This window comes from Bradyrhizobium sp. 1 (assembly GCF_023073315.1).
Lineage (GTDB): Bacteria > Pseudomonadota > Alphaproteobacteria > Rhizobiales > Xanthobacteraceae > Bradyrhizobium.
Genome location: NZ_JADPJH010000034.1, coordinates 466,096 through 515,332, shown reverse-complemented (window position 1 = coordinate 515,332; position 49,237 = coordinate 466,096). Strand labels below are relative to the sequence as shown.

Below are 49,237 nucleotides of genomic sequence, written 5' to 3'. Positions count from 1 at the left end.
CCGGCGCTTCGCGCCACCTTCTCCCACAAGGGGAGAAGGGAAGAAAGAATCCGACGTGCTCGCCTATATCGCCAGACGCATCGTCTATGTCATCCCGATCGTCATCAGCGTGGCGCTGGTGTGCTTTCTGCTCGTGCACATCACGCCGGGCGATCCGCTGGTTGCCGTGCTCCCCGCAGACGCCTCGCAGGAGCTCGCGGCGCAGCTCCGCGCCGCCTATGGTTTCGATCGTCCGCTGCCGGTGCAGTTCGGGCTTTGGCTGCTGCGCGCGCTGCATGGCGATCTCGGCAATTCCATCGCCACCGGCCGACCCGTGCTCGCCGAGGTCATGCGCGCGGTCAGCAACACCGTCACGCTGGCGATTGCAGCGGCGATCATCGGCTTCAGCATGGGCATCCTGCTCGGTCTGATCGCCGGCTATTTCCGCGAAACCTGGATCGACAAGGTCGCGACCTCCTTCGCCATCGCCGGCGTGTCCGTGCCGCATTACTGGCTCGGCATGGTGCTCGTCATCATCTTCTCGGTGCAGCTGAACTGGCTGCCCGCGGTCGGCGCCGGACCCGGTGGCTCCACAGCCTGGGCATGGGACTGGGCGCATCTGCAATATCTCGTGCTCCCTGCGATCACGACGTCGGTGATTCCGATGGGCATCGTCACCCGCACGGTGCGCGCGCTCACCGGCGACATCCTCTCGCAGGATTTCGTCGAGGCATTGCGTGCCAAGGGTCTTCACGAAACCGGCGTGTTCCGCCATGTGATCAAGAACGCCGCCCCCACCGCGCTCGCGGTGATGGGACTTCAGCTCGGCTACATGCTCGGCGGCTCAATCCTGATCGAGACCGTGTTTTCCTGGCCGGGCTCGGGCTTCCTGCTCAACTCCGCGATCTTCCAGCGCGACCTGCCGCTGCTGCAGGGCACGATCCTGATCCTGGCGCTGTTCTTCGTCTTCCTCAATCTGCTGGTCGATATCGCGCAAGCCGCGATCGATCCGCGCATCAAGCGGGGCTAGCCGATGAGCGAGCTTCCGTTGTCCGCCACCGTCGATGCCGCGCTGCAGGCTGCGCCCGCCACCAAGGCACGCGGCTATTGGGCGACCGTCGGCCGCCGTATCCGGCGTGACAAGGTCAGCATGGTCTGCGCGCTGGTGCTGCTGCTGATCTTCCTGTCCGCGGTGGTCGCGCCCTGGCTCGGACTTGAGGATCCCTACAAGGGCTCGATGATCCGCCGCCTTCGGCACATCGGCACGGTCGGCTACCCGCTCGGCACCGACGAGCTCGGCCGCGACATGCTGGCGCGGTTGATCTATGGCGGACGGCTATCGCTGGTCATCGGCATTCTGCCCGTGATTCTCGCCTTCTGCATCGGCACCTCGCTCGGGCTTGTCGCCGGCTATGTCGGCGGCAAGCTCAACACCGCGATCATGCGCACCATCGACGTGTTCTACGCCTTCCCCTCCGTGCTGCTCGCGATCGCGATCTCCGGCGCACTCGGGGCCGGCATTCTCAACTCCATCGTGTCGCTGACCGTGGTGTTCGTGCCGCAAATCACCCGCGTTGCCGAAAGCGTCACCACGGGCGTGCGCAACATGGATTTCGTAGAGGCCGCGCGCGCGTCAGGCGCTGGTCCCTTCACCATCATGCGCGTGCACATCCTCGGCAACGTGCTGGGCTCGATCTTCGTCTATGCCACCAGTCTCATTTCGGTCTCGATGATTTTGGCGGCCGGTCTCTCCTTCCTCGGCCTCGGCACAAAACCGCCGGAACCGGAATGGGGCTTGATGCTGAACACCTTGCGCACCGCGATCTACGTCAATCCCTGGGTCGCAGCTCTCCCGGGCGCGATGATCTTCGCGGTCTCGATCTGCTTCAATCTGCTCTCGGACGGCTTGCGCAGCGCCATGGACATCAGGAATTAGGCATGAGCGAGAGTAACACGTTTGTTGAAATGCTGGAGCCGATCGAGGATTTCGGCGGCGTCGCGCAGCCGCTGCTTCAGGTCAACGGCCTGACCAAGCACTTTCCGGTGCGTGGCGGATTATTCGCGGCGAAGCGCACCGTGCGCGCCGTCGATAACGTGTCCTTCTCGGTCGCGAAGGGCGAGACCGTCGGCATCGTCGGCGAGTCCGGCTGCGGCAAGTCGACCACCGCGCGGCTGCTGATGCACCTGATGCAGCGCGATACCGGTGACATCATCTATGACGGCATGAGCGTCGGGCAGTCGCTGTCGCTGCGCGAGTTGCGCCGCGGCATGCAGATGGTGTTCCAGGACTCCTACGCCTCGCTCAATCCGCGCCTGACGATCGAGGAGTCGATCGCGTTCGGCCCGAAAGTCCACGGCATGGCCGACAGCACAGCGCGCGCGCTCGCGCGCGAGCTGCTCGGCAAGGTCGGCCTGGTCCCTGCAAATTTCGCCAACCGCTATCCGCACGAGATCTCCGGCGGCCAGCGCCAACGTGTCAACATCGCGCGCGCGCTCGCGCTGTCGCCGCGGCTGGTGATCCTCGATGAAGCGGTTTCCGCGCTCGACAAATCCGTCGAGGCGCAGGTACTGAATCTCCTGGCCGACCTCAAGCGCGAATTCGGCCTGACCTACCTCTTCATCAGCCACGACCTCAACGTCGTGCGCTACATCAGTGATCGCGTGCTGGTGATGTATCTCGGCGAGGTCGTCGAACTCGGCCCGGTCGACCAGGTCTGGGACAGTCCCGCGCACCCCTACACGCGCGCGCTGCTTGCTGCGATGCCGTCCTCCGATCCTGATCGACGCACCGAGCAGCCGCCGATCACCGGCGATCCGCCCAACCCGATCGATCCGCCCCCGGGCTGCCGCTTCCACACCCGTTGCGCGTTTGCGGAGCCGCTCTGCGCAAATGCAGCACCAAAACTCACGGCCGTCGATAGAATGGGCCACGAGGCCGCGTGCTACATGGCAATTCCGGGTTCAGGCCATAGCCGCGCGCCCCGAGAGGAAACCGCATGACGAGACCGACACCGAAAGAGATCAAGCCGATCGCGCAAATCGCGGGCGTTCCCGTGGACGACGAGATCGCAACGCGTATCTCCAATTCCATCGGACCCGCCTTCGAAGGCTTTGAAGCCATCGCCGGCACGCTGCCGTTCGACCTCGAGCCCGCGCTCTACCCTATCGCGCAGACGCTGAAGGTGTCGAAATGAGCACCGAGCCTGCCTTGATGACGCTCACCGAGGTCGCGCGTGCGATCGCGATGAAGCAGCTGTCCTCGCATGAGGTGACGCGCGCGCTACTCCATCGCATCGCGCAATGGCAGCCGCATCTCAACGCCTTCATGTCGATTGAATCCGAGGCTGCATTGAAAGCCGCCGATGCCGCCGATGCCGAACTCGCGAAGGGCAAAGTCCGTGGTCCCTTGCATGGCGTGCCGCTCGCACACAAGGACATGTATTATGATGCCGGCCATGTCGCGACCTGCGGCTCGCTGATCCGCCGCGATTTCGTTCCGACCGTGACGTCCACCGCCTTGCAGCGGCTGAAGGACGCCGGCCAGGTGCGGCTCGGCACGTTGCACCTTGCGGAGTTCGCCTATGGCCCGACCGGGCACAACGCCCATTACGGCCCGGTGCGCAATCCCTGGAACGTCGCCCATATTACCGGCGGCTCGTCCTCCGGCTCCGGCTCGTCGGTCGCCGCGCGGCTGACCTTTGCGGCGCTCGGCTCGGACACCGGCGGCTCGATCCGCATGCCCGCGCATTTCTGCGGCGTCACGGGCTTGAAGACCACCGTCGGCCGCGTCAGCCGCGCCGGCGCGATGCCGCTGTCGCAATCGCTCGACACGGTCGGCCCGCTCGCGCGGACTGCGGAGGATTGCGCGCTGTTGCTTGCGCTGATGGCAGGTCTCGATCCCGCGGACTCGACCACGAGCCACGAGCCGCTGTCGGACTATGTCGGCGCCACCAAGGGTTCGCTGAAGGGCCTCAAGATAGGCGTGCCCGCATCCTTCTATGTCGACGACCTCGACAGCGAGGTCGCGCGCGTGCTGGACGAGACCATCGCCGTGCTCAAGCGCGAGGGTGCCGACATCGTCTCAGTCGAGCTGCCGGATCAGCGGCAACTGCAGGCGGCGAGTCAACTCGTGCTCGCGGCGGAAGCTGCGGCGTTCCACAAGCGCTGGATGATCGAGCGCCCGCAGGATTATGGCGCGCAGACGCTGATGCGGCTTCAAAACGGCCTCGCTGTTCCCGCCATCACTTATCTCGAGGCGATGCGCTGGCGCGGTCCGGCACTCGCCGCGCACAATGCAGCCACGGCCGGCGTCGACGCGATCATCGCGCCGGCATCGCCGGTGCCGGCGCCGACGATCGAGGAGAGCGATGTCGGCGGCGGACCGAATGCGCCGGCCATGGTGCAGCGCCTGACGCTGTTCACCCGTCCGGTGAATTTCCTCGGCCTGCCGTCGCTCACCATTCCCTCCGGCTTCACCAAAAGCGGCCTGCCAATTGGCATGCAGCTGATCGGCCGCTCCTTCGATGAAGCGACCCTGCTTGCCATCGGCGCGGCCTTCCAGCGCGTCACCGACTATCACGACCGGGTACCCAAACTGCCGTCATGACAAAGCTCGTCGACATCTCAGGCCTCAACATCCGCTTCACCGGCGAGCGCACGGTTTTTGCCGTGAACGATCTCAGTCTCTCGCTCGGTGACGGCGAGGTGCTGGGCCTGCTCGGCGAGTCCGGTTCGGGCAAGAGCGTGACCCTGCGTGCGCTGATGCGGCTGCTGCCGCGCAAGCGCACGCAGATCACGGGCAAGGTCAACGTGATGGGCCGCGATGTGCTCGCCATGAACGACGAGCAGCTGTCGTCGTTCCGCGGCCAGACGGTGTCGATGATCTTTCAGGAGCCCGCGCTCGCGCTTGATCCGGTCTACACCATCGGTGAGCAGATCGCCGAAAGCGTCGTGCGCCACGAGGGCAAGTCTTATGCGGAGGGCAGAGCGAGGGCATTCGAAATGCTCGAGGTCGTGCGCATTCCCTCGGCCAGACGCCGGCTCGACGCCTATCCGCACGAAATGTCCGGCGGCATGCGTCAGCGCGCGATGATCGCGTTGGCGCTCGCCTGCCGTCCCAAGATTTTGCTCGCGGACGAGCCGACCACCGCGCTCGATGCCACCGTGCAGATTCAGATATTATTGCTCTTGCGCGAGCTGCAACGCGAGTTCGGCATGTCCGTCATCTTCGTCACCCACGACATTGGTGTTGCGATCGAGATCTGCGACCGCGTCGCGGTGATGTATGCCGGCCAGATCGTGGAGCAGGGCACGCTTCGCGATATCGTCCGCAGCCCGGTGCACCCCTACGCCAAGGGCCTGCTCGCCTCGACGGTCCACGGCGCCAAGCGGGGCGCGCGGCTCGAAACCATCCCCGGCACCCCGCCGTCGCTCGCCGAAAAACCCCACAACTGCTCTTTCGCCCCCCGCTGCGCCGTGGCCCAGCCGCGCTGCGTCGAGCAACTGCCTGCGAATGTCGAGGTCGGGCCAGGCCGGGCGGCAAGGTGCGTGTTGGCGGAGCCGGTCACCGCGCTGTCATGATATTTAGACGGCAACTGGGGGGCGGGAACAGCATTCAGACCCCATTCATCCCGGTTCCCGTTCCATGGCCCTCGTTCATGGAAAGGGACTTCAACTTATGTACATTTCTGGCGAAAGCCTCATCGTCATCCTGTTCGTCGGCCTGGTTGCCGGCTGGCTCGCCGGCAAGGTGGTGCGCGGAAGCGGGTTCGGCATCATCGGCGACATCGTGATCGGCATCGCCGGCGCGTTTGTCGCGAGCTTTCTGTTCCCGAAGCTCGGCATTCACATCGGCGCCGGGCTGGTCTCGGAGATCATTTATTCCGCGATCGGCGCTGTCATCCTGCTTCTGGTGGTCCGCCTGGTGCGCGGCGGCGGTCGGCTCTAGCAGCCCGCGCGGCTGGTCGATCGGAACTTTGTGCCTCTCCCCAGGCTGGGGGGAGGCGGTGATGTCTGCTATAAAAAACCGCAAAGACTGTGAAATACCGGATTTGCGTGCGGGGCCGTCAAGGGTAGATGTGGCTCATTAGGGCCTGGATGAATTACGATGCGTTGGTTGCTGGGGAGAACACCCTATTAATCCGGGTCGAGTACCCCTGAACGGCCTGTGAAATTCAGGGGCTTTGCCCCCTTACCCGAAAGAGATCAGACTGATGGCAGCCCTCCCTGGCGTCCGCCGTTCGGAGCTCGGGGACGCCTTGCGCGCTTGTCGCACGGCGTTCATCGGCGTCGGCTTCATGAGCTGCATGATCAACCTGCTGTATCTGACCGGGTCGATCTTCATGCTGGAGGTCTACGACCGGGTGCTGCCGAGCCGCAGCGTTCCGACCCTGGTCGGCCTGATCGTCATCGCCAGCTTCCTCTATGCGGCGCAGGGCGTGCTCGACATGATCCGCAACCGGATCCTGGGGCGGGTGGGCACTGCGCTGGATGAGGCCCTCAACAAGCGTGTGTTCGACACCGTCGTGCGCCTGCCGCTTCTGGTCGGCAGCCGCAACGAGGGCCTCCAGCCGCTGCGCGATCTCGACAATGTCCGTTCCTTCCTCGGCGGCATGGGCCCGAGTGCGTTCTTCGACCTGCCCTGGCTGCCGCTCTATCTCGCCATCTGCTTCGCCTTCCACGTCATGATCGGCGTCACCGCCCTGGTCGGCGCCATCATCCTGGTGGGCCTGACGCTGGTCACCGAATTCATGTCCCGCCAGCCGGCGCGCGAGGCGATGGGCCTTGCCGCCCAGCGCAACGATCTGGCTTCCTCCAGCCGTCGCAACGCCGAAGTCATGGTGTCGATGGGCATGACCGGCCGGATGAACGCGCGCTGGAGCGAGGCCAACGAAAAATATCTCGCCGGCAATCAGCGCGCGAGCGACGTCGCCGGCGGTCTCGGCGCAGTCGCAAAAGTGCTGCGCATGATGCTGCAATCGGCGGTGCTCGCAGTCGGCGCCTATCTCGTCATCCACCAGGAGGCGACCGCCGGCATCATCATCGCCGGCTCGATCCTCTCCGCGCGTGCGCTGGCGCCTGTCGATCTCGCCATTGCGCACTGGAAATCCTTCGTCACGGCCCGCCAGAGCTGGCAGCGCCTCACGCGCCTGCTGGAGCAGATGCCGGCGCAGACGATGCCGACACAGTTGCAGGCACCCACCAGCCGCCTCGCGGTCGAGGGCCTCGCCATGGTGCCGCCGGGCAACCAGCGCCTCATCGTCCAGGACGTCACCTTCGCGCTCGAAGCCGGCAGCGCCCTCGGCGTGATCGGACCAAGCGGCTCCGGCAAATCGTCGCTGATCCGCGCGCTGGTCGGCGTCTGGCATCCGGTGCGCGGCAAGGTGCGGCTCGACGGCGCGGCGCTCGACCAATGGTCGTCCGACGCGCTCGGACGCCACATCGGCTATCTGCCGCAGGATGTCGAGCTGTTCGGCGGCACCATCGCGCAGAATATCAGCCGCTTCGATCTCGAGGCCAAATCTGACGGCATCATCACCGCGGCCAAAGAAGCCGGCGTGCATGAGATGATCATCAAGATGCGCGAGGGCTACAACACGCAAGTCGGCGAGCAGGGCACCTCGCTCTCCGCAGGCCAGGCCCAGCGCGTGGCGCTGGCGCGCGCGCTCTACGGCAATCCGTTCCTGATCGTGCTCGACGAGCCCAATTCCAATCTCGACACCGAAGGCGACGAGGCGCTGACCCGCGCCATCCGTACCGCCCGCGACCGTGGCGCCATCGTCATCGTGGTGGCGCACCGGCCCATCGGCGTCGAGGCGGTCGACCAGATCCTGGTGCTGCGCGAGGGCCGCATGCAGGCCTTCGGCCCGAAAGAGCAGGTGCTCTCCCAGGTGCTCCAGCCGCGCGCGACCCCGCCGGCGCCGATCAAAATCGTCAGCGAAGGCGGAAAGTCATGAGCTCGATGGCCATTGGCGGCAAGCCTGCCGCAAAGCGGACCGTGCGGGAATCGATCCGGTTTCACCTGATGCTCGGGCTCGGGATCATCCTGGTCCTCGTCGTCGGTCTGGGCGGCTGGGGGTCGACCGTGCAGATCTCGGGCGCGCTGATCGCGCCGGGCCAGATCGTGGTCGAATCCAACGTCAAGAAGGTGCAGCATCCGACCGGCGGCGTGGTCGGCGAGCTGCGCGCCCACGACGGCGACGTGGTCAAGGCCGGCGACATCGTGGTGCGGCTGGACGACACCGTCACCAAGGCGAACCTCGCCATCGTCACCAAGAATCTCGACGCCGCGCAGGCGCGCACGGCGCGGCTCCAGGCCGAGCAGCGCGGTGTCGACAGGGTCGACTTCCCGCAATCGCTGCTCGATCGCGGCAACGATCCTGACGTCAAGAACCTGCTCGACGCCGAAACCAAGCTGTTCGACGTCCGCGTCAACGGCCGCGCCGGCCAGAAGGCACAGCTTCGTGAACGCGTTCAGCAGCTCAACGAGGAGATCGAGGGCCTCTCCGCGCAGGAGAAGGCCAAGGACAAGGAGATCTCGCTGGTGCAGCAGGAGCTCGTCGGCGTCCGCGATCTCTATGACAAGCATCTGGTGCAGCTCTCGCGCCTGACCACGCTCGAGCGCGACAACGCCCGCCTCAACGGCGAGCGTGCGCAATACATCGCCTCGCGGGCGCAGGCCAAGGGCAAGATCACAGAGACCGAGCTCCAGATCATCCAGGTCGACAAGGACATGGTGAGCGAGGTCTCCAAGGATCTGCGCGAGACCAACGACAAGGTCGGCGAGATGATCGAGCGCAAGGTCGCGGCCGAAGATCAGCTTCGCCGCGTCGACATCCGCGCGCCGCAGGACGGCATGGTACTGCAATCGACGGTGCATACCGTCGGCGGCGTCGTCACCGCCGGCGATGCGCTCATGCTGATCGTGCCGCAGGCCGACGACCTCCAGGTCGAGGCCAAGGTCAATCCGACCGACATCGACAAGCTCCAGATCGGCCAGAAGACGCTGCTGCGCCTGTCCGCCTTCAACCAACGGACCACGCCCGAGCTCAACGGCGTCGTCACCCGCGTCTCGCCCGACGTCACCACCGACCAGCGCACCGGGCAGAGCTATTACACCATCCGCGTCTCGATGCCGGCGGAAGAGGTCGCCCGCCTCGGCGATTCCAGGCTGATCCCCGGCATGCCGGCGGAAGCCTTCGTCCAGACCGGCGACCGCACCATGCTGTCCTACCTGATGAAGCCGCTGCACGACCAGCTGATGCGGGCGTTCAGGGAGAAGTGACGCGCGAAAGCGCGACATCCCGGAGCGCGCTTGGCGCGCATCCGGGATCTCGATCGGCAGGCGCGATCTCGTAGGGTGGGTTAGGCGAAGCCGTAACCCACCACTTCTCCATCCGCAGAGGCAGAACTGGTGGGTTACGCTGCGCTAACCCACCCTACGGCTCCTCCTTCTTTGCTATAGTTCGACTCAAGCCCCAGCAACCCGGCGGTCGAACCATGCAATCCCCACCCTCCATCGCCACCAAATCCTTCGCCGACGCCAGCCTCGCCGTCGCCCGCCTCGAAGAGATCTACGAGCGCAACACAAAATTCCTGCGCGACCGGTTCGAGGCTTATGTCAACGGCGAGGCGATCACGACGCGGGTGCGGGCCTACTACCCCTTCGTCCGCCTCACCACTGCGACGCATGCGCGGCTGGATTCGCGGCTCGCTTACGGCTTCGTCGCCGGGCCCGGCGTGCACGAGACCAGCGTCACGCGGCCGGATCTGTTCCGCAGCTATCTCACCGAGCAGATCGGCCTGCTGATCCAGAACCACGGCGTGCCCGTCGAGATCGGCGAGTCCGCCGAGCCGATCCCGATCCATTTTGCCTATCGCCGCGACATCAACATCGAAGCCGCCATCACCACCAGCGAGAATTCCACAATCACGCGCTCGCTCCGCGATGCGTTCGATGTGCCTGATCTTGCCACGATGGACGATTCGATTGCCGACGGCACATTTGAGCTTCAGCCCGGCGCGCCCGAGCCGCTGTCGCTGTTTCGGGCTGCCCGGGTCGATTACTCGCTGCGCCGGCTCTACCACTACACCGGCACCGACCCCGAGCATTTCCAGAATTTTGTCATCTTCACCAACTACCAGTTCTATGTCGACGCGTTCGCGCAGCTCTGCCAGCAGCGGCTTCAGTCCGGCGAAGCCGGCTTCGAAGCTTTTGTCGCACCCGGCAACGTCATCATGCATGCTGGCGGCGCGACGACTGGAGACGCGCCGGCGCGCATGCCGCAGATGCCGGCCTTCCACCTGGTCGCATCAGGCTATCGCGGCATCACCCTGATCAACATCGGCACCGGCCCTTCCAACGCGCGCAACGTCACCGACCACGTTGCCGTGCTGCGTCCGCATGCCTGGCTAATGCTCGGCCATTGCGCGGGCCTGCGCAACACGCAGCGGCTCGGCGACTACGTTCTCGCCCACGGCTATGTGCGCGAGGATCACGTGCTCGACCGCGAGCTGCCGCTGTGGGTACCGATCCCGGCGCTCGCCGAGATGCAGGTCGCGTTGGAGGAGGCGGTCGAAGACGTCACCGGGCTCGAAGGCTTCGAGCTCAAGCGCCTGATGCGCACCGGCACCGTCGCCAGCGTCGACAATCGCAACTGGGAGATCTCGGGGCCCGAGGTGATCCGCCGCATGTCGCAATCGCGTGCGGTCGCGCTCGACATGGAATCGGCTGCGATCGCCGCCAACGGCTATCGCTTCCGTGTGCCTTACGGAACGCTGCTCTGCGTCTCCGACAAGCCGCTGCATGGCGAGATCAAGCTCGCAGGCATGGCCAGCGAATTCTACCGCCGCCGCGTCGGCCAGCATCTCGAGATCGGCTTGAAGGCGCTGGAGCGGCTCAAGCAGCAGGAGTCCGAGCGCCTGCACTCGCGAAAACTGCGGAGCTTTGCCGAGGTCGCGTTTCAGTAACGCGCTCATCTTCCGCGACTGGAAGGACAGGAGAACTGTCGCACGAGTGCTGGCGTCTCCGTTAGCACTCGTCACGGAACATCGAAGCCAGCGCAGGGAGCGGTCTTGCAGGACAAGTCTTACGCCCGCTCTCGCTCCAATTTGTCCAGCAGTTCGCGGTCGAGGAAGATTTCGACGTTCCTGCACGCCACCTTGGAAGGTGCTTCGGGGTGACGATACCAGCCATTTATCGTCAGCAGCGGTGGGAACGCCGGCGGCTGGTTACGCGTCGCATAGGTGAGCGCGACGAGCTGTGCTCCGCCGGACGCGACAGCGTAGATTTCGGTCGGCGGCGAAATCCGGTCCATGACGGCCTTTTTGTCTTGGACGAATTGCGGTCGGCGCGGAAACCTGACGAGAAAGTGTTCGGCCGGCGCGGTGTCGAAGGTCTGATCGTCCTCCACTTGCGAATCATCCGGGCCGCGCCTGAACCGATGATACGGGCCGGAGCCTTGTTCGTGAATGAAGACGCCGCCGACGGCGCGGTCGGCCAACAGGAAGCGTTCAAGCGCACAATTCACCAGCGCATTGTCTTCACCTTCAATCACGATACCGCCGGACCTGGCAGGCAGCGCGACCTTGGGAATGGCGGCGATCTCGGCCCTTTCCCGCGCTCTGGCCTGAAGCACTGAAGCAAAGGATAGAGCCCAAAGCAGGAATGGGATCGAAGCTGCCACAATTGCAACGATCGCAATGGCGTCACGCTTGGCGCAGATGCGAAGGATCGAAGCGGTGACCACGGCATAGAGCACGAATGTCGGCACGAAGACGGGGACCAGGTAGAGCCCAAGCAGAATGGGGAGCAGATAAATGGTCTCGACCAGGTCGCCGGGCGGCAGGGTCGACCAGAGCAGGGAGACGAGGGCAATGATCGCGCCGATCATCACTGCGCGCTTCGGCTGCCAGAGATTCGACCCGCTGGATGTGGCCGGCGCGGTTGCCGGGGGTGGCGACCACCAGAGCCGATAGGCTGCCAGCGCGAGGAAGAGTGGCATTGCATAAATGGCGTAAGACAACGGCAGGTATATCGCACGGTCGATCTGGGCCGGCATGCTCATGAGGAGGAGGGGAAGAACAAGCCTGTCTCCGCGTTCGATCGCGCCAATGGCGATCCATCCCGCCAGAACGAGCAACGCCGCGTCCACGATTGTGCCTCCCGCGTTGCGCATGGCGTTGCGCGCCGGCACCGCCAGCAACGCCATCAGGAGCAGCCCGAACATCGCAAACACAGGCAGAAAGAAAAGATACGCACGTAAGGAAAACAGCCGATCGGTTCCTGCGACTTCCAGGATCAATTGATCGCCATAGAGCATCAGGGGCGGCAATGCAGCGAGTGACGGGCGCAAGCCGGCGTCACGGGCCCTGCGCATGCATATGCTCAGGATCAGCACGAGCGGGACGGCAAGAAGGATCGGCCAGAACAAGGGCGCGGTCGCACCACACAGACCCAAAGGGCAGTGCGGCTCGAGTGCCTTGACCAGAGAAGGAAACAGCAAGCTCGTTCCTGCCAGCAGCGCAATGGCGACGGCCGCGCGCCGGACATAGGCAGAGCGATCGAGAACGCCGGTCCACATGAACATGGCATGCTCCCTGCCACATGAGCATCGTCTCAGGATACAATCTGGGAGGGAGTTGGCCGAGTCGAATTTTCGGCGAGCTCCGTGTCAGCATTGCTGACAAGCCGGCAAAAGTTCAGCATTGTCCGTCGCGGGGGCTCGACCGGGACGACTTGATGCCGCTGACGCGCGACAGGATCATCGGCCATGACCTCGAACGTCTGGCCTTCCGCTTCACCATGCTGAACGATGGTGACGTCGTGGACTGTCAGATCAGCGACGCCGCGATGGATGAGCTCGCGGGCATGCAGGGCACCGAAAGCAGCGCGCGCCAGGCGCAGTTTTTGTCCCTGCGCGAAACCATCGAGCGGATCGCATCGGATCTCTACGACGAGGCGCCGCGGGTCCACGGCTATGTGGTGCGGATTTTCATGCGGCATTTGGCGCGATAGAAGGGCATGTGCGCAACTCGCCATGGCTGCGAAAGGATTCATTAAGGGCAGCCTGTAGTTGCAATGGAGGACGGCGACGCGGCGTGAGATTATGACCGGCAGTAGCCACGCCGGAAAGTTCGCATGACCAGACGATCCATATTGCTGCTCGTCGCCGTCGCCCTGCTGGCCGGAAACCTCGCATATGCGAACCTCTCCGGGCCGAGCGCGTTTGTGCGCGATTTCGATCAGAACATTGCGCGCTTTCCTTTGGCCGCGTCGATTGCCCGCAGCGATCCAGCTCTTAGGGCGGTCTTCCTTCGGGAGACTGAAGAGGCGTTCAGCGAGGGCGGATGGCCCGCCGCCAATGGCGTGCTCAACATGATCCTGGCCAACGAGATGGAATCCTATGCCGACGACGAGCACATCAATGCCCTGGACCGGGCGGAGCTGGCGGCCCTCCTGAAGCTCGCGAGCAACCCATTGGCCTGCAAGTCCTACCTTCTGGCTGGTTCCCAGCGCGGTGAGTTTCTGGACGCAGCGCAGGAGTTTGCGGATCTTGGGGCGGCACATGGGGCGGCGATCGCAAACGGCTTCGAACGCAAGATGAAGGGTGTTGCCCGGTCAGAAGCGAGCGACGCGGAGATTGCGGCGATCGAAACGCAATTGCGTCTGGGGCCATTCGCGGAGCTCACCCGGCAGGAGCTTGGAGCCCAGTCGAGATATCTCGACGGTAACGCTGGTTTGATGTGCAGCGCGGCGACCAAGAAGCAGCTCAATCTGCTTTCAGCGGACAGTGCCGACTCGGCCTACGTCTCTCGCATGCGGAGAGCCAGGACGTACAACATCGATATCGTCGAGGTTCGCGCGAAGCTGTGCCGCGAGCCCGGCAACGGCTTGTCCTGCTCTTAACCTAGTTATCCCTCGAGCTTCCTCAGCAACAATCTCAGCGCCGTCGCCGCGAACACCTGCATGTTCGCCAACCGATCATTGCCCCCCGTCTCCAGCGTCATCACCTCCGCTGCGGGGCCCGCGACGGCCATGCAGCTATGGCCGGCGGCATCGCCGTAGCGGTTGCCGGTGGGGCCGGCTGCGCCGGTCTCGGACAGGCCCCAGTCGGAGCTGAAGCGGCTGCGCATCTGTTCGGCCAGCAGTTTCGCGTAGGGCTCCGACGAGGAGCGAAAGCCCTTCATTCCTTCGTCCGAAATATCCATCAGCACACGCCGGGCATCGCGGGTGTAGACCACCGCACCGCCGAGGAAGTAAGCGGATGCGCCGGGCACCGCGAGCAGGCTGGCCGCGATCAGGCCGCCGGTCGAGGATTCCGCGACCGCAATGGTCTGCTTGCGCGCGATCAGTTTGGCCGCGACCTGTTCCGCAATGCCGACGAGTTCTTTCATCCCAAAACCCCTTATTCATTCGCAACTGAGCTCAGCCTTTCTAGCATATGACAGAAGCCTTGGCCGAGTTGCAGGTGACGGGCAGGCCTGCTTGAATGGCGGAAAGAGAAAGCGGAGCGGCCAAGCGCCGTCCGCGACAAAACGAGGAAACGCAAGAGGGAGACGTGATGGCGTCCCTGATCGCCGGCGGGGTGGATTGCGATGTGCATCCGGCCGTGCCGCATCTGACCAGCCTGCTGCCGTACCTGAACGACTATTGGCGCGATCAGGTGACGACGCGCGGCATGGTCGATCTCGTCTCGCAATCCTATCCGAAGAACTCGCCGATCGTGGCGCGGCCCGATTGGCGGCCCGAGACAGGCAAACCTGGCGAAAGCCTGGAGGACATGCAGCGCCATGTGCTCGATCCCTTCCAGCTCACGCACGCCATCTGCAATCCGCTTTACGGTGTGCAAATGGTGTTCTCGGAAGATTTGCAGGCCGCCTTCTGCCGCGCGCTGAACGACTGGCTCGTGAAGGAATGGCTCGACCGTGACAAGCGGCTGCGCGGCTCGATCGTGATCCCCACGCAGAGCGTCGAGAAGGCCGTCACGGAGATCGAGCGTTGCGCGCAGGACCGGCGCTTCGTCCAGGTGCTGATGCTGGTGATGGGCGATACGCCGCTCGGCAAGCGCGCGCTGTGGCCGATCTATGAAGCGGCGGAACGGCTCGACCTGCCGGTCGGCATCCACGCCGGCTCCGCCTATCACAATCCGCCGACTGCGGTGGGGTGGGGTTCCTACCACATCGAGGATTATGTCGGTCAGGCCCAGGCGTTCCAGACCCAGCTCACCAGCCTGATCGTCGAGGGCGTGTTCGTAAAATATCCGCGGCTGAAAATGGTGATGCTGGAATCCGGCGTCTCCTGGATCTCGCCCTATCTCTGGCGCCTGCACAAATTCTGGCGCGGAGTGCGGATGGAGACGCCTTGGGTCGATCGCGCACCTCTCGAAATTGTGCGCAGCAACATCCGCTTCTCGTTACAGCCATTTGATGCGCCGCCCGACGCTGAGACATTAATTCGCCTGTTTGATCATATGCAGTCCGACGAATTGGTCCTATTCTCGACGGACTATCCGCACTGGCAGTTCGACGGCCAGGACGCGCTGCCCGAGGGCTTGTCCCCCGATCTCGTGCGCAAGATCATGATCGACAATCCGCATGCAACCTATCCCCGCCTGAATTGAGCCCGCTGCCAAAGGAGGCAAGGCGATGAATATCCAGTTCCGCGAAGGCCTAGAGGCCGCTTCCTCCCCGACGACGAAAACCGCGATTGCGGACTGCGACATCCATCCGGCGCGCGCGACCCGCACCGAGCTGTATCCTTATCTCGCCAAACGCTGGCAGCATCATCTCGAAGTTTACGGCGTCCATGCCTACCAGGGCATGATGGAAGGCCCGCCCTACCCTAAGGCCCAGCCCAATGCCTCGCGCCGCGATGCCTATCCGCCGGAAGGCGGCCCGCAGGGTTCTTCGCTCTCCTTCATGCAGAAGCAGTTGCTCGATCCCAACAACGTGCAGCTCGGCGTGCTCAATCCGCTCAACACCGGGCAGGGCATCCGCAATCACGAGCTCTCGGCCGCGTTGTGTTCCGCGATCAACGATTGGCAGATCGACAAATGGACCAGCAAGGACAAGCGGCTGAAGGCGTCCATCGTCGTCGCCAATGAGGACGGGCTGTCGGCCGCCGCCGAAATCCGCGAGCGCGCCGGCGACAAGAACTTTGTGCAAGTGCTTTTGCTCAGCCGCAATGTCGAGCCGCTCGGCCAGCGCCGCTACTGGCCGATCTATCAGGCCGCGGAAGAGGCCGGGCTTCCCGTCGGCGTCCACGCCTTCGGCTTCGGTGGCAACCCGATCACGCCGTCGGGCTGGCCGTCCTATTACATCGAGGAGATGGTGGGGCATTCGCAGTGCCAGCAATCGGCGCTGGCAAGCCTCGTGCTTGAAGGCGTGTTCGAGCGCTTTCCGAAACTGAAGATGGTCATGATCGAGGCCGGCTTCGGCTGGGCGCCGTCGCTGGCGTGGCGGCTCGACAAGGTCTGGCAGCGGCTCAGAAGCGAGGTGCCGCATGTCAAACGGCCGCCGTCGGAATACATCTGCGAGCAGGTGTGGTGGACGACGCAGCCGATGGAGGATCCCGAGCGGCGCGAGGATTTGTTCGACGTCATCAAATGGATCGGCTGGGATCGCCTCTTGTTCGCGACCGACTACCCGCATTGGGACTATGACGAGCCGTCGCGTGTGTTGCCGGCGGGCGTCAGCGAGGATAATCGCGAGGCGTTCTATCTCGGCAATGCGAAGAAGCTTTACGGACTGGCTTGATGGCGCGTCATGTGATTGCCGCCGTCGACGAGCTGCCGCCCGGCACGCGAAAATTCCTGGAGATCGAGGGACGGCCGATCGCGGTCTTCAACATCAAGGGCGAATATTTCGGTTTGATGAACCGCTGCCCGCATCAGGGCGCAGCACTGTGCGAGGGGCCGCTGATCGGGCTCGCGCAATCGAGTGATCCCGGCGAAATCGAGTACACCAAACTCGGCGAGATCATCCGCTGCCCCTGGCACGGCTGGGAGTTCGACATCCGTACCGGCCAGTCCTATTGCGACCCCCGCCGCTTCCGCGTGAAGGCGTATCCGGCCCATGTCGAGCCGGGCGCGAGCGTGGTGAAGGGGCCGTATGTCGCCGAGACTGTTATGGTGAAGGTCGAGAGCGACTACGTGGTGGTGGAGCTGTAGCGCGCGCCGCATCGGCAGTGCGCTCCCTCGCCCCGTTCTTACGAGGAGAGGGCTGGGGTGAGGGGCCTCTATCCACACGTGAGATCGTCGTGGGATCTGTACCCCCTCACCCGGAATTCAAGCTGCGCTTGAATTCCGACCTCTCCCCGCAGGCGGGGAGAGGTTAAGGACAGCGCCCCAGAATGACTTCGTCTTAATGCCCCGCAACCGGCTCCGCTATCGGATCATACGTCGTCACCGCCTGCTTGCCGCCGCGATAGACCACCGAGGCCGCGATGATGCCGAGGACGGCCGCGAGCATCAGCCAATAGCCGGGTGAGGCCTTGTCGCCGGTGTGCTCGATCAGCAAGGTCGAGGCGAATGGCGTGAAGGTGCCGAACAGTGCGGCGGCAAGCGCGAAGGCGAGCGAGAAGCAAGTGGTGCGGACATGTGCCGGCACGATCTCGACGAGAGCACCGAGCATGGTGCCGCTGTACATGCCGAAATAGAACGAGAACATCATCTCGACCGCGAGCAGCTTGCCGAAGGTCGGCGCCGCCACCAGCCAGTGCAGCGCCGGATAGGCCGTGACGAGCGCCAGGCAGGCGATGGTGAGCAGCACCGGCTTGCGGCCGACGCGGTCGGACAATGCGCCGCCGACCGGATTCCAGAAGAAATTGGTGACCGCGACCAGCAGCGTGACCAGCAGCGCATCCTGCGTCGACAGTTTCAGCACCGACTTGCCGAAGGTCGGCGTGTAGACGGTGACGAAATAGAACGTCGTCGTGGTCAGGACTGCGATCATCATGCCGAGGATGACGATGCGCCAGTTGGCGAGCGCGGAGGCGAACACCTCGTTTGCCGTCGGATGCTTCTTCATTGCCAGAAATGCCGGCGTCTCCTGCAGCGACCGCCGCAGGAAGAAGATCAGCGGGATGATCAGGCAGCCGACGAAGAAGGGAATGCGCCAGCCCCAGGCGGTGACGGTTTCGGCCGGCATCATCTCGCTCAGGATAAAGCCGAGCACCGACGCGACGAAGATTGCGACCTGCTGGCTCGATGACTGGAACGAGGTGTAGAAGCCGCGGTTGCCGGGCGTGGAGATCTCCGACAGGTAGACCGAGACGCCGCCGAGCTCGACGCCGGCGGAAAAACCCTGCAGCAGACGTCCGATCAACACGATGATCGGTGCAGCGACACCGATCGTCGCATAGGTCGGGCAGAACGCGATCACCACGGTGCCGGCGGCCATGATCGCGAGCGTGACGATCAGGCCCTGACGGCGGCCGATGCGGTCGATGTAGGCCCCGAGCACGATGGCGCCAACCGGGCGCATCAGGGCGCCGAGCCAGAACACGCCAAACGTATTGAGCAGCTGGGCCGTTTCATTGGTGGAGGGGAAGAACGCTTTGCCGATGGCGGCGGCGTAGAAGCCGAACAGGAAGAAGTCGAACTGCTCGAGGAAATTGCCCGAGGTGGCGCGCAGGATCGCGCCGATGCGCGACTTGATCTCGGGCGGATTGCTTGAAGCTGCAGGTCCAGCCATGACGTTTCTCCCCTAAAGACACGGCCGGACCGGAACTCATTTCACGGCAAGGCGACAGATTGATGCTGCGACAATCTGTCTACCCCTTCCCGCGCGAGGCGGTGCGAGTCAATCGAATTTGCCGGGGAAGTTGATGATTTTTCAGGCCTTATTTTGCGTTGCAGCGATCATCCATTCGCGGAACGCGGCGAGCTTGGGCGCCTCGCGGCGGCCCTGCGGCGAGACCAAATAGAAGCCGGCATCGGCCGGCAACGCGATCTTGAAAGGGACGACCAGCCGGCCCTTGGCGATGTCGTCCTGCACGTAGGACGTCCGCCCCATTGCCACGCCGATGCCGTCGATCGCGGCCTGGATGGTCATGAAAATCATGTCGAAGGTGATGCCGGGCTGCCTGGCGATGTCGGCCGGCAGGCCCGCCGCCGTCAGCCACAGCCGCCAGTCGTCGCTATTCGCATTGGATGTGTGCAGCAGCGGGTAGCCCTTGAGATCCTCCGGCTGGCGCAGCGGCTTGTCGCCGCGTAGCAGGGATGGGCTGCACACCGGAAACAGCTCGTCCGCCATCAGCCAGTCGGCGCGCAGGCCCGGCCATTGGCCGCGGCCGTAGCGGATCGCCGCATCGACATTGTCGCGCTGGAAGTCGACGAGGCTTGTCGATGTCGTGATGCGGACGTCGATGCCGGGATGCTGCTCCTGGAAATCGGTCAGCCGCGGCAGCAGCCATTTTGCCGCGAGTGAGGCCAGGGTCGAGACCGTCAGCACTTTGTCGTCGTCCTTGCGCAGCAGGCGATCGGTCGCAAGGCGAAGGTCGTTGAAGGCGGCGCGGACGCCCGGGAGGTAGTCGCGCGCCTCCGGCGTCAGCGCCAGCGCGCGGTTCTGCCGGACGAACAGGCGGATGCCGAGCTCCTCCTCGAGCCGGCGGATCTGATGGCTGATCGCGGTCTGGGTCACGTTCAGCTCGGACGCCGCCAGCGTGAAGCTGAGATGGCGCGCGGCGGCCTCAAAGGCCCGCAAACCGTTCAGGGACGGCAATCTGGCAGTCATCTGGCAGCAGGATACATGACGTTATTTCATGCGAAGAGGTACAAATTGTCGTTTGTCGCAGTGCGATTGGAAGCAGATATTAGCGGTCAACTTAGCTCTAGGAGCTGAAAATGTCTACTTTGACCCACAATTCGATGACAAATCATCATGCACCCGGCCTGATCCAGCAGATCGGCGAGACGCTTCACGTCTGGCACGAGCGCTACCGTAACAGGCGCGAACTCAGCAACTGGACGGCCCGCGATCTTCACGACGTCGGCCTGTCCTGGACCGACATCGCCTACGAGGCCGACAAACCCTTCTGGCGGGCCTGATTGGCCGCCAAGCCGGCGCCGCCTGACTGTGGGGGCGCCGGCGGTCCCCTTTTGCCTTTGGTCCCTTTGGGGCGCGTGTCATGAGCACTCTTCGCCTGGAAGATTTGAAGCAATATTCCGACGTGCTGCGCACCCGGCAGGGCGAGCTGCTCAACGTGCGCTTCGTCGAGCCGCGCGACACCGAGGAGCTTCAGCACTATTTCCGCTCGCTCACGACCCGCTCCCGCTACAGCCGCTTCTTCGGCGCGATCAGCGAATTGCCAAAAGGCCTGCTGAGCGAATTCCTCGATGTCGGAGCGCGCGAGCGTTTCACGATAGTTGCGACCAAGATGGTCGACGGCTTCGAGACCATCGTCGCCGAGGCGCGCTACGCGCTCCATGCCGAGACGTCGACGCTCGAATTCGGCCTCTCGGTCGACGACCGCTGGCAGGGCCACGGCATCGCCTCCGCGCTGATGAAGAATCTGGAATGCCGTGCGGCCGCGCTTGGCGCCGAGCACATGTTCGGCGACACCCTGCGCTCCAACCAAGCCATGATTTCGCTGGCACGCAAATCCGGCTTCGCCTTCGTTAATCATCCGGATGATTGGAAGCTGGTGCGCTTCGACAAGGAGATCAACGTCGCGCCCAAAGACATTCCCTGCGCGAGCTGGCGTCTTGCCGCCATTTCCCGTCAGGCCGAAAGCCCCTCAGCCTCGGTCTGACACCACTCCAAGCCCGGCCTGGTCATCCAGAGCCGGGTATTTTTTTGTTTCGCCTTACTTCCCCGTGAACACCGCCTTGCGCTTCTCGATGAACGCCTGCACGGCCTCCTTGTGATCGGCCGTGGTGGTCAGGCGGATCAGGCGTTCGGCTTCGTGGTCGCGCGCGGTTTCGAAATCGAACAGCACGGCCTCGTCGAGATTGTCCTTCATGTAGCGCAGCGCGAGGCGTGGACCCTCGGCGAGGGACTTTGCCAGGGCGAAGGCCTCGGCCTGTAATTTGTCGTCGGGCACGATGCGGTTGATGAGGCCGATGGCTTCGGCACGCGCGGCATCGACGCGATCGCCGGTGAACAGCAGCTCGCGCGCCCGCGCGGTGCCGACCAGACGGGTCAGCAGCCATGCGATGCCGTAATCGCCGCTGAGCGCGATGCGGGCGTAGCCGGTGGCGACGAAGGCCGATTGCGCGGCGATGCGGATGTCGCAGGCCATGGCGATGGCGAGGCCCGCGCCGACCGCGGGGCCGGGGAGAGCGGCGATCGTCGGCTTGCGCACGGACACCAGCGCGCCGGTGAGCAGCCGCTGCCGCTCCTGGAGGTCGGCGACCTTGTCGTCGAAGGACATTTCGAGCTTCTTGGGATCGCGATGCGCGCCCATGCCTTTGACGTTGCCGCCGGCACAGAACGCTTCGCCTGCGCCGGTAATCAAGAGCGCGCCGACGTCGGGATTCTCGCCGCAACTGCGAATCATCGTGCGCAGCGCCGGCGTCAGCGTGTCCGACAGCGCATTGCGCGCCTCCGGCCGGTTCAGCGTGATGACAGCGACGCGGTCGCGGATGACGCAGAGCAGTTCATTGGTGCCGGTATCGATGGTGGTTTCCGTGGTCATGTCGCTCTCTTTCTTTCGTCATTGCGAGCGAAGCGAAGCAATCCAGACTGTCTCCGCGGAAATGGTCTGGTCCTCGCAATGACGGCTGTTAAATTATCGCCTCAAAACTTCTCCACCCACGGCCGCAGCTCGAGCTCCCAGCTCCAGGCACTGCGCGGCTGCTGCAGCACGTTCCAATAGCTCTCCGCGATCGCGTCGGGATCGAGCATCGAATCCGGCTTGTCGGCGGCTTCCGTGCGCGCCGCGCTGCGGATGCCGCCGTCGATGACGAAATGCGCGACATGGATGCCTTGCGGTGACAGCTCACGCGCCAGGCTCTGCGCGAGGCCGCGCAGCGCGAACTTGCCCATCGCGAACGAGGCTGACTGCGCATAGCCCTTGACGCTGGCCGAAGCGCCGGTGAACAGGATCGCGCCGTGCCTGTTCGGCAGCATGCGCTTGGTTGCCTGCTGCGCCACCAGGAAGCCGCCATAGGCACTGATTGCGATCGCCTGCGCGACGTCGGCCGGAACGAGATCCACAAATGGCCCGCGCGTGCGGCCGCTGGCGTTGTAGACGACGAGGTCGGGCGTGCCGATCTCGCGCTCGACCAGGCCGAACAGCCGCTCGACCTCCTCCGGCTCGGTGGCGTTGCAGGCATAGGCCTTGGCGCCGGTCTCGCTGCAGAGCGCACCAAGCTTTTCGATTTTGCGTGCGGCCAGTGCGACGCGGATGCCCTGTGCGGACAGCAGCCGCGCCAGCGAGGCGCTGAGGCCTTCGCCGGCGCCGACGATGAGCGCGATCTTGTACTTTGGATGTTCCATGGCGTGATCTCTCGGAGACTGGGAGCCGTTGATCTATGCATCCGCCGCGCGGACAACCAGCCGGCTTGATCACAATTCCGCAGAGCGAATTGCTCCCTCGCGGCGATCATGCCTCCCTGACAATTTGCGGCTTTATCCAATCTGTCGGCTGGAGCATGATCGACATCATCCCAAGCGGCAAGCGCTAAACAGCGTAAAATGTCCGCAGGGCGCGGAAACGAAGAGGGCGATCATGCGACATCCGGGCACAGCACAGGAGAAAAATGTCGCGGCCGCACCATCCGGCCTGCTGGCGCCCGATACCACTGGCATGAATTTCTACCGCGCCGATCAGGCGCTGAGCGATCTCCTGCGCATCCATCTGCCGGACACGCTGTTCCGTCACATCGAGCCGCATCTCGATCGGCTCGGCGAATTGGCGGGCGGCCGTTTGGACGCGTGCGCTCGGCTCGCCGACCGGCACACGCCGGTGCTGCACCAGCGCGACAAGTTCGGCCGCGACGTGCAGTCGATCGAATATCACCCGGCCTATCGCGAGCTGGAAAACGCCGCCTTCGGCGAGTTCGGCATCCATGCGCTCTCGATCCGCAAGGGCATCATGGGTTGGCCGGACAAATATCCCGTCGTTGCAAAACACGCCTTCACGTTCCTGTTCAACCAGACCGAATTCGGCATGGGCTGTCCGATCAACGTCACCGACGGCTGCGCAAAGCTCCTGGCGAATTTCGGCAGCGAGGCGCTGAAGGCGAAATATCTGGATGGCCTGACTCAGACCGACATGAGCAAGCTGACCCAAGGCGGCCAGTTCATGACCGAGAAGGAGGGCGGCTCCGACGTCGGCACGCTGACGACGACGGCGGTGCAGGAGGGCGACCATTGGCGCCTCACCGGCGAAAAATGGTTCTGCTCGAACGCGGACGCCAAGGTCGTGATGCTGCTGGCGCGTCCCGAAGGCGCCGGCCCCGGTACGCGCGGCGTCGGCCTGTTCCTGATGCCGCGCTTCCTCGACGACGGCTCGCAAAACCACTACCGGATCGTGCGTCTCAAGGACAAGCTCGGCACCCGCTCGATGGCGTCGGGCGAGATCAAGCTCGAAGGTGCGATTGCGTACGCGGTCGGCAAGCTCGACCGCGGTTTTGTGCAGATGGCCGAGATGGTGAACTCGTCGCGGCTGTCGAACGGCGTCAAGTCGACCGCGCTGATGCGCCGCGCCTATCATGATGCGATGACGGTGGCGAAGAACCGCGTGGTGTTCGGTAGCCGCATCATCGACCTGCCGCTCGGGCGGCGGCAGATGCTGAAAATCATGCTGCCGGTCGAGCAGGCGCTGTCGATGAGCTTTCTCACCGCCGATGCGCTCGACCGCGCCGAGGCCGGCAGCCAGGACGCCGCGGCGCTGCTGCGTATCCTCACCCCGACCTTGAAATTCCGTGCCACCCGCGACGCGCGAAAAGTCTGCGGCGATGCGCTCGAGATGCGCGGCGGCATCGGCTATATCGAGGAGTTCGCCACGCCTCGCCTGCTGCGCGATGCGCATCTCGGCTCGGTCTGGGAAGGCACCGGCAACATCGTCGCGATCGATGCGCTCCGGCGTGCGGTCGGCCGCCATGGCGCGGAGTCCGCACTATCAGCCGATCTGCATGCGCGGCTCGACGACAGCGCCTCGGTGCCGCATGCCTGGCGCGACAATCTGCGCGGCCTCGTCGATCGCGCCGTCGGCTTCGCGCGCGAAGTCGCGGGCAAGTCCGAGAACGAGGCCGATGCGCGTCGCGCGACCAGCCTGCTCTATCACGTCGCAAGCGCGGTCGCGCTCGCCTGGGAGTCGCACCGCATCCACGACATGCGCGGCGATGCGCGCCGGCTGCTGCTCTCACGGCTCGTCATCGACCATCGCGTGGCGCCGAGCGATCCATTCCGGCTGACGGAAAATGCCGCGCAGCAAAAGATCGCCGCACTGCTGCTCGGCGATCGCGATGCCTCCATGAGCGAGGTTGGCGAACTGGTTCTGGCAGCGTAGGCTGCACGCCACGGTCAAACAAAAAACGCGACAGGGAGTGCTCGATGAAGGCCGCCGTCCTCCATGAAGTTAACAAGCCGCTGGTCATCGAGGATGTCAGCCTGCCGAAGCCCGGCCCGCGCGAGGTGCTGATCCGCACGTCGGTTGCAGGCCTCTGCCACTCCGATCTGCATTTCATGGAAGGCCTCTATCCGCATCCGCTGCCCGCGGTGCTCGGCCACGAATCTGCCGGCGTCGTCGAGCAGGTCGGCTCCGACGTGACGTATGTGAAGCCGGGCGATCACGTCGTCACGTGCCTCTCCGTGTTCTGCGGCACCTGCGATAATTGCACCACGGGCCGCACGGTGCTGTGCACCGACACCACCGTGAAGCTGCTGCCGGGCGTCTCGAACCGGATGCAATGGTCGCGACCTGAGAAGCTGCATCAGTTCCTCAATCTCTCGTCCTTTGCCGAGCAGATGCTGGTGCACGAGAACGCGATCGTCAAAATCCGGAAAGAAATGCCGCTCGATCTCGCCGCGCTGATCGGCTGCGGCGTCATCACCGGCTACGGCGCGGTGGTGAACACGGCGAAGGTGACGGCGGGTGAAACCGTGGCCGTGATCGGCTGCGGCGGTGTCGGCATGGCGGCGATCAACGGCGCGCAGATCGCCGGCGCCGGCCGCATCATCGCCATCGACACCAACCCTGCAAAGCTCCAGCTTGCGACCAAGTTAGGGGCCACCGACATCATCAACCCCGCCGACGGCGACGTCGTGAAGCAGGTCCGCGACCTCACCAATGGCGGCGTGCATCATTCCTTCGAGGTGCTCGGCCGCAAGGAAACCGCCGAGCAGGCTTTTGGCATGCTCGCCTCGGGCGGCACGGCCACCATCGTCGGCATGATCCCGTTCGGCCAGAAGATCGAGCTGCACGGCTTTGACTTTTTGCGCGAGCGCCGGATCCAGGGCTCGTCGATGGGCTCCAACCATTTTCGCGTCGACATGCCGCGGCTGGTCGATTTCTATCTGCGCGGACGGCTGCACCTGGAGGATTGGATCTCGGCCAAGCTGAAGCTCAGCGAAATCAACGAGGGCTTTGCCAGCATGAAGGCCGGCAAGACGCTGCGCAGTGTGATCGTGTTTGATAGTTGACACAACACAGGTGTCATCGCCCGCGAAGGCGGGCGATCCAGTACTCCGCGGCCCGGTCAAGCCGGGGCATGACAGCCGAATGTGGAGAGCAAGGTTTGCCTTTCCAGAGCTTCAATCGTCAAACATCTTCGGCGGCACGAACCCGCCGAACTCGCGCTCGATCAGTTCGGCGAGTTTTAGCGGTGTGCGGTCTTCCAGCCACGGGCCGACGATCTGAACGCCGATCGGAAGTCCGTCAGGCGCAAAGCCTGTCGGGATCGCGGTCGAGGGCAGGCCGGGGAGCGTCGCGATGCCGGGCCAGGCGAGCTGGTCGGGATAGACGTGTTCCTTGCCCTCGATCGTGATCCGCCGCTTTTCCTGATCCGGCGAATGATCGTGCGGATAGGCCGCTGTCGGCATCACCGGGCAGATCACCGCGTCGAAGGTTTTGAACAGCTCGCGCCATTGCGCGCGCAGCCGCGTGCGTCCGCCATTCGCCATCTGCCAATCGCGATGGCTGAGCGCGATGCCGCGCAGCCGCTCGGCGCGGAGGCTGTTGTCGCCCTCCGGCAGTGCCGCTGCTGCGGCTTTCGCGCCGGCATAGATGTCGGGCGCGAAGCTTGCGGCGAGGAACGACATCAGCATCCGCATGTAGAGCCGCGAGGAGGCGGCGAAATCAGGCAGCAGCGGAGAGCTGCGTTCGATCTTCACGCCTGCCTTGGCGAGGTTGTCGGCGAGCGTGTTGATGGTGCCGCGCACGGCAGTATCGGTTGGCAGCACCGGATCGGTGTCGATCACCAGCACGCGGAAATCCCGGAACGCAGTATGCCGCGCCGCCGGTAATTCGAGCCGGTAGGCCATGCCTGCATCGATCGGATCGGGCCCGGCCATGACGTCGAGCACCAGCGATAGGTCGGCGGCGCTGCGCGCCATCGGGCCGATCACCGAGAGGTCGCGCTCGAACGGCAAGGGCGGCAGCGGCGGCGGTGTATGCCCGCGCATCGCCACGAGGTTGAAGGTCGGCTTGTGCGCGTAGACGCCGCAATGGAACGCCGGCACGCGCAGCGAGCCGCCGATGTCGGAGCCGATCGAGAGCGGCCCATAGCCCGCGGCGAGCGCCGCCGAGGAGCCGCCGGACGAGCCGCCCGGCGTGCGGCCGAGATCGTAGGGGTTGTTGGTGGTGCCGTAGATGTCGTTGTAGCTCTGCCAGTCGCCGAGCCCGAGCGGCACGTTGGTCTTGCCGACGACGATGGTGCCGGCGTCCTTCACGCGTGTGACCGGCAGTGCGTCTTCGGCGGCGATAAAATCCTTCTGCGCGGGAATGCCCCAGGTCGTCGGCAGGCCCGCGACGTTGTAGGATTCCTTCACCGTCATCGGCAGGCCGAGCAGCGGCTTGTGCTCGCCGCGCGCCAATGCGACGTCGGCGTCGCGTGCGGCGCTCAGTGCGCGGTCAAAGTCCCGCACGCAGATCGCGTTGACCTTGCCGTCGTGCCGTTCGATGCGGTCGATAGCATCCTGCGTGAGCTCGACCGCGGAGACCTTCTTCGCGGTCAGTGCGGCCGACAGCTCGACCGCGCTCTTGTAACTCCATTCCGATTTGGCCACCACATGCTCCTGCGCTTCACCCACGGGATGATGCGCAGTTTTTCCAGATGTCGCAACCGCCGTTTGGCGGCCGTTATCCTGTTACAAAAACTACCTGGGAAGCATCCGCTGCATGACGCCATCGCGATAGACGAAGATGTGCGCCAGCGCGGCGGCGACATGAATACCAATCAAGATGAGAAGCGCCCATTCCGAGGCCTGATGCAGGCCATCGATCGCGCGTCCGGCCGCGACGTTATCGGACGCCAGCATCGGCAGCGGCAGGAGGTAGAACGACACGGACCATCCACGAAAGGACGCAAACAGCCAGCCTGAAATCGTTGTCGTGAGGACCAGCGCATACAGCAGCCAATGTACCGCCTCGGAGCTCAGGCGCTGCCAGGCCGGCAACGAGCTCTCCGGCGCAACGGGATGTGTCAGTCGCCAGGCAAGACGGAGCGCGGTGAGAACCAGGATGGTCATTCCGATCGAGACGTGAAACGTCATAGCGGCGCCGGGCGTCATGCCGCGGTGCAAGTCCGGCATCAGCCAGCCGATCGGATACTGCACGGCAAGCAGTGCCACGATGAGCCAATGTAAGATCTTGGCCGGTGTCCCATAGTGCAGTTGGGCCGTCATGATGGTGCTCGATCTGGCGGTGGATTTCGCCCTAGGGTTGGAAGCTGCGCGTAATAGGATGTGCGAACGGATTGACGGGGCCGCTGCTCATGCGCGCATTGGCGTCGGATGTCGTCCCCGGGACCGGAAATGCGTAACCGATGATGGTCTTGACCACTAGGCGGTCGGAGGCCGGCGTCAACCCGTAGCCGACGCCAAAGTTCACACCGAAGTCGCCGACCTTGAAATCGGTCACCGCGAACAGCGTGTGCGACTGCTCGGACAGCTTCTTGAAATTGCCGATCTCGCCGAAATCGGCGTAGTACTCGAAGCCCGCGAACAGGTCGTTGCCGAATTTGCGGGCGACGCGGGCGGCCGGCGTGAAATCCACCTCGCCATAGCGGCCGAAGCCGACGTCCACGATCGGATTGACGATGAACTCGTACTCGGCATTGCGGATGCCGATGATGGGCCGGATCTCCAGGCCGAACCGGGTCTGCGAGAATCGCGGCATCTCGTAGCCGAGTTCGAAATTCACGCCGTAGAAGAAGCTGCGATCGGCTGCGTTGGGCGAGACGAACAGGGTGCGCAGCTTGAAGGCATCGGACAGGAACTGCTGATTCTGCACCGAGAACGGCAAATAGAGTCCGAGCTCCCACCATTCGGTCATGCCATAGGCGAATTCCGGAGTGCCGTTGAGGCTGTTGTGGGACGGGATGCCTCCGGGAAAGGGCGGATCCTTCTGCCCGAGCCCGACATAATTGAGATGCTGCTGGATCGTGAGCTGGCCGATTGCGGCGATGCCGGCATTGTAGACCTGTATCTCGTCAGTGGCGCGCGCGGCCCCACCCGAGGTGAACAGAAGCCACGCGCTGCTCAAGCCTGCTGCCGCGACGCCCCATGAACGATGCTTCGTCATCGCCACCACCGCCGTCTACGCCGCCCCGATCAATATCCCCACCGCCAGCACGATGGCGCCGCCGAGCACGATCTGAAACACGGCCTGGAGGAACGGCGTGTCCATGTAGCGCGCGCGGATGAAGGCGATCGCCCACAATTCGAAGAACACGACGATTCCGGCGATCGCAGTTGCAATCCAGAACGCATTGGCCCAGCTGTCCGGCACCAGATAGGGCATGGTGTGGCCGAGGCCGCCGAGCGTCGTCATCGCACCGCAGGTGATGCCGCGCAGCCAGGGCGAGCCGCGTCCGGTCAGCGAGCCGTCATCGGACAGCGCTTCCGCAAAGCCCATGCTGATGCCGGCGCCGATCGAGGCGGCGAGGCCGACCAGAAACGTCTGCCAGTTCTGATGCGTGGCAAACGCAGCCGCAAACAGCGGCGCCAGCGTCGAGACCGATCCGTCCATCAGGCCGGCGAGGCCCGGCTGCACATATTGCAGCACGAACATGCGCCGGTTGGTGCGATCTTCCTCCGCGCGCACATCAGGGCTGAGAATCTTGCCCGCCAGCTTTGTGGCCATCTCTTCGTGGCCTTTCTCGGCTTCGGCGAGATCGCCTAGCAGGCGGCGCACCCCGACATCCTGCGCCTGTTCAGCAGCTTTCACATAAAAGCGCTCGGCCTGCATCTCCATGGTCTCGACCTCCCTGCGGATGGTGTCGAGCGGCAGATTCTTGGTGAGCCAGACCGGACGGCGCTTCAGGAACCCCTTGACGTCCTCGCGGCGGATCGGCGGCAGGTGCGGACCGAAGCGCTGCTCGTACATTTCCAGCAGCATATGGCGATGGCCACGCTCCTCCTCGGCCATCTGCTCGAACAGCTTCGCCGTATCAGGATAACGCTCCTTCAAATCCTCGGCGAAGCTCATGTAGATGCGACTGTCCTCCTCCTCGGAGGAGATCGCGACCGCAAGCACTTCGCGTTCCGTCAGATCGGCAAAATTCTTCATCGGATCCCGTAGTTTAGAATTATTCTAATCTATACGAGATCGATCCTCTCCGGTCAATTTCCGTGGTCGATTTTTCGACCGGTCAGGGGGTGGAACCCGATCCGATCCTGGCCGTTCCAGACCCGGGAAATTTTGGCATCGGTGGGGGGCTCATGAGCAAGGTCAAATACCGGCTGAACGATCCGCGCCTGGCGCCGCGGCGGACCAAGCTCGAGATTCCTGGCTGGGCCGGCAAACGGGAGCCGCGGGCCGACGGCTCCCGTGAGGAAGTCTGGCATTGCGTGCCGTTCTCGGAGGGCGCTCAGTACGGCATCGAGTTGTTCTATCCCTACGACTTCGAACTCCACGTCAGCACCAGGGATGGGCACCTGGTTTTCGAAGCCGACTGGGGCGAGCCGCCGGACAGCGGCGTGCAGTGGCCGCCATTCCGGAATTTCGGAGACGTCTTCTACACTTATCAGATCCTGCTCGATCTGAAGGTCGAGAAAGGCATGGCAATCCGGACCGAACCGCACCCGCGGTTTTATACCGATCGGACCGACACGGTACCAATCGCAGTGCCCGCGCTGGTGCGCAATTGGTGGCCCATGCTGTTCTTCACCGTGTTCAAGGCACCAGCCGAAGGGCGCACCCACATCTTCAGGCCGAACGAGCCATTCGCACAGATCATCGTGCTTCCCGAGGAAGCGAATTACGATCTCGAGCAGATGGACGTGGAGGAGGCTTCCGAGCGCGAACTTCAGGCCCGGCGAATCTACAACAGCCGCCCGACATTGTCGGCGGGAACCGAATGGACGTCGTCTACGGATACGGTTTTCGACGGCACCTATCGGCATCTGCATCGTGCCGCCAAGGACAAATCGAGGGAGGGATAGGACCGTCTCACTCAATCGGGCCATCAAGAAGACAGGGCCCGGGGGCCCTGTCTTGCTGTCGTAGGCGGCTCAGTAGTCGCGGCGATAGAAGCTATGGTGGTGATGGTGATGATGGTGGTGATGGCGGTACCGATACCGCGGCGGCACCACGACCACCCGCGGCGCATACCGGCGGTAGAAGCTGTGGTGATGATGGTGGTGGTGATGGTGATGGTAAAACTGCGCGAGCTGGACGTTGTCGCGCGGAGGGACGGGGGCTGCTTCGTCGACGGCCTGCAGTGTCGCCGCAGCGTTCGGGATTGGCTGAAGCAGTTCGGCGAATGAATTTGCCTTCAGGACGTCTGTCGGGGCAGACGTGGCCTGCGCGGAACCGGCAGCGCCGAGCGCCGCCATGGCGCCCAATAGTCCGGCGATCTTTTTTTCCATAGGTGTTCTCCATAGCTCCGGACGCAACGCCGGCCTGCCGCAACGCCAGCTATTGCCGAATGTTCCCGATAGCGGAGAGTGTCTGCCCCGAAAGGCTTAGGTCCCGGCTGTCACCAGGAATTCGAGCAGCAACCGGCTGACCTCGGCCGGCTGCTCCTGCTGCACCCAATGGCCGGCGCCGTCGACGAGATGGCAGCCGAGCATCTTCGTGCAGCCGCGCTCCTGCATCGCCTCGAACACGCCGGGTCGCTGATAGGTGCCCCAATCCTGCTTGCCCGAGATGAAGCATGAGGGCACGTCGATGCTGCGCCCCGCGAACAGCTGCATCTCGTGATTGAGCATGCCCGACGTGCCGTAGCGATACCATTGCAGGCCACCCTGGAATCCGGTGCGGCCATATTCAGCACTGTAAAAAGCGAGGTCGCTGTCCGGCAGCCATTGGTTGGCGGCGATCGCGGCCGGCGAGGGCATTTCCTTCGCGACCGTCTCGGCCATGGTCTCGCCGGCGTCCATCACATAGTAGGTCGGCAGTTTTCCCAGCTCATCCGCCGACCATGACTTCAGCGGGTAGGGCTTGTTGTCGGTCCAGTCCGCGCTCTTATGGTGGTAGTAGGCGCGCAGGAAATCATGCACGCCCTGCGGCGCGCGCTGCATGTCCGCATTGGCCGGGCGGGTCGCGTAGTACCATTGATAGTGAATGCGCGACCGCGGTAACGCGGCGAGCTCGCGATGCACGGGATCTTCGACCGCAGGCTTTGCCGGCGTATCGACCGTGCCAAACGGCAGCGCCGGCGCCCCGCCGAACGGTGCGCTCATCAGCGTCACCGACCGAAACACGTCGGGGCGGATCAGCGCGCACCACGCCGCAACCGGGCTGCCGAAATCATGCCCGGCGAGATCAACCTGCCTGTAGCCGAACGCCGACACCAGCGTGAGCGCGTCACGCACGAGGTTGAGGAGAGAGAACGGCGTGAGATCGCTGTCGTAATCGGCGGTCCATCCGGTGGTGCGGCCATAGCCACGCTGGTCCGGTGCGATCACGTGATAGCCGGCCGCGGCCAGCGCCGGCATCACCTTGCGCCAGGAGAAAGCGAGCTCTGGAAAGCCGTGCAGCAGCAGAATGCAGCGGCGGCCTCTGGTCTCGAAGCCGGCTTCGAGCACATGCATGCGCAAGCCATTGATGCCGTCCACATAACGCGAGCGGATTCCGGCGGGGAGAGGAATGTCGGGGAGTGTTGTCATCGCTTCTCTCCACTCGGGTGGAATCGTAGGGTGGGCAAAGGCGCGCGCTTCGCGCGTCGTGCCCACCATTCTCTAACGCGTTTGGAACGGTGGGCACGCTGCGCTTTGCCCACCCTACGGCACTTCCCTAAACCGATGCACACACGAACGCGTTGCCCTTGCGCCGGATCTTCCCGACCGACGGTGACGGGAAATGCGCGGTGCAGCACAGCGTGTCGGTGTCGCAATAGCGCTCGAGGAAGCTGCGGCGTGTCGTTGCCGCCTTGGCCGGGTCGACGTCGAACTTGATCGACAGCTCCGGATAGAGCGTCTGCAACGGCGAGTGCATGAGATCGCCGGAGAACACGGCGTCGTCCTTGCCGCGGCCCATCGTAACAGCGATGTGGCCCGGCGTGTGACCGGGCGTCGGCAGGATGCGAACGTGGTCGCCGATCTGGTGGTCGTTGCCGACCAGCTCGTGGCGTTTCGCCTCGACCACCGGCAGCACGCTGTCGGCGAAGGGCGGGATCTCCGCCTTCGCGTTCTGTGCGAACCAGTGATCGTACTCCTGCTTGGCGAAGATATAGCGCGCCTTGGGGAAGGTCGGCACCCAGCGGCCGTTCTCCAGCCGCGTGTTCCAGCCGACGTGGTCGACATGCAGATGCGTGCACATCACGAAGTCGATGTCGTCGACCGCGAAGCCTGCGGCGTTGAGCCCGCGCAGATAGGTGTCGTCGGTCTTCATGTTCCACTTCGGCCGTTGCGGCCGCGGCTTGTCGTTGCCGATGCAGCTGTCGATCAAAATGGTGTGGTGCGGTGTCTTCACCACGTAGGACTGGAAGCACAGCAGCAGCACGTCCTGCTCGTCCAGCGCCTTCGCCTCGCGCATCCAGGCCCGGTTCTCGGCCAGCACCTCGGGCGTCAGTCCCGGCAGCATCTCCAGCGCTGGGACGAACGAGGTCTCCTGCTCGATGACGCGATGGATGGTGAGATCGCCGATCGCGTATTTCAGGCTCATGCTCGCTCCTTTGTGATCAGTGCGCGTCGCGCACGGATGGAATGACGATATTGGAGAGAATGTCGATCGCGGCCAGGCCTTCCTTGGGCTGGCCGTATTGCGCGGCGGTGGTCATCATGACGAGATCAAGCTCGGGCACGATGAAAATGCGCTGCCCGCCCCAGCCGACGGCCGCAACCCATTTGATTTCCTTGTCGCCGACGAGCGAGCGGCCCATCCACCATTGATAGCCGTAGAACAGAGTGCTGCCGAAAAAGCCGATCGCCTGGAAGCGCGGTGTGATCGATTGCGCGATCCAGTCGGCCGAGACGATTTGCTGGCCGTTCCACTGGCCGCGATTGAGCACGAACTGGCCGATCTTGGCCGCATCGCGCGGCCGCAAGCGCAGGCCCGAAGCCGCTGCGATCTTGCCGTTCTTCGCATAGGTCTTCCATTCGACATCATTGATGCCGAGCGGCTGGAATAGCGCCTCGCGCGCGAACGCCTCCAGCGATCGTTTCGATACGCGCTCGATGATGTTGCCGAGCAGTTCCGTGCCGCCGCCATTATAGGTCCATAGCATATCGGGCGGTGCTGCGATTGGCCGCGACAACACATAGCCAAGCGGATCCGGCTCGAAGACGAGATGCGGCTCGTCGTTCTCAGGATCGGTCCAGGCCCGCGCCTCGTCCCATTTGATGCCGGAGGACATCGTCAGCAGATGGCGCAGCGTGATGGCTTCCCATCCTGCTTGCTTCACCGCTGCGGTGTCGGGGAAGAATTTCAGAACGGGCTCATCGACGCCTGCGATGAGCTTGCGGTCGATCGCGATCCCGATCAGCAGCGAGGTCACGCTCTTGGACGCCGAGCGCATGTCGTGCTTGGTCGTTGCGGTGAATTCGTACTGGCCTTCGGGCTCTCCCCAAGGTTGGTCGTAGCCGGGAAAATATTGCTCGAAGACGAGCTTGCCGTGCCTGATAACGACGACCGAATGGACCGCCGTTGCCCGCTGCTCGAGCCGCGCGGCGATGTCGCACAGCCGCGCGCCGTCCATGCCGATATCGTCGGGCGAGGCGATCTCCCAGCCATCGTCGATCGATGACGGCGATCCGCAGGCCTGGTCGCGTTGTCCAGGCGACATGCTCTCGGCCCGTAGATCGGTGGCGGAAACGGAGAGCGCGAGCGCAAGGCCCGCGCCGAGGATTGTGAACCGGGAGAATTGATTGCGCATCGTCATTCTCCCGGCATATTCCGCTACGCCGCCGGCGGCACCGAGATTTTCACGGAAGGCCGCTCCAGCATCTTCTGATGGAAGGCATCGAGCTTTGGATAGGCCTTGCGCCAGCCGCAATCGGTGAAGCGGAAGTCGGCATAGCCGAGCACGCAAACGAGGCCGATCTGCGAGATGTCGAACGGGCCATTCAGCACATCAGGCATGTTCTCGAAGCGCGCCATGCCGGTCCAGGCCCGGTTCCAGTGGTCGTCCGACCAGGCCTGCCATTGCAGGCCCTGCGGTCGCACCATCTTCTCGTAGCGGCACAGCAGCATGGAATCGAGCATGCCGTTGATCAGCGCATGATTGGTCTTGGCCTTCCAGCGCCGCGGGCCGTAATCGGGGATCAGGCTACCGCCGGCCATTTCATTGAGATATTCGACGATGACGTAGGAATCCAGAATGACGTCGCCGTCATCAGTGATCAGCACCGGCAGCTTCTTCAGCGGCGTGATGCGCGAATAATCCTCGTTGACCGTGCCCGGCGCGACGGTTGCCGGCGTGAACTCGATCTTGTCGATCAGCCCTAGCTCGATCGCGGCAATGCGGACCTTCCGGGCGAAGGGCGAGGCTTGGGAGAAGGAGAGTTTCATTTGGATTATCCCACGGATGAACGTTTTGCTTCGTCATTGCGAGGAGCCCGCGACAAAATTGCGAAGCAATTTTGCGCTGGCGACGAAGCAATCCAGTCTGTTTCCGCGGAGGGATTCTGGATTGCTTCGCTTCGCTCGCAATGACGAGGAGAGCGCGGAGGCTTACGCCGCCACGATCTCCTGGCGCTGCTCGCCGAGGCCTTCGATGCCGAGCGTCACGACGTCGCCGACATTGAGGAAGGTTGGCGGCTTCATGCCGAGGCCGACGCCGGGCGGGGTGCCGGTGGTGATGATGTCGCCCGGCAGCAAGGTCATGAACTGCGAGACATAGGAGATGCACTTGGCCATGGAGAAGATCATGGTTTTGGTCGAGCCGGTCTGGCGGCGCTGGCCGTTGACGTCGAGCCACATCGACAGATCCTGCACATCCTTGATCTCGTCCTTGGTCGCGAGCCAGGGGCCGACGGGGCCGAAGGTGTCGTGCGACTTGCCCTTGGTCCACTGGCCCAGGCGCTCGGTCTGGAAGGCGCGCTCGGAAACGTCGTTGCAGACGCAATAGCCGGCGACGTAGTTCAGCGCATCGGCTTCCGAGATGTATTTTGCGCGGGTGCCGATGATGGCGGCGATCTCGACCTCCCAGTCGAGCTTGGTCGAGCCGCGCGGCTTCTCGACCACATCGTTCGGGCCGGACAGCGAGGTGTTGGCCTTCATGAAGATGATCGGCTCGGTCGGGATCGCCGCGCCGGTTTCCTTGGCGTGGTCGCTGTAGTTGAGGCCGATGGCGACGAATTTCGAGATGCCGGTGACGGGCGCGCCGAACCGCGGTTTGCCGGAGACGGCCGGCAGCGAGGCGGGGTCAAGGCCCGCCAGCTTCTTCAGGCTCTCGGGCGAATAGGCCTCGCCGGTGAGGTCCTTCACATGCGCCGACAGGTCGCGCAATTGGCCGGATTTGTCGATCAGGCCGGGCTTTTCCGCACCCTTTTCGCCATAACGAACAAGCTTCATTCTCGTTTCTCCCTCAGATGGACCGATCGGTTAAATAGCTTCATGGAACAGGGCGGCGGGAAATTCAACCGCCTATGAAGGGGCGCATTGCAGCCCTCTCAATTCGGTGGGCGAGGTGAGGTCTCGTGTCCCGGACGCGACGCAGCGCGAGGCGATGCGGCGCAGAGCCGGGACCCATGCCGCGCCACTCTGGGTCCCGGCTCTGCGGAGCAGCGTTGCACGCTGCACCGCGTCCGGGACACGAAGATCAGCCCAGCGCCACAAACCTGAACGCGTCGCCGTCCCGCTTAATGTGCCCGGCCGAATAATGTCCGCCGATCACCAGCGTCGGGGTGTCGGCAAAGCGCGAGAACAATTTGTGCCGGCTCGCCGCCGATTGTGCGGGGTCGCTGTCGACGACCGAGCACCAGTCGAGATGTGCCATCTGGCAGGGGTGATGGGCGACGTCGCCGGCGAGCAGCCCTTGTTCACCGCCGGTTTCGATCAGGACGCTCATGTGCCCGGGGCTGTGGCCTGGGGTCGGGATCAGGCTGATCTCCTCGCAGAGCCGGTGGTCGCTCGGGATCAGCTCGGCCAGGCCGGCATCGACGACCGGCTTCACGGAATCGTCGAACACCGCAACCTTGTCCGGCTCGGCCGTATAGCCGCGCCAATACTCATATTCGGTCTTGCCGAACATGTAGCGCGCCTTCGGAAAAGTCGGCACCCATTTGCCATCGACCAGCTTCGTGTTCCAGCCGACATGGTCGACATGAAGATGCGTGCACAGCACGGTGTCGATGCTGTCAGGGGGAAAGCCCGCCGCAATCATGGTCTCCAGAAACGGCGTGCTGCGGTTATTCCAGACCGGGACGCCGCGGCCCTGCTTGTCGTTGCCCAAACCCGTATCGACCACGATGCGGCGCGTCGGCGTCTCCACCACCAGCGAGTGGATCGACATTTTCAGCCGACCCTCTTCGGTTGCGAAATGCGGGATCAGCCAGGGCAGTTTGCGGATTTCATCATTGGTCGCGGCCGGCAGGATGAAGCGGGTCGAGCCGACCGTGTCCAGCTCCACGATTTTAGTGATTTTGACCTTGCCCACGTTCCACGGCATGCAGCGTGCCCTTTATTTTCTTGCTTTCGCGAAAGATGCGGCCTTCCGCCGCCGAAGGCAATGGATCATCTGTCGAGATGTGGCGTTATCGGAGGAACCCGAAACCAGCCAGACCAAGGGGGAGCCATGCCAGAGCTTGCCATTTCCGCCGAGAAGGTCGCCTTCATCATCGAGAAGGCGCGCGAATTCGACGTCAAGGAAGCGGACTCCGATCCGGATTCCGGTTCGAACCCCTCCGATGATGACGCAGTGGACGTCCTCACCGACGATGGCTCCGATCCGACCGGCCAAGAACTCGGAAGCTTCATCTTCGCCCTGAATGAGGACGAGCAGATCGATCTGGTGGCGCTGACATGGCTTGGGCGCGGCGAGGGGACGATCGATGAATGGAGCGACCTGCGTGCCCGCGCCGTGGACGCGCGGACGACCTACCGCGCACCCCGGCGCGAGACGGTTCGATATCTGCTTGGTGATCCGATGCTGGGCGATTTGCTTGCGGAGGGATTGGATGCATTTGGCATCGATTGGACCGATGGAAACCTCACAGCCGATTCCTCCAGCCCGAGTGAGCGGGACGAAGACGAGATCACCAAGCAGCAGCCTTGATCTGCGCCGGCTCACCGCGCGCAATCGACGATCACGGTGCCGAGCTTGTCGCCCTTCTCGACGGCAAGATGGGCCTGCGCCGTGTCCGACAGCGCAAACTGCGCCGCGACATTGTGGATGCGCGGCCCCGCTGCCAGCCATTTCGTGATGTCGGCCTGCGCCGCCGCAAGCAGCGCCGGCGGCAGCGCGAACAGTACGAGCGCGCGCAGCGTGATGCACTTCTCCATCAGCTCGCGCATCGGCACCCCAGGCGTGCGATTGCCGTTGGTGGCGTAGACTGCGATGGTCGAATTCATCGCCATCAGCTTCAAGGTGGTCGCGATGTTGCCGCCGAAATCGACATCGACCACGCGATCGACGCCACGTCCGCCGGTGAAGGCGAGGGCCTTCGCGACAACGTCCTCCTCTTTATAATTGACCACGAGATCGGCGCCGGCCTGCCGCGCCTGCTCGCCCTTCATCGCCGAGCTGACGGTCGCGATCACCTGCGCACCGCCCCATTTCGCCAGTTGCACCGCATAGTGTCCGACCGCGCCGGCACCGCCGGTGACCAGCACGGTCTTGCCGACGATCGGCCCGTCCGCAAACAGCGCGCACCACGCCGTCATCGCGGGGATGCCGAGCGTTGCGCCTTGCGCGAAAGAGAGATTGTCCGGCAGCGGCGTCACGAGATGCTCGGCGAGCGCGATATATTCCGCCGCGGTGCCGAAGGCGCGGCCGTTGCGCTGGCCGTTGAACAGCCAGACGCGATCACCGTTCCTAAAGCGTGTTACGCCGTCGCCGATCTGGTCGACAAACCCTGCGCCATCGCTGTTCGGGATGACGCGCTCGTATTCCAATGCGCGATAGCTGCCGCCGCGCCGTCCCACATCGGCCGGGTTGACGCCGGAGGCTTCCAGGCGAATGCGTACCTCGCCTGGACCCGCGACCGGCGTCGCCATCTCACCATAGGTGAGAACGTCGACGGCCGGTCCTGTCTGTTCGTACCAGACCGCTCTCACAGCGTTCCCGGGAAGGCACCACCATCGAGCAGGAGGTTTTGGCCGGTGATGAAGCCGGCCCGGCTGCCGCAGAGGAAGGCGCAGGCATAGCCGAACTCGTCGGGATCGCCGAAGCGGCCCGCGGGATTGAGTTTTGCGCGCTCGGCCAGAACCTGGTCCGGCGTGATGCCGCGCTTCTCGGATTCGCCCTTCGCGGTACTGCGCAGGCGGTCGGTCTCGAACGGGCCCGGCAGCAGGCCGTTGATGGTGACGTTGTTGATCACGGTCTTGCGCGACAGGCCGGCGATGAAGCCGGTGAGGCCGGCGCGCGCGCCGTTGGAGAGGCCGAGAATGTCGATCGGGGCCTTCACCGCGGCCGAGGTGATGTTGACGATGCGGCCGAACTTGCGCGCCATCATGCCGTCCACGGTCGACTTGATCAGCTCGATGGGCGTGAGCATGTTGGCGTCGATCGCCTTGATCCAGTCGTCGCGGGTCCAGTTACGGAAATCGCCGGGCGGCGGACCGCCGGCATTGTTGATCAGGATATCAGGCTCGGGGCAGGCCTTCAGCACGGCCTCGCGGCCGGCGGGCGTGGTGATGTCGCCGACCATTTCGGTGACCTTCACGCTCGGATAGGCTTTGCGGATGTCGTCGGCCGTCTTCTTCAGGGCTTCGGCGCCGCGCGCGGTCAGCGTGACGTCGACGCCGGCTTCGGCAAGCGAGATGGCGCAGGCACGGCCGAGGCCCTTGCTGGATGCGCAGACGATGGCGCGGCGACCTTTGATCCCAAGATCCACTGTTTCACTCCCGTAATGTCAGGCAGGTTTTGAACGGCCGGCACTCTAGCCAACATCGGTGCCGCTGATAAGGGAGGGAGCCGCATCAAAATGCATGCGCGCCCGCCCGGCGATGCAAATGCGCCTGATCAGATGCGGCGTTCCTGCTTGAGTCGGTCGATCGCGGACGTCGCCTCCGGCGGCAGCGTCTTGAAGCCCATCTGTCCCACCACCGAGAACAATGGCCGCAGATGTGAGCCGACGAGGAAAGGCGGCTGGCGGTTGGCCGGCACGATCTGGTCGAACACCAGCACCAGCGTGGTGGCAACGAGGCCGACCCTGATGGCGCCGAGCGCGGCGCCGCCGAGGCGATCGCCGATCCCGGCGTCGCGGATCGTGTCGCTCAGCGCCAGGCGGCCGATATATCCAAGCAGCATGCCGACCACTACGAAGATGCCGAAGAACCAGATCCAGTTCTGCAGCAGCGGCGGATTCGGATTGCTTGCGAGCTGCGGGACGATCAGCGGCATCAGTGCAACCGCAATGGGGGCGGCGAGGAGATAGGCGAGGATGGTCATGGCGCTGCCGAGCAGGCCGGTTCTGAAACCGAAGCCGATGGCAACGGCGAGCGCCGCATAGACCGCGAGATCGAAACTGTTCATGGGCAAAGAGACCTCGATGGAACGAATGAACGCCGAACCGATCGTTCCGTTTCAGATCGCTAAAATCGTCTGTATTTTTTTCCTCCCGAGGCTCAGGGATTGCGGTGATCCCATGAGATCCCATCACTATTCGACGCCGGTAAAGAAACCTTCCTCGCGACGGTGGATGGCGGGTTCCTGCCGAATTGAACACCGCTGTCGTCCCGGATCTGCGCTTACGCTTGTCCGGGACGACGATGGAGTATGACGCGGCGGCTTCGCGCTACCGCACTTCCGCCCGGATCATATCCGCCGCCTTCTCCCCGATCATGATGGTCGGCGCATTGGTGTTGCCGCCGATCAGCGTCGGCATGATCGAGGCATCCACGACGCGCAAGCCTTCCACGCCGTGCACCTTCAGCTTGGGATCGACCACGGCCATCGCATCCGTGCCCATCTTGCAGGTGCCGACAGGGTGATAGACCGTGTCGACGCGATTGCGCAGGATGGCGCGAATGTCGTCGTCCGTTTTCACGTCAGCCGTGAACATGTTCTTCTTCTGCAACGCGCGCATCGCGGGCGTCTCCATCAGCCGTCGCGTGGTCTTGAAGCCCGCGACCATCGTCTCGAGATCCTCCGCCTCGCCCAAAAAGTTCGGATCGATCATGGGAGCGGCGAGCGGATCGGCGCTTTTCAGCCATACGCTGCCGCGGCTCTTCGGTCGCAACAGGCAGACATGGCATGAAAAGCCCGCCTGCTTGTGCTTTTTGCGGCCATGGTCGTCGAGCATCGCGATGACGAAGTGCAGCTGGATGTCGGGCACGTCGAGGTCGGGGCTAGTCTTCAGGAAGCCGCCACACTCCGCGAAATTGGTGGTCATCAGGCCGCGCCGCTCGCGGCGGTAGCGTTGGATGGCGCGGAGCAGGGACGGCAATCGGCCAAGCGACGCGTGAACGAGGTGCGGATAGTCGGAGGCGTAGACGAACACGAAATCCGGATGGTCCTGCAGATTGCGCCCGACGCCCGGCAGATGATGCACGACATCAATGCCGTGCGCACGAAGCGCATCGCCATCGCCGATACCCGACAGCATCAATTGCTGCGGCGACTGGAACGCGCCGGCAGCCAAAATCACCTCGCGGCGGGCGCGCAGCCTCCTTGTCTGCTTGCCCTGCACATATTCGATGCCGACCGCGCGCCCGCCTTCGAACAGGATTTTCGTGGCATGCGCCCCGGTCTCGACGCGCAGGTTCGTTCGCTTGTCCATGTGGGGCTGCAGATAGGCGCGCGCCGCGCTCCAGCGCTCGCCCTTGTGCTGCGTCACCTGGTAGCTGCCGAGCCCTTCGTGGTCCTCTTCATTGAAGTCCTCGCGGATGCGGAACTGCGCCTCGCGCGCGGCCTGATGGAAGATGTCATGGATCGGATTGTCCGAGCGCAGTCCGTTGACATGCAGCGGGCCGTTCTTGCCATGATATTCGCCGTCGAAATCACTGTTGTTCTCCGAGCGCTTGAAATAGGGCAGCACGTCCGCGTAGGACCAGCCGGCATTGCCGAGCGAGGCCCAGTGATCGTAGTCGGCGCGATGGCCGCGAATGTAGACCATGGCGTTGATCGCCGAGGAGCCGCCGAGGCCCTTGCCGCGCGGTTGATAGCCGATTCGGCCGTTCAATCCGTTCTGCGGCACGGTATCGAAGGCCCAGTTCGCCGCGCTGTACGGCAGAGCGAGCCCGAACGGCGTGGTGATCCGCCAATTGTCGTTGCGTCCGCCCGCGTCGAGCAGCGCCACGGACGTCGCCGTATCCTCCGACAGCCGCCCTGCCACCGCGCAGCCGCCGGAGCCTGCGCCCACGACGACGAAATCGAATGTGTCAGTCACGAATGTTTCCCCCATTTCTCTTCTCGTCATTGCGAGCGAAGCGAAGCAATCCAGACTGTCGCTGCGGAAAGATTCTGGATTGCTTCCGCCTTCGCCGAGGCTTCGGCGGACAAGTCGCTGGGCTCGCAATGACGGTGTTTGTAACCGCTAAGACATGAACCGCATCATCTTCTCCAGCCGCGCGATCTTGCCGCCATAGGGCGGATAGAGATCGGCAAGGCGGTTGAATTTTGAGCGGTAGAACACCGGCTTCAGCTTGCTGAACGTGCGAAAACCCCATTCGCCGTGATAGGCGCCGGTGCCGGATGCGCCGACGCCGCCCATCGGCTGGTTGACTTGCGCGAAGTGGAACAGGCAGTCATTGATGGTGACGCCGCCGGAGATGGTGCGCGACAGCACCTCGTCGCGGACGCTGCGGTCCTTGCCGAACCAGTAGAGCGCCAGCGGCCGGTCACGCCGGTTGACGAACGCGATCGCATCAGCCGGATCGCGATAGCCGAGCACGGGCAGCACTGGCCCAAAGATTTCCTCCTGCATCACGGCCATCGCCTCGGTCGCACCGAGGATCAGCGTCGGCGGGAATTTGCGATGCGCCTTCCAGTTGGGATCATCCGCCTTCGCGGGTTGCAGGATTTTTGCGCCGTGGCTCGCGGCATCGGCGACGAGACCTTCGAGCCGCGCGTAATGGCGGTCGGAGATCACGGAGGTGTAGTCCTTATTTGAAGGATCGGTGCCGAACATGCGCCGCATCTGCGCGCGCACCTTTTCGGCGAAGGCCTGCACGGAGTTTTCCGGCACCAGCACGTAATCCGGCGCGATGCAGGTTTGGCCTGCATTGAGCAGCTTTCCGTAGGCGATGCGCTCGGCCGCTTCTTCGAGATCGGCTGACGAATCGATGATTGCAGGCGACTTGCCGCCGAGCTCGAGCGTGACAGGCGTCAGATTGCGCCCCGCAGCCTCCGCGACCAACCGGCCGACCGTGGTCGAACCGGTGAAGACGAGATGGTCGAACGGCAGGTTCGCAAACGCTTTTGCGACGTCGTCCTCAACGCCGGTGATCAGCAGCTCGGTGGCATCGAACCGCGCGGCCACCGTCTCCTTCAGCAGCGCGGAGAAATGCGGCGAGAGCTCGCTCGGCTTGATGATGACGAGGTTGCCGGCGGCCATTGCGCCGATCGCCGGCGCCAGTGTGAGCTGGAGCGGATAGTTCCAGGGCGCGATGATGCCGACGACGCCGAGCGGCTGCGGCATCAGCCGGTTGCGCGCGGGCAGGAATTGCAGCGCGGTCGCCACGCGCTGCGGCACCATCCAGCTCTTCAAATGTTTTGTCGCATGCCGGATTTCGCCATAGACCATCATGGTCTCGGCGATATTGGTCTCGACCGCCGAGCGATGGCCGAAATCGGCCGAGATCGCCTGCCGGAAGCGCTCTTCGTTGTCGGCCACCACCGCGCGCAGGCGCGCCAGCCGGTCGAGCCGCCCTGAGAGATCAGGCGCCGCCTCGGTCCGCGATCGCGCCACCATGGCATGGAAGGTGTTTTCGAGGGCGTGACGCGGCGCGCTCGCCGGGAATCGGTCCAGGGTCTGGTCCATGCCGTTCCTCCCCAAAACTGGCGTTTGCCCCCAATTTTTGTTGCCGCAAGCTGGCCCTTTGTGGAACTTCTGGCAAGAGTGCGTCAAACCGGCCGGAAATCCGCCGCCACGCTGTCATAAAGTCGAAAAAAACGTCCCCACGGCCCTTTCCAAAGGCACCTCGGGTTGGTACATACGCCCCGCGCACCCGACGGGCTTTGCCCGGGGTTGCCTTCCAAGGAAGCCTTTGGGACGGACGAAGCAAGCCACGCGTACCGCGTCGGCCCCCCGTCCCCGGCATTTTGACGAAGGCGTGCAATTGTTAACGCGGGGTGGAGCAGCCCGGTAGCTCGTCAGGCTCATAACCTGAAGGTCATAGGTTCAAATCCTATCCCCGCAACCAAGTAGGCCTCTGATTTAAAGAGGTTTTAGAAAGCCGTCCTCCGGGGCGGCTTTCTTGCTTTTGGGGCTCCGCGAGACCGTTCTATCAGGCGCCATCCCGACATTTACGGACGGAGGACATCCCTAACGAAGCTTTGGTGCGATGATTTGTAACGTGTATTCTCATCCCGCCGGCGGGAGATTGGCATGCATACGGAGATCGAAAAGCACCGTGAGGCACTGACGGCGCTGTGTCAGCGTTACGGCGTGGTGCGGCTCGAAGTGTTCGGTTCGGCCGCGCGCAGCGCCGATTTTGATCCTGCAAGAAGCGATGCCGATTTCCTCGTCGCGTTCGGCAAGGACAGCGGCCTGTCAGCGTTCGACCAGTTTCTCGGCTTCTCCGAAGCGCTGCAACGGCTGCTCGGACGGCCGGTCGATCTCGTGGAAGCTTCGGCCGTCAAGAACCCCTACGTGCGCGCAACGATCGAACGGTCGAAAGAGCTGATCTATGCAGCGTGATCCGCGCGCCTGTCTCTGGGACGTGCAGCAGGCTGCCGCGGCGATCAGCGAGTTCACGGCTGGCATCGATGCCGCAGGCTATCGGGGCGAGCCCGTTGATCCGTTCGGCAGTGGAGCGGCAGTTCGAGATCATCGGCGAGGCGCTGAACCGGTTGTCGAAGGAGGCGCCGGAGCTTGCCGACCGTGTGCCGACGTCCGGAAGATCATCGGTTTTCGCAATTTGCTGATCCACGGCTATGCGATGATTGACGACGGACGGGTGTGGGAGATCGTCACAACCATGCTGCCGTCCTTGCGCGCGACCGCAACGGCGCTGCTCGCTGAGCTGGGGCCGCCGGACAAATGAACACACCGTGCAGGCTCAATGGATTGAAAATGGCCCGCATCACGCGGGCCATTTTTGTTTGACCACATGCTCCGTGTGGAAACATCATCCGATACCTTGCGCACCTGTAAATCTGCTGACCTAAGCGACTGCTCTCACTCCGGAAAACTCAAAATCATCTTCAGCAGCCTCGGAAACCGCGCATTGATGTCCTCTTCCCGCAGCACGTTGCGGTGCTGCACGCCTTGCTTCGACGTCCGGATCAGGCCGGCCTCGCGCAGGATGCGAAAATGGTTCGACAGCGTCGACTTCGCCATGTCGGGGCAAGGCGCCGCCTCGGTGCACGACATGCAATCGTTCTGTGCGGCCAGGCTCTTGACGATACGCAGCCGCATGGGATCCGCGAGCGCTGCGAGCACCCCGGCCAGCGTAATCTCGTCCCTCTGCGGGTGAACGAACTGCACCATGCCCAAAATGTAGTCCGTCTCTTGAACTTTTTCAATAGTTCATTAGTATTGAACTATTGAATATCGGCACCCGCCGGACAATGGAGACATGCGATGATCAAAAGACTCGAAGGAAAAGTTGCGCTCGTGACAGGCGCTTCCAAAGGCATCGGTGCCGGGATTGCCATCCGGCTCGCGGCGGAGGGGGCGGCGGTCGCTGTCAACTACAGCAGCAGCAAGGAGGGCGCCGACCGCGTCGTCGCCGCCATCGTCGCCAAGGGTGGCAAAGCCGTCGCCGTTCACGGCAATCTGGCGGACGCCAACAACGTGAAGAGCGTGGTCGCGGACACCGTGAAGGCGTTCGGTGCGATCGACATCCTGGTCAACAACGCGGGCGTTTACGAATTCGCGCCGCTCGAGGCCATCACGCCCGAGCATTTCCACAGGCAATTCGACCTCAATGTGCTGGGCCTGCTGCTGGTCTCGGGTGAAGCGTCGAAGCACTTCAATGCCAACGGCGGAAGCATCATCAATATCTCCTCCGGCGTCTCGACCCTCGCGCCGGCGAACACCGCCGTCTACACCGCGACAAAAGCCTCGGTGGATGCGATCTCCTCAGTGCTGTCGAAGGAGCTGGCGCCGCGCAAGATCCGCGTCAATACCGTCAATCCCGGCATGGTCGCAACCGAAGGCGTCTTGTCCGCCGGCCTGCACGAGGGTGACATGCGCAACTGGATCGAATCCACCACCCCGCTTGGCCGCATCGGCAAGGTCGAGGAGATCGCCGCCGCGGTGGCCTTCTTCGCTTCGGATGATGCGTCCTACGTCACGGGTGAGACGCTGCACGTCACGGGTGGTCTGCGCTGACGGGGCGGGGGCTTCTGGGGACGACGGTCGTGAAGTTCGTCGTCCCGACGCGGCCCGTGAGACGGGGGCTGCGGCGATTGCGATCTCCGCTCACCCCGCAGTTGAGGACACGTCACCGTCCCGGCTATACCAGCGCCATCGTCGACGCCGTCGCGCCATCCATGAAGTGAGCTATCCGATGACCGAGATCGAGCTTGTCAACGTGTTCACCCACATGGGCGCCGGTGGCAACCCGTGTCCGATCGTCGTGGATGCGTCGAGCCTTTCCGCCACTGGAATGCAGTCGGTGGCGCAGCATTTCGGGCATGAGTCGGGCTTCGTCCTGCCGGCTTCCAGCCGCGACTCCGACTACGCTTTCCGGTTCTGGGTGCCGCAACACGAGATGGAGATGTGCGGTCACGCGACGATCGGCGCGCTCTGGCTGCTCGCGACGAAGGGCCTGTTGTCCGGTGAGCAGGTTCGCATCGAGACGCGCAGTGGCGCGGTGACGGGCTATGTCGATCGTGGCAGCTCGGGTGAGCCCTCCGTCGAGATCAGCCAGCCGGTCGGCAAGGTCGTCGATCTCAAGCGGGCCGAAGAAGAAGATGTCCTGTCGGTGCTCAAGCTGTCGCGCCGCGATCTGCTTGATTTGCCGATACAGAACGCCGTTACCTCGCGGGTGAAGACGTTGATCCCGATGAAGGGCGACCGCGCGCTCAATCAACTCGTGCCGGAGCCCGTGCAGATCGAGGCGTGTTGCGGGCGGATCGGGTCCACCGGCCTCTACCCCTATGCCGTCGACCATCAGGGTGAGCAGCGTTTCGAGGCGCGGCAGTTTCCGAAATCGTCAGGCTACCCGGAGGACGCTGCCACCGGCATCGCCGCTGCGGCGCTCGCGTTCGGATTGCTCAGGAACGGCCTTGTCGCGCGCAACAGCGAGCGGATCACCATCATGCAGGGGCGGGCCATGGGTGCCTTGTCCGAGATCCGGGTGCGCCTTGGCTTCGCCGATGGCAGGTCTGTCGGCTGCCTGCTTGGAGGCTCGGTGGCGCTCGCGCAATCGCATGTCTTGCAGCTCTAGGGGACCGAGGCTTACGCGCGGTTCATAACGTAACCCGCCGCCGCCCTCCGTCCTCAGAACTCTTTGATCGGCTTCCCGTCCGCCCCGACAAGGCTCGACGGCGCCTCACCGAACACCAGCCCCTCCGGCTGAAACTTGATCGTCTTCCCGCCCTCGACAAACTCGGCAAAATTCCGTGGCGTGGCAGAGTGCACGCCGTTCTTCAGGAAGTCGTCGATCTCGTAGCAGGTGTCGGGCTTGCCGCCGGAGCCTTCGCTCAGGAATTTCTGGAAATTCTGGCTCGTGATCTTCGCCTTCTTGCGCGCCGACCAGTTGGTGTTGCGGCGATACAGCTTCGGAAGGATCACCGGGCCCTTGTCGGCCGCGAGCACCGCGATCTCGTTTGTCTTGGGTTCGCGCAGATCGAAGTCGAAGGCACCAATGGTCCTGGCGAGATGCTTCCAGACCGGCAGCTTCTTGGTGCGCGCGGTCTTGGCGAGCGCGAGGAAGGCCTTGATCTCGTCGTCGTTCATCGAGGAGTAGAACGTCGGATAGGCGAAGCCCTGCTCGACCAGCCAGTGGTTGACGTCGACCTTTTGGCCGCCGACCGTCACCTCGATGTCGCCGACCAGCCGCCCATAGGTGTCGAACACCTCGTTCGGGCATCGACATGCGTGAACACCCGGCAGGCGAGCGTGGCTGCGCCCGCGCCAGAGAGAAAATCATGCAGCGCCTTGCTCGACGTCGCGCCGAGGAATTGCCGGTAGGGATGGGTGACCTCGTGATAGGCCTGTTTCTTGGCGTCCGTCAGCCCCTTCTTCTCGGCGGGCGAGAGCGGCGAGGGCATGTAGTGCAGCTCGGGCGCGTCGATGCCCTGGAGGCGAATGGTGAGCTTGCCGTTCTTGATCGGCGCCGTCGCGGTCCGGCCCTTGACCTTGGCGTTGTCGAAAACATGGGTCGGCTGGAACGGAGACGAGTCGTTCTTGCGGAAGCGGATCGCGTCGGGCGCGACATTCACCACCACCTTGGTGGTGTCAGCGTCCGACCGTCCCTCCGGCCAGAACTGCTTGACGTCAATGCTGCCTTCGACCTCCAGCAGTCCAACGGGCATCGGCCGCTCCTGTCAAAGCGCGTGACGATCGCCTCGTCAGGTGACTCGCGCACGCAATCGACAGCAACGGACCATCTTCGTGCGACACGCCCATGACGACAGATGGGACAGCCGCGACACGTTGCGGCTGTGGCGACAGCTCGGACGGCCCTGAAAGCAAACGCCTCCCGCATGCCCGGGGCGTGCGAGAGGCGAAGGCAGTCTTTTCCCGACCGACCCAATGGCGGCCGAAGATCAGTCCCGGTGCGGACAGACCATCGTCAGATAGAGTAGCGTCGGCTTGTCCGCGCCCTTCTTGTACTCCCACTCCAGCCGGATCTCGTGCCGGTGGGCGTAGGCATCGCTCGGCGCGTGGACGATGATGTTGGTCTTCATCGGGATCGGCGGCTCGGAATTGAAGCATTTCCGGACGCTGGCATCGAGCAGGTCGCATCGCGTCAGCGGGATCACGCCCGGCTCGTCCTTGGACAGGGCGACCGTGTTCGGCTGGGTGCTGAGATCGAGGCGGGCTCGGCCCTTTTCCTTGTGCCAGTACTTGGCGCTGCCCTGCGGCCAGCTCGATGCCGGATTCAGGATCAGGTGGTACTGGCCGTACTCCAGGGTCGGCAGATCGATATCCTCCGACGCCTTGAGCTTGGCCACGCTCTTTTTCATGTTCGCCAGAGGGTAGTAATTGCTGTTCATCAGGTCTTTGAACGCCTTGCCGCTATATGTCCTTCCGCCCATCGCCCTTGTCCTTCGATATGATCTAATCAATCGGGGTAATTTGCAGCCCGGCAAAGCTCGTTGGCCGAAAGCCTCGGCGCCCCCCAGAACGCGCGGCCCCATTCTCGCGCGCGCAAACGCTATCACTCAAAAATGTGCTTCGTCCAGAGAGCCGCCCGCTGGAGATGCAGCCATGCGGGTTTGCAAGTTTGATTGCCACGAATCCTGCGATGGGTAATCTTGTGTCA

51 protein-coding genes and 1 tRNA gene are annotated in these 49,237 nt (G+C 63.8%); 26 read left to right on the top strand and 26 right to left on the bottom strand.

The window, feature by feature from the left end; all coding sequences use genetic code 11:
* Window positions 1-55 precede the first annotated feature (55 nt).
* The 10 genes from IVB29_RS32425 (at window position 56) to IVB29_RS32380 (ending at window position 10,947) form a co-directional block, all read left to right on the top strand.
* Window positions 56-1,009, top strand: coding sequence for an ABC transporter permease (locus tag IVB29_RS32425; RefSeq protein ID WP_247507689.1), 954 nt, complete (start codon window positions 56-58; stop codon window positions 1,007-1,009).
* 3 nt (window positions 1,010-1,012) lie between these two features.
* Window positions 1,013-1,915 carry an ABC transporter permease gene (locus IVB29_RS32420; protein ID WP_247507475.1) on the top strand — a complete coding sequence of 301 codons (903 nt, stop codon included), beginning with the start codon at window positions 1,013-1,015 and terminating at the stop codon, window positions 1,913-1,915.
* Window positions 1,916-1,917: 2 nt separating this feature from the next.
* The gene (locus IVB29_RS32415) at window positions 1,918-2,979 is read left to right on the top strand and encodes an ABC transporter ATP-binding protein (RefSeq protein ID WP_247507474.1); all 1,062 of its coding nucleotides are present in this window, start codon (window positions 1,918-1,920) and stop codon (window positions 2,977-2,979) included.
* Window positions 2,976-3,173, top strand: coding sequence for a hypothetical protein (locus IVB29_RS32410; RefSeq protein WP_247507473.1), 198 nt, complete (start codon window positions 2,976-2,978; stop codon window positions 3,171-3,173). The genes IVB29_RS32415 and IVB29_RS32410 overlap by 4 nt, the downstream gene beginning before the upstream one ends.
* The gene (locus tag IVB29_RS32405) at window positions 3,170-4,585 is read left to right on the top strand and encodes an amidase (protein ID WP_247507472.1); all 1,416 of its coding nucleotides are present in this window, start codon (window positions 3,170-3,172) and stop codon (window positions 4,583-4,585) included. Before IVB29_RS32410 ends, IVB29_RS32405 begins: the two co-directional genes overlap by 4 nt.
* Entirely contained in the window at window positions 4,582-5,559 is a 978-nt protein-coding gene (locus tag IVB29_RS32400) for an ABC transporter ATP-binding protein (RefSeq protein WP_247507471.1), read from the top strand. Before IVB29_RS32405 ends, IVB29_RS32400 begins: the two co-directional genes overlap by 4 nt.
* A 97-nt stretch (window positions 5,560-5,656) precedes the next feature.
* A complete protein-coding gene (locus IVB29_RS32395) occupies window positions 5,657-5,926 on the top strand; it encodes a GlsB/YeaQ/YmgE family stress response membrane protein (protein ID WP_247507470.1) in 270 nt (89 codons plus the stop codon).
* A gap of 265 nt (window positions 5,927-6,191) precedes the next feature.
* A complete protein-coding gene (locus tag IVB29_RS32390) occupies window positions 6,192-7,934 on the top strand; it encodes a type I secretion system permease/ATPase (RefSeq protein ID WP_247507469.1) in 1,743 nt (580 codons plus the stop codon).
* Entirely contained in the window at window positions 7,931-9,262 is a 1,332-nt protein-coding gene (locus tag IVB29_RS32385) for an HlyD family type I secretion periplasmic adaptor subunit (RefSeq protein WP_247507468.1), read from the top strand. The genes IVB29_RS32390 and IVB29_RS32385 overlap by 4 nt, the downstream gene beginning before the upstream one ends.
* Before the next feature lie 215 nt (window positions 9,263-9,477).
* Window positions 9,478-10,947, top strand: coding sequence for an AMP nucleosidase (locus IVB29_RS32380; RefSeq protein ID WP_247507467.1), 1,470 nt, complete (start codon window positions 9,478-9,480; stop codon window positions 10,945-10,947).
* A gap of 119 nt (window positions 10,948-11,066) precedes the next feature.
* Here the strand turns inward: IVB29_RS32380 and IVB29_RS32375 are convergent, their stop codons facing one another.
* Window positions 11,067-12,566, bottom strand: a complete 1,500-nt coding sequence (locus IVB29_RS32375) for a hypothetical protein (protein ID WP_247507466.1) — start codon at window positions 12,564-12,566, stop codon at window positions 11,067-11,069.
* A 152-nt stretch (window positions 12,567-12,718) separates the two neighbouring features.
* Between IVB29_RS32375 and IVB29_RS32370 the strand changes: the two genes are divergently transcribed.
* Both IVB29_RS32370 and IVB29_RS32365 read left to right on the top strand, forming a co-directional pair.
* Complete coding sequence (locus IVB29_RS32370) at window positions 12,719-12,994, top strand: DUF1488 family protein (protein WP_346731319.1); 276 nt, start codon at window positions 12,719-12,721, stop codon at window positions 12,992-12,994.
* Between the two features lie 123 nt (window positions 12,995-13,117).
* Window positions 13,118-13,885: a hypothetical protein gene (locus IVB29_RS32365; RefSeq protein ID WP_247507464.1), complete on the top strand. Its 768-nt coding sequence runs from the start codon at window positions 13,118-13,120 to the stop codon at window positions 13,883-13,885.
* A gap of 5 nt (window positions 13,886-13,890) precedes the next feature.
* Here IVB29_RS32365 and IVB29_RS32360 read toward each other — a convergent pair whose 3' ends face one another.
* A complete protein-coding gene (locus IVB29_RS32360; protein ID WP_247507463.1) occupies window positions 13,891-14,373 on the bottom strand; it encodes a CinA family protein in 483 nt (160 codons plus the stop codon).
* Window positions 14,374-14,540: 167 nt separating this feature from the next.
* Here IVB29_RS32360 and IVB29_RS32355 point away from each other — a divergent pair, with 167 nt between their 5' ends.
* From IVB29_RS32355 to IVB29_RS32345, 3 genes are read left to right on the top strand one after another with little or no spacing between them, the layout of a single operon-like run.
* Window positions 14,541-15,599 carry an amidohydrolase family protein gene (locus IVB29_RS32355; protein ID WP_247507462.1) on the top strand — a complete coding sequence of 353 codons (1,059 nt, stop codon included), beginning with the start codon at window positions 14,541-14,543 and terminating at the stop codon, window positions 15,597-15,599.
* 25 nt (window positions 15,600-15,624) lie between these two features.
* Window positions 15,625-16,734: an amidohydrolase family protein gene (locus IVB29_RS32350; RefSeq protein WP_247507461.1), complete on the top strand. Its 1,110-nt coding sequence runs from the start codon at window positions 15,625-15,627 to the stop codon at window positions 16,732-16,734.
* Complete coding sequence (locus IVB29_RS32345; RefSeq protein ID WP_247507460.1) at window positions 16,734-17,147, top strand: Rieske (2Fe-2S) protein; 414 nt, start codon at window positions 16,734-16,736, stop codon at window positions 17,145-17,147. The genes IVB29_RS32350 and IVB29_RS32345 overlap by 1 nt, the downstream gene beginning before the upstream one ends.
* Window positions 17,148-17,340: 193 nt before the next feature.
* On the opposite strand, the gene IVB29_RS32340 is transcribed toward IVB29_RS32345, so the two are convergent.
* Window positions 17,341-18,672, bottom strand: a complete 1,332-nt coding sequence (locus IVB29_RS32340) for an MFS transporter (protein ID WP_247507459.1) — start codon at window positions 18,670-18,672, stop codon at window positions 17,341-17,343.
* Window positions 18,673-18,813: 141 nt separating this feature from the next.
* A complete protein-coding gene (locus IVB29_RS32335) occupies window positions 18,814-19,713 on the bottom strand; it encodes a transcriptional regulator GcvA (RefSeq protein ID WP_247507458.1) in 900 nt (299 codons plus the stop codon).
* A gap of 110 nt (window positions 19,714-19,823) precedes the next feature.
* On the opposite strand from IVB29_RS32335, the gene IVB29_RS32330 reads away from it, so the two are divergent.
* Both IVB29_RS32330 and IVB29_RS32325 read left to right on the top strand, forming a co-directional pair.
* Entirely contained in the window at window positions 19,824-20,027 is a 204-nt protein-coding gene (locus IVB29_RS32330) for a DUF1127 domain-containing protein (RefSeq protein ID WP_247507457.1), read from the top strand.
* A gap of 80 nt (window positions 20,028-20,107) precedes the next feature.
* Window positions 20,108-20,731 (top strand): GNAT family N-acetyltransferase, encoded by a 624-nt coding sequence (locus tag IVB29_RS32325; RefSeq protein ID WP_247507456.1) that lies wholly within the window; start codon window positions 20,108-20,110, stop codon window positions 20,729-20,731.
* Between the two features lie 54 nt (window positions 20,732-20,785).
* Here the strand turns inward: IVB29_RS32325 and IVB29_RS32320 are convergent, their stop codons facing one another.
* Complete coding sequence (locus IVB29_RS32320; RefSeq protein WP_247507455.1) at window positions 20,786-21,616, bottom strand: enoyl-CoA hydratase; 831 nt, start codon at window positions 21,614-21,616, stop codon at window positions 20,786-20,788.
* A gap of 101 nt (window positions 21,617-21,717) precedes the next feature.
* Window positions 21,718-22,419, bottom strand: coding sequence for an SDR family NAD(P)-dependent oxidoreductase (locus tag IVB29_RS32315; RefSeq protein WP_247507454.1), 702 nt, complete (start codon window positions 22,417-22,419; stop codon window positions 21,718-21,720).
* Between the two features lie 232 nt (window positions 22,420-22,651).
* On the opposite strand from IVB29_RS32315, the gene IVB29_RS32310 reads away from it, so the two are divergent.
* Window positions 22,652-24,436 (top strand): acyl-CoA dehydrogenase family protein, encoded by a 1,785-nt coding sequence (locus tag IVB29_RS32310; RefSeq protein ID WP_247507453.1) that lies wholly within the window; start codon window positions 22,652-22,654, stop codon window positions 24,434-24,436.
* A 44-nt stretch (window positions 24,437-24,480) separates the two neighbouring features.
* Window positions 24,481-25,569 carry a Zn-dependent alcohol dehydrogenase gene (locus tag IVB29_RS32305; RefSeq protein ID WP_247507452.1) on the top strand — a complete coding sequence of 363 codons (1,089 nt, stop codon included), beginning with the start codon at window positions 24,481-24,483 and terminating at the stop codon, window positions 25,567-25,569.
* Between the two features lie 111 nt (window positions 25,570-25,680).
* On the opposite strand, the gene IVB29_RS32300 is transcribed toward IVB29_RS32305, so the two are convergent.
* The 4 genes from IVB29_RS32300 to mbfA all read right to left on the bottom strand — a co-directional run bounded on the left by IVB29_RS32300 (window position 25,681) and on the right by mbfA (window position 29,656).
* Complete coding sequence (locus IVB29_RS32300; protein WP_247507451.1) at window positions 25,681-27,153, bottom strand: amidase; 1,473 nt, start codon at window positions 27,151-27,153, stop codon at window positions 25,681-25,683.
* A 90-nt stretch (window positions 27,154-27,243) separates the two neighbouring features.
* Window positions 27,244-27,771, bottom strand: a complete 528-nt coding sequence (locus tag IVB29_RS32295; protein WP_247507450.1) for a cytochrome b — start codon at window positions 27,769-27,771, stop codon at window positions 27,244-27,246.
* A gap of 31 nt (window positions 27,772-27,802) precedes the next feature.
* Window positions 27,803-28,669 (bottom strand): hypothetical protein, encoded by an 867-nt coding sequence (locus tag IVB29_RS32290; protein WP_247507449.1) that lies wholly within the window; start codon window positions 28,667-28,669, stop codon window positions 27,803-27,805.
* A gap of 15 nt (window positions 28,670-28,684) precedes the next feature.
* Window positions 28,685-29,656, bottom strand: coding sequence for an iron exporter MbfA (mbfA, locus tag IVB29_RS32285; protein WP_247507448.1), 972 nt, complete (start codon window positions 29,654-29,656; stop codon window positions 28,685-28,687).
* A 152-nt stretch (window positions 29,657-29,808) separates the two neighbouring features.
* Between mbfA and IVB29_RS32280 the strand changes: the two genes are divergently transcribed.
* Complete coding sequence (locus IVB29_RS32280) at window positions 29,809-30,531, top strand: hypothetical protein (protein WP_247507688.1); 723 nt, start codon at window positions 29,809-29,811, stop codon at window positions 30,529-30,531.
* Window positions 30,532-30,600: 69 nt separating this feature from the next.
* Here IVB29_RS32280 and IVB29_RS32275 read toward each other — a convergent pair whose 3' ends face one another.
* The 7 genes from IVB29_RS32275 to IVB29_RS32245 all read right to left on the bottom strand — a co-directional run bounded on the left by IVB29_RS32275 (window position 30,601) and on the right by IVB29_RS32245 (window position 37,142).
* The gene (locus tag IVB29_RS32275; protein WP_247507447.1) at window positions 30,601-30,957 is read right to left on the bottom strand and encodes a hypothetical protein; all 357 of its coding nucleotides are present in this window, start codon (window positions 30,955-30,957) and stop codon (window positions 30,601-30,603) included.
* A 96-nt stretch (window positions 30,958-31,053) separates the two neighbouring features.
* The gene (locus IVB29_RS32270; RefSeq protein WP_276576872.1) at window positions 31,054-32,199 is read right to left on the bottom strand and encodes an alpha/beta hydrolase; all 1,146 of its coding nucleotides are present in this window, start codon (window positions 32,197-32,199) and stop codon (window positions 31,054-31,056) included.
* A gap of 127 nt (window positions 32,200-32,326) precedes the next feature.
* A complete protein-coding gene (locus IVB29_RS32265) occupies window positions 32,327-33,196 on the bottom strand; it encodes an MBL fold metallo-hydrolase (RefSeq protein ID WP_247507446.1) in 870 nt (289 codons plus the stop codon).
* Window positions 33,197-33,212: 16 nt separating this feature from the next.
* Window positions 33,213-34,406, bottom strand: coding sequence for a serine hydrolase (locus IVB29_RS32260; protein ID WP_247507445.1), 1,194 nt, complete (start codon window positions 34,404-34,406; stop codon window positions 33,213-33,215).
* A gap of 23 nt (window positions 34,407-34,429) precedes the next feature.
* Entirely contained in the window at window positions 34,430-35,041 is a 612-nt protein-coding gene (locus IVB29_RS32255; protein ID WP_247507444.1) for a glutathione S-transferase family protein, read from the bottom strand.
* Between the two features lie 162 nt (window positions 35,042-35,203).
* A complete protein-coding gene (locus IVB29_RS32250; protein ID WP_247507443.1) occupies window positions 35,204-36,046 on the bottom strand; it encodes a fumarylacetoacetate hydrolase family protein in 843 nt (280 codons plus the stop codon).
* Window positions 36,047-36,293: 247 nt separating this feature from the next.
* Window positions 36,294-37,142 carry an MBL fold metallo-hydrolase gene (locus IVB29_RS32245; protein ID WP_247507442.1) on the bottom strand — a complete coding sequence of 283 codons (849 nt, stop codon included), beginning with the start codon at window positions 37,140-37,142 and terminating at the stop codon, window positions 36,294-36,296.
* A 126-nt stretch (window positions 37,143-37,268) separates the two neighbouring features.
* Between IVB29_RS32245 and IVB29_RS32240 the strand changes: the two genes are divergently transcribed.
* A complete protein-coding gene (locus IVB29_RS32240) occupies window positions 37,269-37,748 on the top strand; it encodes a DUF3775 domain-containing protein (protein ID WP_247507686.1) in 480 nt (159 codons plus the stop codon).
* Window positions 37,749-37,759: 11 nt separating this feature from the next.
* Here IVB29_RS32240 and IVB29_RS32235 read toward each other — a convergent pair whose 3' ends face one another.
* From IVB29_RS32235 to IVB29_RS32215, 5 genes are all read right to left on the bottom strand, one after another.
* A complete protein-coding gene (locus tag IVB29_RS32235; protein WP_247507441.1) occupies window positions 37,760-38,749 on the bottom strand; it encodes an NADPH:quinone reductase in 990 nt (329 codons plus the stop codon).
* Window positions 38,746-39,528 carry an SDR family oxidoreductase gene (locus IVB29_RS32230; protein WP_247507440.1) on the bottom strand — a complete coding sequence of 261 codons (783 nt, stop codon included), beginning with the start codon at window positions 39,526-39,528 and terminating at the stop codon, window positions 38,746-38,748. The genes IVB29_RS32235 and IVB29_RS32230 overlap by 4 nt, the downstream gene beginning before the upstream one ends.
* Window positions 39,529-39,656: 128 nt before the next feature.
* A complete protein-coding gene (locus tag IVB29_RS32225; protein WP_247507439.1) occupies window positions 39,657-40,169 on the bottom strand; it encodes a CvpA family protein in 513 nt (170 codons plus the stop codon).
* Between the two features lie 262 nt (window positions 40,170-40,431).
* Complete coding sequence (locus tag IVB29_RS32220; RefSeq protein ID WP_247507438.1) at window positions 40,432-42,024, bottom strand: choline dehydrogenase; 1,593 nt, start codon at window positions 42,022-42,024, stop codon at window positions 40,432-40,434.
* Window positions 42,025-42,171: 147 nt separating this feature from the next.
* On the bottom strand, window positions 42,172-43,617 hold the full coding sequence (locus tag IVB29_RS32215; RefSeq protein ID WP_247507437.1) for a coniferyl aldehyde dehydrogenase: 1,446 nt from the start codon (window positions 43,615-43,617) through the stop codon (window positions 42,172-42,174).
* 305 nt (window positions 43,618-43,922) lie between these two features.
* On the opposite strand from IVB29_RS32215, the gene IVB29_RS32210 reads away from it, so the two are divergent.
* The 3 genes from IVB29_RS32210 (at window position 43,923) to IVB29_RS32200 (ending at window position 44,842) form a co-directional block, all read left to right on the top strand.
* A tRNA-Met gene (locus tag IVB29_RS32210) sits at window positions 43,923-43,999 on the top strand.
* Window positions 44,000-44,184: 185 nt separating this feature from the next.
* Window positions 44,185-44,496 carry a nucleotidyltransferase domain-containing protein gene (locus tag IVB29_RS32205; RefSeq protein WP_247507436.1) on the top strand — a complete coding sequence of 104 codons (312 nt, stop codon included), beginning with the start codon at window positions 44,185-44,187 and terminating at the stop codon, window positions 44,494-44,496.
* A 22-nt stretch (window positions 44,497-44,518) separates the two neighbouring features.
* Window positions 44,519-44,842, top strand: coding sequence for a HepT-like ribonuclease domain-containing protein (locus tag IVB29_RS32200; RefSeq protein WP_247507435.1), 324 nt, complete (start codon window positions 44,519-44,521; stop codon window positions 44,840-44,842).
* Between the two features lie 134 nt (window positions 44,843-44,976).
* Here the strand turns inward: IVB29_RS32200 and IVB29_RS32195 are convergent, their stop codons facing one another.
* Window positions 44,977-45,288 carry a helix-turn-helix domain-containing protein gene (locus IVB29_RS32195; protein WP_247507434.1) on the bottom strand — a complete coding sequence of 104 codons (312 nt, stop codon included), beginning with the start codon at window positions 45,286-45,288 and terminating at the stop codon, window positions 44,977-44,979.
* A 93-nt stretch (window positions 45,289-45,381) separates the two neighbouring features.
* Between IVB29_RS32195 and IVB29_RS32190 the strand changes: the two genes are divergently transcribed.
* Both IVB29_RS32190 and IVB29_RS32185 read left to right on the top strand, forming a co-directional pair.
* A complete protein-coding gene (locus IVB29_RS32190) occupies window positions 45,382-46,134 on the top strand; it encodes a glucose 1-dehydrogenase (RefSeq protein WP_247507433.1) in 753 nt (250 codons plus the stop codon).
* 178 nt (window positions 46,135-46,312) lie between these two features.
* On the top strand, window positions 46,313-47,194 hold the full coding sequence (locus tag IVB29_RS32185; RefSeq protein ID WP_247507432.1) for a PhzF family phenazine biosynthesis isomerase: 882 nt from the start codon (window positions 46,313-46,315) through the stop codon (window positions 47,192-47,194).
* A gap of 53 nt (window positions 47,195-47,247) precedes the next feature.
* Here IVB29_RS32185 and IVB29_RS32180 read toward each other — a convergent pair whose 3' ends face one another.
* From IVB29_RS32180 to IVB29_RS32170, 3 genes are all read right to left on the bottom strand, one after another.
* Window positions 47,248-47,826, bottom strand: a complete 579-nt coding sequence (locus IVB29_RS32180) for a thermonuclease family protein (protein ID WP_247507431.1) — start codon at window positions 47,824-47,826, stop codon at window positions 47,248-47,250.
* The gene (locus IVB29_RS32175; RefSeq protein ID WP_247507430.1) at window positions 47,784-48,284 is read right to left on the bottom strand and encodes a hypothetical protein; all 501 of its coding nucleotides are present in this window, start codon (window positions 48,282-48,284) and stop codon (window positions 47,784-47,786) included. Before IVB29_RS32175 ends, IVB29_RS32180 begins: the two co-directional genes overlap by 43 nt.
* A gap of 234 nt (window positions 48,285-48,518) precedes the next feature.
* A complete protein-coding gene (locus tag IVB29_RS32170; protein ID WP_247507429.1) occupies window positions 48,519-49,010 on the bottom strand; it encodes a hypothetical protein in 492 nt (163 codons plus the stop codon).
* Window positions 49,011-49,237 lie beyond the last annotated feature (227 nt).

What these genes read in the sequence shown, in the direction of transcription:
- IVB29_RS32420 (WP_247507475.1), top strand. Translation starts at nt 1,013, where the DNA reads ATGAGCGAGCTTCCGTTGTCCGCCACCGTCGATGCCGCGCTGCAGGCT.
- IVB29_RS32415 (WP_247507474.1), top strand. Translation starts at nt 1,918, where the DNA reads ATGAGCGAGAGTAACACGTTTGTTGAAATGCTGGAGCCGATCGAGGAT.
- IVB29_RS32410 (WP_247507473.1), top strand. Translation starts at nt 2,976, where the DNA reads ATGACGAGACCGACACCGAAAGAGATCAAGCCGATCGCGCAAATCGCG.
- IVB29_RS32405 (WP_247507472.1), top strand. Translation starts at nt 3,170, where the DNA reads ATGAGCACCGAGCCTGCCTTGATGACGCTCACCGAGGTCGCGCGTGCG.
- IVB29_RS32400 (WP_247507471.1), top strand. Translation starts at nt 4,582, where the DNA reads ATGACAAAGCTCGTCGACATCTCAGGCCTCAACATCCGCTTCACCGGC.
- IVB29_RS32395 (WP_247507470.1), top strand. Translation starts at nt 5,657, where the DNA reads ATGTACATTTCTGGCGAAAGCCTCATCGTCATCCTGTTCGTCGGCCTG.
- IVB29_RS32390 (WP_247507469.1), top strand. Translation starts at nt 6,192, where the DNA reads ATGGCAGCCCTCCCTGGCGTCCGCCGTTCGGAGCTCGGGGACGCCTTG.
- IVB29_RS32385 (WP_247507468.1), top strand. Translation starts at nt 7,931, where the DNA reads ATGAGCTCGATGGCCATTGGCGGCAAGCCTGCCGCAAAGCGGACCGTG.
- IVB29_RS32380 (WP_247507467.1), top strand. Translation starts at nt 9,478, where the DNA reads ATGCAATCCCCACCCTCCATCGCCACCAAATCCTTCGCCGACGCCAGC.
- IVB29_RS32375 (WP_247507466.1), bottom strand. Translation starts at nt 12,566, where the DNA reads ATGTTCATGTGGACCGGCGTTCTCGATCGCTCTGCCTATGTCCGGCGC.
- IVB29_RS32370 (WP_346731319.1), top strand. Translation starts at nt 12,719, where the DNA reads ATGCCGCTGACGCGCGACAGGATCATCGGCCATGACCTCGAACGTCTG.
- IVB29_RS32365 (WP_247507464.1), top strand. Translation starts at nt 13,118, where the DNA reads ATGACCAGACGATCCATATTGCTGCTCGTCGCCGTCGCCCTGCTGGCC.
- IVB29_RS32360 (WP_247507463.1), bottom strand. Translation starts at nt 14,373, where the DNA reads ATGAAAGAACTCGTCGGCATTGCGGAACAGGTCGCGGCCAAACTGATC.
- IVB29_RS32355 (WP_247507462.1), top strand. Translation starts at nt 14,541, where the DNA reads ATGGCGTCCCTGATCGCCGGCGGGGTGGATTGCGATGTGCATCCGGCC.
- IVB29_RS32350 (WP_247507461.1), top strand. Translation starts at nt 15,625, where the DNA reads ATGAATATCCAGTTCCGCGAAGGCCTAGAGGCCGCTTCCTCCCCGACG.
- IVB29_RS32345 (WP_247507460.1), top strand. Translation starts at nt 16,734, where the DNA reads ATGGCGCGTCATGTGATTGCCGCCGTCGACGAGCTGCCGCCCGGCACG.
- IVB29_RS32340 (WP_247507459.1), bottom strand. Translation starts at nt 18,672, where the DNA reads ATGGCTGGACCTGCAGCTTCAAGCAATCCGCCCGAGATCAAGTCGCGC.
- IVB29_RS32335 (WP_247507458.1), bottom strand. Translation starts at nt 19,713, where the DNA reads ATGACTGCCAGATTGCCGTCCCTGAACGGTTTGCGGGCCTTTGAGGCC.
- IVB29_RS32330 (WP_247507457.1), top strand. Translation starts at nt 19,824, where the DNA reads ATGTCTACTTTGACCCACAATTCGATGACAAATCATCATGCACCCGGC.
- IVB29_RS32325 (WP_247507456.1), top strand. Translation starts at nt 20,108, where the DNA reads ATGAGCACTCTTCGCCTGGAAGATTTGAAGCAATATTCCGACGTGCTG.
- IVB29_RS32320 (WP_247507455.1), bottom strand. Translation starts at nt 21,616, where the DNA reads ATGACCACGGAAACCACCATCGATACCGGCACCAATGAACTGCTCTGC.
- IVB29_RS32315 (WP_247507454.1), bottom strand. Translation starts at nt 22,419, where the DNA reads ATGGAACATCCAAAGTACAAGATCGCGCTCATCGTCGGCGCCGGCGAA.
- IVB29_RS32310 (WP_247507453.1), top strand. Translation starts at nt 22,652, where the DNA reads ATGCGACATCCGGGCACAGCACAGGAGAAAAATGTCGCGGCCGCACCA.
- IVB29_RS32305 (WP_247507452.1), top strand. Translation starts at nt 24,481, where the DNA reads ATGAAGGCCGCCGTCCTCCATGAAGTTAACAAGCCGCTGGTCATCGAG.
- IVB29_RS32295 (WP_247507450.1), bottom strand. Translation starts at nt 27,771, where the DNA reads ATGACGGCCCAACTGCACTATGGGACACCGGCCAAGATCTTACATTGG.
- IVB29_RS32290 (WP_247507449.1), bottom strand. Translation starts at nt 28,669, where the DNA reads ATGACGAAGCATCGTTCATGGGGCGTCGCGGCAGCAGGCTTGAGCAGC.
- mbfA (WP_247507448.1), bottom strand. Translation starts at nt 29,656, where the DNA reads ATGAAGAATTTTGCCGATCTGACGGAACGCGAAGTGCTTGCGGTCGCG.
- IVB29_RS32280 (WP_247507688.1), top strand. Translation starts at nt 29,809, where the DNA reads ATGAGCAAGGTCAAATACCGGCTGAACGATCCGCGCCTGGCGCCGCGG.
- IVB29_RS32275 (WP_247507447.1), bottom strand. Translation starts at nt 30,957, where the DNA reads ATGGAAAAAAAGATCGCCGGACTATTGGGCGCCATGGCGGCGCTCGGC.
- IVB29_RS32270 (WP_276576872.1), bottom strand. Translation starts at nt 32,199, where the DNA reads ATGACAACACTCCCCGACATTCCTCTCCCCGCCGGAATCCGCTCGCGT.
- IVB29_RS32265 (WP_247507446.1), bottom strand. Translation starts at nt 33,196, where the DNA reads ATGAGCCTGAAATACGCGATCGGCGATCTCACCATCCATCGCGTCATC.
- IVB29_RS32260 (WP_247507445.1), bottom strand. Translation starts at nt 34,406, where the DNA reads ATGCGCAATCAATTCTCCCGGTTCACAATCCTCGGCGCGGGCCTTGCG.
- IVB29_RS32255 (WP_247507444.1), bottom strand. Translation starts at nt 35,041, where the DNA reads ATGAAACTCTCCTTCTCCCAAGCCTCGCCCTTCGCCCGGAAGGTCCGC.
- IVB29_RS32250 (WP_247507443.1), bottom strand. Translation starts at nt 36,046, where the DNA reads ATGAAGCTTGTTCGTTATGGCGAAAAGGGTGCGGAAAAGCCCGGCCTG.
- IVB29_RS32245 (WP_247507442.1), bottom strand. Translation starts at nt 37,142, where the DNA reads ATGCCGTGGAACGTGGGCAAGGTCAAAATCACTAAAATCGTGGAGCTG.
- IVB29_RS32240 (WP_247507686.1), top strand. Translation starts at nt 37,269, where the DNA reads ATGCCAGAGCTTGCCATTTCCGCCGAGAAGGTCGCCTTCATCATCGAG.
- IVB29_RS32225 (WP_247507439.1), bottom strand. Translation starts at nt 40,169, where the DNA reads ATGAACAGTTTCGATCTCGCGGTCTATGCGGCGCTCGCCGTTGCCATC.
- IVB29_RS32215 (WP_247507437.1), bottom strand. Translation starts at nt 43,617, where the DNA reads ATGGACCAGACCCTGGACCGATTCCCGGCGAGCGCGCCGCGTCACGCC.
- IVB29_RS32205 (WP_247507436.1), top strand. Translation starts at nt 44,185, where the DNA reads ATGCATACGGAGATCGAAAAGCACCGTGAGGCACTGACGGCGCTGTGT.
- IVB29_RS32195 (WP_247507434.1), bottom strand. Translation starts at nt 45,288, where the DNA reads ATGGTGCAGTTCGTTCACCCGCAGAGGGACGAGATTACGCTGGCCGGG.
- IVB29_RS32190 (WP_247507433.1), top strand. Translation starts at nt 45,382, where the DNA reads ATGATCAAAAGACTCGAAGGAAAAGTTGCGCTCGTGACAGGCGCTTCC.
- IVB29_RS32185 (WP_247507432.1), top strand. Translation starts at nt 46,313, where the DNA reads ATGACCGAGATCGAGCTTGTCAACGTGTTCACCCACATGGGCGCCGGT.
- IVB29_RS32175 (WP_247507430.1), bottom strand. Translation starts at nt 48,284, where the DNA reads ATGCCCGTTGGACTGCTGGAGGTCGAAGGCAGCATTGACGTCAAGCAG.
- IVB29_RS32170 (WP_247507429.1), bottom strand. Translation starts at nt 49,010, where the DNA reads ATGGGCGGAAGGACATATAGCGGCAAGGCGTTCAAAGACCTGATGAAC.